Below are 55,812 nucleotides of genomic sequence, written 5' to 3' on the forward strand. Positions count from 1 at the left end.
CTACGACCCCCGCTCCGGCCGCGAATCCGTCCAGGAGCACCACCCCACCGAGGCCGGCCACCTCAACGCGTACGGGCGCACCAAGGCCGCCGGGGAACGGCTCGCGCTGGCGGCGGGCGCCGTGGTGCTGCGCCCGCGCGCCGTCTACGGCCCGGGCGATCCGCATCTGGTGCCCCGGCTGCTGGAGCGGGTCCGGCACGGCCGGCTGCTGCTGCCCGGCGGCGACGTCCGGCTCAGCCTCACCGCCGTGCAGAACCTCGCCGACGCCTGCCTGTCCGCGGTCGGCGCGGGCCGCACCGGCGGACGCCCGTGGACGCCGGTCGCCTACAACATCGCCGACGCCCGCCCGTACCGGCGCGACGAGGTGGTCCGGGCGGTGCTGGCCGCACACGGCGTGCGCGCCCGGATCCACCACGTCCCGGCGCCGCTGGCCCGGCTGGCCGCCCGCACCGGACGGCTCCCCGGCCTGACCCCGTACGCGGTGGACCAGCTCTCCCGCAGCGTGGTGCTCGACCTCTCCCGCGCCCGCACCCAGGGCTGGCGGCCGCACCGGGACCTCGCCGCCTTCCTGCGCGAGACCGGCGCCTGAAAAGCCCGGCGCCCGCGTCCCCTCCGAGGGGCGCGGGGCGCCGGGCATCGACGTCCTGGACGTCCTGGACGTCCTAGTTCCGTGCGGCCTTCTTCACCAGGACCACCACCGCGGCGGCGATGCCGACCACCACCAGCGCCTTGAGGGCGAAGGCCAGCAGCGCGCCGACCACGCCGAAGACGAACATCAGCAGGTTCCAGGCGAGTACCAGCACCAGCACCGGCACCACGATGTTCCGTACCCACGAGGGCAGCGACTTCCAGAGCTCAGCCATGTCCGTTCCTTCTCTCCCCAGGGGGTCGGCTGCCGTCCGGTGCCGCATCCCGTTCGCTTTCGTACTTCGATCGTACGGTGGCGCAAGGGGCGGAACGAGGCCCAACGGCCCCGAGAGAACCCGGAGATCCCCCCGACCCCGGCCCCCGGGGGAACCCCCGTCCCGACCTCGGGGAACACCCCCGGCACGACCCCGGCCGGCGCCGCCGCGGGCGGGCTCAGACCGGCCAGGTCTCCCCGCGCCAGGCGGCGTCCCAGAACATCCACTCGTAGCGCGAGGTGGTCACGAAGTGCTCGACGACCCGCCGCCGTTCGGCGGGGGAGATCTCCTCGCCGAGCCGGTCGGTCAGCGCCACCACCCGCCGCACCACCGACTGGAAGGCCTCGTCGCCGTAGGTGGAGATCCACTTGGCGTACAGCGGGTCGGGGGAGCCCTCGGCGAGCAGCCGCTCGCCGACCCGGGCGTAGATCCAGTAGCAGGGCAGCACCGCGCCGACCGCCTCCGCGAAGGAGCCGCCGTAGACGGTGGCGAGCAGGTAGCTGGTGTACGCGCGGGTGGTCGGCAGCACCGGCTCGGCGGCGGCGCCCTCGGCGGTGTCGCCGAAGGCGTCCAGGAACTCGGCGTGCATCCCCTGCTCGGCGGCCAGCGCGCCGATCGCGTCGTCGGCGAAGGCCCGCACCTCCTCCTCGCCGGGCGCCTTGGCCGCGCAGACGGCCAGCGCCCGGGCGTAGTCGCGCAGGTAGTGCGAGTCCTGGACGACGAAGTGGCGGAACGCCTCCCGGGGCAGGGTCCCGTCGGTCAGTCCGGCGAGGAAGGGGTGGGCGAGGATCTCGGCGTAGACCGGCTCGATCGCCGCCCAGAGTTCTTCGGTCAGGCTCTGGCTGCTCATGCCCCGACCCTAACCGGCCGCCCGCGGACCCCGGCCGGCCACCCGCGGCCGCCCGGCCTCAGTCCTCCGGCGGCGAGAACACCACCAGCACCCGCAGCTCCTCGGTGATGTGGTGGAAGCGGTGCGGCGTCCCGGCCGGGACGTAGACGACGGTGCCCCGGCCCACCGTGGCGGTCTCGTCCCCGACGGTCAGTTCGGCCCGGCCGCTGATCACCTGGTAGATCTCGTCCTGCTCGTGCGCGCTCTGGGTGTCGGTGTCGCCGGGGGAGAGCGCGTACAGGCCGGCGGACATCCGCGGCTCGCGCAGGAAGCGCAGGTAGGCGCCGTCGTTGGCGGCGCGTTCGGCGTCCAGTCGGTCCAGCCGGAACAGCTTCATCGGGGCACCCCTCCTCGTACGGCCTCGGCCACCGGCATTCAACACCACCACGCCGGCCGGAACACCGCCTCCCCTTGACCGACCTGGGACGCTGGCCCCATGAAGGGTTTCGCCATCAAGACACTGATCAACGCGGCAGCCATCTGGGTCGCCGCCTGGATCGTCTCCGGGATCACGCTCACCGGTGACGACTGGCAGCACAAGACGCTCACGGTGCTCGCCGTGGCGCTGGTGTTCGGCGTGGTCAACTGGCTGATCAAGCCGGTGGTCCAGCTGTTCTCGCTCCCCCTGTTCATCCTCACCCTGGGCCTGTTCACCTTCATCGTGAACGCGCTGATGCTCTGGCTGACCTCCTGGGCCTCGGACAAGCTCGACCTGGACTTCCACGTGGACGGCTTCTGGTCGGCGCTGTTCGGCGCGCTGATCGTCAGCCTGGTGTCCTGGGGCCTCAGCCTCGCCCTCGACGAGGACTGAGCCGACCCCGTGCCGGCCCGTGCGGAAGGGGCCCGTACCCGGTGCACCACCCGGGTACGGGCCCCTCTCGGTCCGCGTCCTGCGCCCGCCGGCGGCTCACCCGGCGTTCTCGTGGCCGTGCAGGATCAGTTCGAGCTGGGCGTCGAGGTCGCCGGCGGCGGCCTCCTCGCCGATCGGCACCAGCCGGTCGGTGCGGGCCAGGAAGGCGATCAGCGGCGGCGCCGAGCCGTGCAGCACGGCGTCGCCCTCGGGGGAGCGCAGCACCAGGCAGATCTCGCCCAGCTCCCCGCCGACCGGGTGGATGTGCACGTCGCCCTCACCGGACGGCCGGGCCAGCCCGTCGAGCAGCAGCTCGCGGGCGAAGACCCAGGTGACCGGCTCGTCGCCGGGCAGGTGGAAGGTGAAGCGGACCGCGTAGGGGTCGGCGGGGTCGTAGTCGAGGTCGACCACGATGCGGAAGGTGAGCTCCTGCGAGACCACCAGGTTCATGGTCAGGTGGCCCTGGACTGTGCTGTGCTGCATGGCACCGACACCTCTCGTTCTGCCCGGCCGCGCGTGGGGGAGGGTTTCGCGGGTACCCGGACAAGGCTGTTGGCTGACAGGGGGAGGGATTGCGTGCGGTACGTCCATCATCATCGTCCCCGGCCGGGGACGTGGTGGACAAGATGTGCTTTTTCAAATGGTGATAGAGCGGGAACCGCTGGTCCAGACCTGGACCGGGCCGGTGCGGACGGGTCGTCAGAGTACGAACGTCGGTGTCATCGCCCCGACGTCGCGCCGCAGCCGGCCCGCGACCGCGGTGAGCCGGTCGGCCTGCTCGACCGGCAGCGAGACCGCCATGGTGGCGACCACCGAGCCCACGGTGATCGGCACGGCCGCGCAGACGGTGCCGATCGCGTACTCCTGGCGCTCGACCACCGGCATGGTGTGCCGCACCCCGGCGATCCGGCGCAGCACGGCCGCCTCGTCGACGAGCGTGGCCGGGGTCAGGCCCACCGGGGGGTGGCGCGCGAGGTGGTCGCGCCGGGCCTCCTCGGGGAGCTGGCTCAGCAGGCACTGGCCGATCGCGTGGGCGTGGGCGGTGGCCCGGAAGTCCGCCCACGGTTCGACGGCCGGCTGGTGGGCCCCGTCGACGGTGTCGACCACGGTGACCTCGCCGTCCTGGTAGAGGGCGAAGTAGACGGCCGCGCCGAGCTCTGCGCTTAACTGCTCCATCCGCACCCGCAGCCCGTGCCGTTCGGCCTGCCGGTCCTCGGCCCGGACGATGCCGTCGACGGAGTCGCCGTAGAAGAAGCGCCCGTCGGTCCGCCGCAGATAGCCCTCGTGGGTCAGGGTCCGCAGCAGGTGGTACGCGGTGCCGAGCGGCAGGCCCGCCACCCGGGCGAGCTGCTTGGCGGTGGCCCCGTGCCGGAACCCGCCGACGGCCTCCAGCAGGCGCAGCGCGCGCTGGACGGAGGAGATCAGGGTGGGCTGCCGCTCGTTGCGCGAGGTCCGTGCCGACCGCGCCGGTGGCACCATGCGCTCTGCGATCCGATCCATGGCCACAGCCAGCCCCCAGCCCGAGTCATTGCACAGAAGAGCATGCGGAGTGAATCACTCCGATTTGCCCGATAGTCGCCCATTGCAGCACAGGCGCCGCGCCGCTGCAATCACTCTGGCACGGTCCAATCGGTAAAATCCTTTGAATCAAAGGCCATTTGGGAGTAAAATCTAACTTTCAAAGAGCTGTTCAACGTTCATCTTCACGATCCAAGATCTATCGCCGCTACGAACCCGCCACGGACGGACGCACCCGTGGGCGGGCCGCGTTTCGGGCGCGGCGCGCCGCGGGAGACTCCCGCACAACGCTCCAGCCCCGGAGGTCGCCATGCGCACCCCGCCCCGTCCCGTCGTCAAGCGCACCGCCCGGGCGATCCTGCTGGAGGTCGACCCGAACGACCCGTACGGACCGGCCTCGCTGGTGCTGATCAAGCGCACCCGGCCCGGCTCCCCGCACCCGTACTGGATCACCCCCGGCGGCGGCGTCGAGCGCGGCGACCGCACCGTGGTGGACGCGCTGCACCGCGAGGTGGACGAGGAACTCGGCGGCAAGGTGGTCGACGTGGTCCCCGCCTTCGTGGACACCATCAGCCACACCCACCACGACGACGGCACCCTGCTCCACCCGCACGGGGTGAAGGTGCAGCACTTCTTCGTCTGCCGGCTGGCCTCGATGGACCTCGACCGCCGGCACGGGCCCGAGGTCGACGACCCCAACGGCGGCTACGAGGTGGTCCGGGTGCCGTTCACCCGCGAGGGCGTCACCTCGGTCAACGTGGTCCCGCCGAGCCTGCGGGCGTACCTGGCCGCCAACATCGAGGGCATCCGCGCCCTGCTCGCGCCCGACCTCGGCTGACAGCGCCCCGGCGGCCGGGCCTCGCTCACCGGGCGGCCAGGTCGTGCCGGATCCGCTCGGCCGGCACCCCGGCGCGCAGCAGCACCGCGCTGGTCCGCCGGACCAGCGCGGGCGGCCCGGCGAGGTAGGCCGTCCGCCCGGTCCACGGCCCGGACCGGGCGACCGCCTCCGGGAGCCCGCCCGCCGGCGCCCCGGCGGTCCCGGCGCCGGGACCGGACGGCACCGGGTGGACGGACAGCCCGCGGTGCCGCCGCGCCAACTCCCGCAGCCCGGCCAGCTCGTACAGCTCCCCGGCGGACCGGGCGCCGTAGAACACCTCCACCGCGCGGTCCGCCCCGCCGGACCCGACCGCCTCCTCGGCCAGCGCCCGCAGCGGCGCGATCCCGGTACCGCCGCCCACCAGCAGCAGGCCGCCGCCGTCGGCGTGGTCCAGGGTCATCCGGCCGGCCGCCGGGCCGAGCCGCAGCACGTCCCCGGGCGCGGCCCGGTGCACCAGCGCGTTGCTCACCCAGCCCGCCCGCACCGCCTTGACGTGGAAGGTCAGCAGGCCGTCCGGCCGGGGCGCCGAGGCGAGCGAGTAGTGCCGCCAGACCCGCGGCCACCAGGGCGTCTCCAGGCTCGCGTACTGCCCGGCGCGGTACGGGTACGGCTGGTCGGGGCGGACGGTGAGCACCGCGACGTCCGGGGTCCGGCGCTCGTGCGCGACCACCTCGCCCTGCCACCAGGGCGGCGAGGTGCGGGCGTCCCGCTCGGCGGCCTCGATCATGATCGAGGAGACCAGCCGGTAGACCCGGCGCCAGGCCAGCTCGGTCTCGGCGGTCCACCGGCCGCCCGCGTACTTGGCCAGTGCCGCCACCAGGCACTCGCCGACCGGACCGTAATGGGCGGTCAGCGTGCCGTACCTGCGGTGGAGGCAGCCCAGCGCACCCAGGTAGGCGCGCAGGCCCTCCGGATCGCCGGCGGCGCGGGCGGCCATCAGCAGGGCGCGGAAGAGGCGGTCGCGCTGGACGTCCATGGCGGCCGGGAAGAGCGCCCGGACCTCGGGGTGGCCGAGGAAGACGAGCGCGTAGAAGTGCGCGGTGGCCCGGTCGGCGACCGGCTCGACCACCGCCAGGCTGGCCCGGATCAGTTCGAGGTCCCGGGCGGTGGGCGGCAGCTCGGCCGCCGCCCGGACATCCGGCGCGGGCGGCGCCGGAGTGAGGGCTGGGACGGCCCAGTTGAGACCGGGGGCGCTGGTGAACAGCGGCTCGATCACCGGGGCCGGCACCGGAGCGGCGGCGTCCGGCCGGCTCGGCGCGGGGACGGCGGGCGGCACGGTCGGCCGCGGCGGGACGACCGGCGGCGGGAGGACCGGCGGCGGCATCGGCGGGACGGCCGGCGGCAGGTCCGGGGGATCCGACGGCAGCGGCGGGACGGCCGAGGCCGCCGCCGAGCCGTGCCCGGTCCTGACCAGGAGTGTTCTGCGGGACTTCACCGCAACGTTTCGAGTACCCAAGAGAATCGTTTCGCCTCCGGCCGGCCTTCGCCACCACCTGGCTTGTCTCGGTTGACGCCCAGGAAGCGTGCCACGCCCGAAGTGCTCATCCGACGAATCGCGCGAAGCCCGGACACCCGCCCCCGGAACGCGCTACTCTCCCCCGCCCGCGTCGCTCCGGGTGGCGGGTCGACCACCCGGGGCGACGCGCGGCGGTCCGCTCAGAGCCGCCGCAGCAGCATGCCCGGCTGCTCGACGCAGTCCGCGACGAACCGCAGGAACCCGCCCGCGGTGCCGCCGTCGCAGACCCGGTGGTCGAAGGTGAACGACAGCTGGGTGACCTCGCGCACCGCCAACTCCCCCTGGTGGACCCAGGGTTTGGCGACGATCCGGCCGACCCCGAGCATCGCCGCCTCCGGGTGGTTGAGGATCGGGGTGGAGCCGTCCACCCCGAACACCCCGTAGTTGTTCAGGGTGAACGTGCCGCCGGTCAGCTCGGCCGGGACGATCGACCCGGTCCGTGCCGCCTCGGTCAACCGTCCCAGCTCCGCGGCGAGTTGCTCGGTGGTGAGGCGCTGCGCGTCACGCACCACCGGGACGACCAGGCCGCGCTCGCCCTGGGCCGCGAAGCCCAGGTGCACCGCCGGGTGCCGCAGGATGCCCGAACCGTCCCCGGTCACACTGGAGTTGAGCTCGGGGAAGCGCTCCAGCGCAACGGTGCAGATCCTGGCGAGCAGGGCCAGCACGCTCACCTTCGGCCCCGGCGCGGCGTTCAACTGCCGTCGCAGGACCATAAGTTCGGTGGCGTCGGCGTCCACCCAGCAGGTCGCGGCGGGGATCTCCCGGTGGCTGCGGCCGAGCTTCTCGGCCACCGCCCTGCGCAGTCCGCGCAGCGGGACGACCTCTCCGACGGCGGCGGCGGGCACCGACGCGACGACCGGCGGCGCGACCGGAGCGGAGACCTTCGCCGCGACCGCGCGCTCGACGTCCGCCCGCATGATCAGCCCGTCCGGCCCGCTGCCGGTGACCGATGCCAGGTCGAGCCCCTGCTCCCGGGCCAGCCGTCGCACCAGCGGCGAGATCACCGGCGGGACGGCCCGGGCAACCGGAGCCGCCGCCCGGGCGATCGGAGCCGGGGCCCCGACCCGGCGCCGCCGTCCGCTCCGCCCCGGTTCGGCGACCCCGTACCCGACCAGCGGCCGCTCCACCTCCGCCGCCCGCTCGGCCGACGCCGCCGCCACCGCCGCGGCAGCGAGCGGCTTCCCGCCCTCGCCCGGCGCCACCGCGACCGTCACCAGCGGCGCGCCGACCGCGACCTCCTGACCCACCTCGCCGAACAGCGCGGTCACCACCCCGCCGTACGGACAGGGCACCTCGACCACCGCCTTGGCGGTCTCCACCTCCACCACCGGCTGGTCGACCGCGATCACCTCGCCGACCTCGACCAGCCAGCGCACCACCTCCGCCCCGGTGAGCCCCTCACCGAGGTCGGGCAGGGTGAACTCGCGCACGACGGGCATCATCCTCAGTCCTCCCACTGCAGCCGGGCGACCGCGTCCAGGATCCGGTCCACCCCGGGCAGGTGGTGGTGCTCCAGCATCGGCGGCGGGTACGGGATGTCGAAGCCGGTGACCCGCAGCACGGGCGCGGCCAGGTGGTGGAAGCAGCGCTCGGTGACCCGGGCGGCGATCTCCGCGCCGGTGCCGCCGAAGCCGCCGGCCTCGTGCACCACCACGGCCCGGCCGAGCGAGCGCACCACCCGGCAGACCGTCTCGTCGTCGAACGGCACCAGGGTGCGCAGGTCCAGCACCGCCAGGTCCCACCCCTCGGCCTTCGCCACCTCGGCCGCCTCCAGGCAGACCGGCAGCGAGGGGCCGTAGGTGATCAGCACGGCGGAGGTGCCGGTGCGCCGCAGCACCGCCCGTCCGACCGGCTCGACCGGGGCGGCCGGGTCGAACTCCGCCTTGCCCCAGTACATCCGCTTGGGCTCCAGGAAGACCACCGGGTCGTCCGAGGCGATCGAGGCCCGCAGCAGCCCGTACGCGTCGGCCACCGTGGCGGGGGTGACCACGTGCAGGCCCGGGGTGGCGGCGTAGTACGCCTCGGAGGCGTCGCTGTGGTGCTCGACGCCGCCGATGCCGCCGCCGTACGGGATGCGGACGGTGATCGGCAGCGGCAGCCGGCCGGCCGTGCGGTTGCGCATCTTGGCGACGTGCGAGAACAACTGCTCCAGGGCCGGGTAGGCGAAGGCGTCGAACTGCATCTCCACCACCGGCCGCAGCCCGTACATGGCCATGCCGACGGCAGTGCCGAGGATGCCCGCCTCGGCCAGCGGGGTGTCCAGACAGCGTTCCGGGCCGAACTCGGCGGTCAGCCCGTCGGTGATCCGGAAGACGCCGCCGAGCGCGCCGACGTCCTCGCCGAGCACGTGCACCGTCGGGTCCTCGCGCATGGCGTCGCGCAGCGCGGCGTTGAGCGCCTGCGCCATGCTGGCGGTCCGGGCGCCGGCGGCGGGGGAGGCGGTGGGGGAAGCGGCCGTGGACATCAGTGCTGCACCTCGGCCTCGGCGGCCAGCTCCTCGGCCAACCGCGCCGCCTGCTCGCGCAGTTGCGGGGTGGGCTCGGCGTACACATGGGTGAACAGGGACATCGGGTCGAGCTCCGGATCGGCGTGGAACTCGGCCCGCATCCGGGCCGCGAGCGCCTCGGCCTCGTCGGCCGCCTCCCGCACCAGGGCGTCGTCCAGCACCCCGAGACCGCGCAGCGCGCGCTCCATCAGCAGCACCGGGTCGTGCTCGCGCCAGGCCGCCACCTCGGCCTCGGTCCGGTAGCGGGTGGCGTCGTCGGCGTTGGTGTGCGCCTCGGCCCGGTAGGTCAGCGCCTCCACCAGGGTCGGCCCGCCGCCGCTGCGGGCCCGCTCGACGGCCTCGGTCAGGACGCCGTGCACGGCGGGGGCGTCGTTGCCGTCCACCAGTCGGCCGGGCATCCCGTAGCCGACGGCCTTGTGGGCCAGCGTCGGGGCGGCGGACTGCGCGCTGAGCGGGACGGAGATCGCGTACCCGTTGTTCTGCACCAGGAAGACCACCGGGGCCCCCAGCACGGCGGCGAAGTTCAGCGCCTCGTGGAAGTCGCCCTCGCTGGTGCCGCCGTCGCCGAGCAGCGCCAGCGCGACCACCGGGTCGCCGCTCAGCCGGGCGGCGTGCGCCAGCCCGACGGCGTGCGGGCCCTGGGTGCCCAGCGGGGTGCAGAGCGGGGCGGTCCGGCTGGCGCGCGGGTCGTAGCCGGTGTGGGCGTTGCCGCGCAGCAGGGTGAGCGCTTCCAGCGGGTCCACGCCCCGGGAGACCACGGCCAGGGTGTCGCGGTAGCTGGGGAACAGCCAGTCGCGCTCGCCGAGCACCAGCGCGGCGGCGACCTGGCAGGCCTCCTGCCCGGTCGAGGCCGGGTAGACGGCGAGCCGGCCCTGCTTGGTGAGGGTGGTGGCCTGCTGGTTGTACCGGCGGCCGACGACCAGGCGGCGGTACAGCTCGCGGAGCAGGGCGGGGTCGTACTTCTCCAGCGCGGGGGTCCCGAGGACCCGGACGGGAGCGGGGTCCGGGAGCAGCGGGGACGGGTCGGTGCGGGGGGCGGTGGCCCCGGGCAGCCAACCGGGCACGGCCGTATGTCTGTGGTCGAGAACGGTCATCTCGGGCACCTCCGGGGGTGGTGGGGGCTCCCTACCGATTGTTCGGTCGTCTGTTCATCTTGACCAGAAGCGTGCGAAGGTGGTGGACAATCGGCCCGGGTGGCGGTCGACTGGTGGCAGTGCGTCCAATCCGTGGGGGTGGGGGGTCATGTCGGCTGAACAGATGTCCAGACTCGACCGGGTGGACCGGGCGATCCTGCGGCTGCTGCAGCAGGACGGCCGGGCCTCCATCCGCTCGGTGGCCGAGCGGGTGCACGTGTCCCGGGCGAACGCCTACGCCCGGATATCCAGGATGGTCGAGGACGGTGTCATCCGCGGCTTCACCGCCAGGGTGGACCACGAACGGGCAGGTCAGGGCGCGTCCGCCTACATCACCCTGAAAATCGTCCAGAACTCCTGGCGCACCGTGCGCGAGCAGCTGCTGGCCCTGCCCGGGGTCGCGCACATCGCCCTGGTCGGCGGCGACTTCGACGTCCTGCTGCTGGTGCACACCGCCGACAACCGCGCCCTGCGGGAACTGGTGCTGGGCAGCATCCAGTCCATCCCCCAGGTCCTCGGCACCCGGACCATGCTGGTCTTCGAGGAGACGGACCAGGTACCGCCGGACTAGATCAGCGGGCCCGGAGGCCGTCGAAGGCCAGGTGGACCACCGCGTCGGCGACCCCGTCGGCGGACTTGAGGCCCGGCCGGTACCACTCCACGATCGAGTTGATCATGCCGAAGAGCAGCCGGGTGGCCAGCCGCGGCTCGACGTCCGCCCGCAGCGCGCCGTCCGCCACGGCGGCCCGCAGCAGCTCGGCCACCTCGTGGTCGAACTCCCGGCGGCGCTCCAGCGCCCACTGCTCGGTGGCCGTGTTGCCGCGCACCCGCAGCAGCAGGGTGACGTAGGGCAGCTCCGTCAGCAGCACCTCGGCGGTCCGCCGCACGACGTGCTCCAGCCGCTCCACCGCCGGCCCGCCGACCGCGCCCGGCTCGGCCAGGATCGCGAACAGCCCGTCCAGCGCCCGCCCCACGGCGAGCCGGAGCAGCTCCTCCTTGCCGCGCACATGGTGGTAGATCGACGACTTGGAGATGCCGGCCGCACGCGACAGGTCCTCCATCGAGGTGCCGTCGTAGCCGCGCTCGTTGAACACGTCGACGGTCACCGCGAGCAGGGACTCCACGGTGTAGGCGGTACGCGTGGTGTGATCGGCCATCCTCCGAGTATCCCCGCCCGCCCCGTCACGACCGCGCCCGGGTACCTTGGTCCACACCAAATCCCGGCGGCAGACCCTAGACTCGGCGGACGATCCGTCCGAGGCCGAGCAGGTGGGGTAGTCGATGAGCGCAATACCGGCAGTCGAATCCGATCTGCCCGAGCAGCGCAGCGGCGCGTCCACGGCCGACCCCGCCGCCGACTGGCGCGAACGCGCCCGTGACCTGGTGCTCCGCTTCGGCCCGGCCGTGTGGTGCTACGCCGTCCTGAAGCTGCTCGGCTTCACCGTCTTCATGAAGCTGCTCTCCTTCTCCGGGGACTACCTGGAGAAGCACCCCCGGTTCGGCGGCGGCACCAACCCCTGGGACGTGCTGGCCAGCTGGGACGGCTGGTGGTACCAGCAGGTCGCCCAGTTCGGCTACCACCCGGCGCTGGTGCCGGTGCCCGGCGGCACCCCCGGCTTCACCATCGAGCAGAACTCGGCCGCCTTCTTCCCGCTCTACCCGGGCCTGATGCGGCTGGTCTCGGAGATCAGCCCGTTCGGCCTGTACGGCGCCGGGATGCTGGTCTCGGTGGTCGCCTCGCTGTTCGCCGCGGCCGGCATCTACGCCGTGGTGGACAGGATGGCCGGCCCGCGCGCCGGCGTGATCGCGGCCGGGCTGTGGGCGATCGCCCCCGGCGCGGGCGCCGAGTGGGCGCTCTACTCCGACTCGCTGTTCATCGCGCTGGCCGCCTGGGCCTGCTACTTCACGATGACCAAGCAGTGGGTGACGGCCGGGGTGATCACCCTGATCGCGGGCCTCAACCGGCCCACCTCGGCGGCGCTGATCGGCGCCGTCGGCCTGGCCGCGCTGGTGGAGCTGTACCGGCGGGAGAGCGGGGTGCTGCGCCCGCTGGCCGCGATGCTGCTGGCCCCGCTCGGACTGCTCGGCTACGTCGGCTGGGTGGGCTGGCGGATGGGCGACTGGGGCGGCTACTTCACGCTCCAGCGGGACGCCTGGCTGCACTACTTCGACTGGGGCCAGGGCACCTGGAACGCGATCCGCGGCGTGCTGCTGGGCCGCAACGACTACCCGTTCGCGTACCACACCACGGACATGCTGGCGACGCTGCTGGTGCTGAGCCTGCCGGTGCTGATCGTGCTGCTGATCCGGCTGCGCCCGCCGCTGGTGCTGACCGCCTACACCCTGGCGACCATCGTCTCGGTGCTCGGCAGCCTGGGCATCTTCGGCAACACCTCGCGCTACCTGCTGCCGGCCTTCCCGCTGCTGATCGCGCTCGCGGTGGCGATGCGGAAGCTGAGCTGGCCGGTGCTGGCCGGCGTGCTCGGCACCGGCGCGCTCGCCTCCGGCTGGTACGCCGGCTACGTGATCTTCGAGCTGGGCATCCCGTAGAACGACTGCCACCCACGGGAAGCGCGTCCGGCATCGCCCGGGCGCGCTTCTCCTTTGCCCTCTTGAGCCGACCGATCGTTCGGTTACTCTGTGACGTGTCCCGTCCTCCCCTCTGAGGAGCGCACACCATGTCCGCAGCGGTCACCCACCCCCACGTCGCCGAGCTCGTCGAACGCCACCGGGTCACCCTGGAGGCCGCCGTCGACGCCGCCGCCAAGCGCGACTACTGGTCGCCCTACCCCGAGTTCCCCAAGGCCTACGGCGAGAGCGCCGCCGCGGACGGCAAGGCCGCCTTCGACTCGCTGCTGCACCGGCCGTTCGAGCTGCCCGGCCACCCCTCCGACGGCGACCTGGTCGGCGGCGAGGCCTCCCCGTACGGCCTGGAGCTGGGCATCGGCTACCCGCACGCCGGCCCGGACGCCCTGATCGCCGCGCTGACCGCCGCCCGCCCGGCCTGGGCCGCCGCCGGGCCGCTCGCCCGCGCCGCCGTCTGCCTGGAGATCCTGGCCCGGATCAACGCCCGCTCGCACGAGTTCGCCAACGCCGTCATGCACACCACCGGCCAGGCGTACCCGATGGCCTTCCAGGCCGGCGGCCCGCACGCCCAGGACCGCGGCCTGGAGGCCGTCGCCTACGCGTACACCGAGCAGACCCGGCTGCCGGAGAGCGCCGGCTGGACCAAGCCGCAGGGCAGGCGCGACCCGCTGGTGATGACCAAGGAGTTCACCGTCGTCCCGCGCGGCCTGGCGCTGCTGATCGGCTGCAACACCTTCCCCACCTGGAACGGCTTCCCCGGCCTGTTCGCCTCGCTGGCCACCGGCAACCCGGTGCTGGTCAAGCCGCACCCGCGCGCCGTCCTGCCGCTGGCGCTCACCGTCCGCACCGCCCGCGAGGTGCTCGCCGAGGCCGGGTTCGACCCCAACCTGGTCTGTCTGGCCGCCGAGCACGAGGGCGGCACGGTGGCCGCCACCCTGGCCGTGCGCCCGGAGATCAGGCTGATCGACTACACCGGCTCCACCGCCTTCGGCGACTGGCTGGAGGAGCACGCCCGGCAGGCCGAGGTCTACACCGAGAAGGCCGGCGTCAACACCGTCGTCGTCGACTCCACCGGCGACTACCAGGGCATGCTGAACAACCTGGCCTTCTCGCTCTCGCTGTACAGCGGCCAGATGTGCACCACCCCGCAGAACCTGCTGATCCCGCGCGGCGGCATCGACACCGACCAGGGCGCCAGGTCCTACGACGAGGTGGTCCGCGACCTCGCCGCCGCCGTCGAGGGCCTGCTCTCCGACGACGCCCGCGCCACCGCGATCCTCGGTGCCGTGGTCAACCCGGGCGTGCTGCAGCGCTCGGCCGCCGCGGCCGGCGGCGAGTACGGCGAACTCGCCCTCGCCCCGCGGGCGGTGCAGCACCCGGAGTTCCCCGGCGCGACGGTCCGCACGCCCGCGCTGGTCAAGCTGGACGCCGACAAGCCGGACGACCGCGCGGTCTACCGCGGCGAGTGCTTCGGCCCGGTCTCCTTCGCCGTCGCGGTCGAGAACACCGCCGCCGCCGTCGAGTTGCTGCGCGACACGGTCCGCACCCGGGGCGCGATGACCGCCTCCGGCTACACCACCTCGCCCGAGGTCGAGGCCGCCCTGGTCGAGGCCGCCCTCGACGCCGGCGTCTCGCTCTCGCTCAACCTCACCGGCGGGGTGTACGCCAACCAGACCGCCGCCTTCTCCGACCTGCACGGCACCGGCGCCAACCCGGCCGCCAACTCCGCGTACTGCGACGGCGCGTTCGTCGCCAACCGGTTCCGCACCGTGGAGGTCCGCCGCCACAGTTGATCGCCCGCTCGTCTCCGGTCCCCGGCCACTCGCCGGGGACCGGAGATTCACAACGCCGCTCCCGGGCGGCGATGATGGAGGCGGGGAAACGCCACACCCGGCGTCCAGCCGCTGTTCGAGCACCGGGAGCTGACACATGAGCGAGAAGCAGACCGTCACCGACGTCATCGTGGTCGGCGCCGGCCCGACCGGACTGCTGCTGGCTGGCGACCTCGCCGCCGCCGGGCTGGACGTCACCGTGCTGGAGAAGCGCGCCGCCGAGTCCAACCTCACCCGGGCCTTCGCCGTGCACGCCCGCAGCCTCGAGCTGCTGGACGCCCGCGGCCTCGCCGACGAGCTCATCGCCGCCGGCACCCCGCTCGGCCACCTGCGGCTCTTCAACAAGCTCCGGGTGGACCTCACCGACCTCCCCAGCCGCTTCCCCTTCGTCCTGATCACCCCGCAGTACCGCACCGAGCAGCTGCTGCACGACCGGGCGGTGAAGGCCGGCGCGACGATCCTGCGCGGCGCCGAGGTGACCGGCCTGCGCCAGGACGCCGACGGCGTCACCGTCGAGACCGTCGAGGACGGCGCCGCCACCACCCGCCGGGCCCGCTACGCGGTCGGCGCCGACGGCGTCCACTCCACCGTCCGCGACCTGCTCGGCCTGCCCTTCCCCGGCGAGTCGGTGGTCGAGTCGGTGCTGCTGGCGGACGTCCGGCTGGAGCGCGAGCCCGCCGAGGCGGTCACCGTCGGCGCCAACGAGCACGGCTTCTCCTTCCTGGTGCCGTTCGGCGACGGCTGGTACCGGATCATCGCCTGGGACCGCGCCGAGCGGTTCGCCGACGGCACCCCGCCCCCGCTCGACGTGATCGCCGACATCGCCCGCGACACCCTCGGCGAGGACTACGGCCTGCACGGAGTCCGCTGGAGCTCCACCTTCCACAGCGACGAGCGGCAGGTCCCCAACTACCGCTCCGGGCGGGTCCTGCTGGCCGGCGACGCGGCCCACTGCCACTCCCCGGCCGGCGGCCTGGGCATGAACACCGGCCTCCAGGACGCCGCCAACCTCTCCTGGAAGCTCGCCGCCGCCGTCCGCGGCCGGGCCACCGACGCGCTGCTCGACACCTACCAGACCGAGCGGCACCCGGTCGGCCGGGCGGTGCTGCGCACCTCCGGCGCGCTGATCCGGCTGGCCCTCGCCCAGTCGGCGGCCACCCGGGCGCTGCGCGGCGCGCTCGCCTCCATCGCCGAGCACGTCGACCTGGTCGTGGAGCGCGGCGCCCGCACCATCTCCGGCATCGGCATCGCCTACCCGGCGCCCAAGGACGCCCACCCGCTGGTCGGCAAGCGCGTCCCGGACCTGCGGCTGACCGGCCTTGAGCCGCCCCGCGAGGACGGCCCGGCCGCGCCGCAGCGGCTCTACGAGGCCCTGCGGGCCGGGAAGTTCGTGCTGGTCAGCAATGACGAGGTGACGGCCGCCGACCCGTGGTCGGAGCGCCTGGTCACCGCCGCCCCGGCCGACCCGCACGGCAAGCTGCGCGACACCGTGCTGCTGATCCGCCCGGACGGCTACGCCGCCTGGGCCGCCGTCGACCCGGGCACCGGCGAACTGCGCGCCGCCCTCACCGAGTGGCTCGGCGAGGCCTGACCCACCGGGCCGGCCCCGGGCGGACGGACCGTCCCGGGGTCAGCCCTTCGCCTTCTCGTAGTGCCGGGCCGCCTTCGCCCGGTTGCCGCACACCGCCATCCGGCACCAACGGCGGCGGCCGTTCTGCGAGGTGTCGAAGAAGTGCAGGATGCAGGCCTCGTGCGCGCACTTCTTGATCCGCCGCGGCCCCTGGGCCAGCAGCCCCAGGAAGTCGTCCACCACCAGCCAGGCGGCCAGCCGGTGCGGCTCGTCCACCTCGACCCGGTCCACCGGGCCATCCGCCGAGGCCTCCCGCCGCACCCGCCCGTGCCGCAGCACGGCGTCCAGCCCGGCCAGCTCGCCGGCCCCGGGCAGCCGGCCGGCGTCCAGCTCACGGACCGCCGCCGCGAGCGCCTCCCGGGCCTCCCGCAGGGCGCCGAGCCCGGCCTCGTCCACCGCGCACCGCCCGGCGATACCGGCCGAGGAGAGCCAGATCGCGTAGCCGTCCGGCAGGGCGAGCAGGTCGTTCACCGGCACCCCCGCCCAGCGGGTGTTCAGCAGGTCCAGCGCCAGTGGCTCACCGAGCAGCGGGCGCGGGTCCCGCGGGTCTGCTGTCCGCTCCGTCATCGGCACTCCCAAGCTCTCGAACAGCCCCCGAGTCTACGTCCGGCCCCGCCCGGGCGGTTCCTGGCCGGAACAGGACAGTGCACCGGCCGGATCCCGTCGCCCGCGCGGGGAGCGGGCGGTGTGTTTCCGTACTGTTTCAAGATCGCTCACCCGGCGGCCCACCGCCTGTGACCACTGTCATCCGCACGACTGATGACGTAGCCTCTCGACCGTGCATAGGGTTCCCCACAGCTCGGCGAGGCCGTTGACGGCGCGTTCCGGCGCCGCTCCGGGTCTGCCGAACCCGCTCGGTGGGGAAGGTAACCACATGGCCTCACAGCACCCCCAGGACGCACGACTCAGACTGGTCGGGCCGCGCCAGGACACACCCGCGCCCGCTTCCCGGCCACCCGCTCCGCCGCTGTCGCCCGCCCCGACGCCCGGACGCCCCAGCCCCACCGGCGGCTTCGCCGACACCCTGCACGTGGCGATCGAGGCCAGCGGCCTCAGCCTGGACCGGATCCGCGCCGCGCTCGCCCAACGGGGCGTCAGGGTCAGCGTCACGACGCTGAGTTACTGGCGGCGCGGGCGCAGCCAGCCCGAGCGCGCCAGCTCGCTGCGCGCCGTTCACCTGCTCGAGGAACTGCTCGGCCTGCCGCACTCCACACTGTCCGCGCTGCTCGGCCCGCCCCGCCCGCGCGGCCGCTGGGCGGCCAACGCCACCACCAGCCACCTGCGGCTGGAGGACGTCTGGCCGGGCGAGCGGGAGATCTCCGACATGTTCGCCGAGCTGGACGCGCCGCCGGCCGGCGAGCTGGAGCGGCTCTCGGTCCACGACTCCTACTACGTGGACGCCGACCGCCGCGGCAACCTGCTGCGGCTGCGTCAGGTGGTCCGCGCCACGGTGTCCGGGGTGACCCGCTGCCTGGTGGTGCACAAGGCCGACGAGGAGGCCACCGGCTGTCCGGAGATCACCGGGGTGCGGCACGGCCGGCTCGGCCGGGTGCGCCGCCGCCCGGAGGCCGGGCTGATCGTCGGCGAGGTGATGCTGGACCGCCCGCTGGGCCTCGGCGACAGCACCGTCTTCGAGTACGAGGTGGAGATCCCGTCCGGCGGCGCCCAGACGACCGAGTACAGCCGCCGCTTCGCCACGCCGGTGCGCGAGTACGTGCTCCAGGTGCACTTCGACCCGGCGACCGTGCCGGTGCACTGCGAGCGGTACGACCGCGACCCGGGGGCGGACGTCGACCGCCGCCGCGAGCAGCTCTGGATCGGTGCCTCGGCCAGCGCCCACGTCCTCGCCCCCGACCAGCAGCCGGGTCACATCGGCATCCGCTGGGAGTGGGAGTAGCCGCACCGCGGTCCGGCGCCCGTGCGCCCGCTCCTCCGCACCTCGCCTGCACCTCCTTGTCATGGCAGAGCCATACCCGGGAAATCTAACCGTTGAAACGAACAATACCGGTTGACCCTCGCCCAGCCTAACCACTACTGTCCTCAGTAACGGTTAAGTGCGGCGCCCCGGGGCGCCCCGACCACGGGAGTGACCAGGTATGTCCGGCACCATCAGCAGCACCCTGCAGACCGGCCACGTGGGACTGAACGTCACCGACCTGGCCCGCTCGACGGCGTTCTACCGCGACGTCCTCGGCCTGGAGCTGGTCAAGGAGGGCACCGACCCCGAGCACCGCTTCGCCTTCCTCGGCCGCGACGGCCGCCTGGTGCTGACGCTCTGGCAGCAGAGCGAGGGCACCTTCCCCACCGGCGCGCCCGGCCTGCACCACCTCTCCTTCCAGGTCGACTCGCTCGACGAGGTGCGCGCCGCCGAGGCGGTGCTGCGCGGGCTCGACGCCTCCTTCGCCTACGACGGCGTCGTCCCGCACGGCGAGGGCGCCGCCTCGGGCGGGATCTTCTTCACCGACCCGGACGGCATCCGGCTGGAGATCTACACCCCGGCGGGCGTCGACGCGACCGGCGCCGAGGCCCCTACCAAGTCAGCCCCGACCTGCGGCTTCTTCTAGGCCCGGCGACCGCGAGGGAGGCACCGCGATGACCGCCGCCACCACGCCCTACCACCCCGGCGAACGGGCCGTGCAGGACCGGGCCGGCCGGACGGAGCGCGCCGACCACTCCGGCCGGGCCGTCGGCAGCACCGTCCCGGCCGTGGCCGCCCGCTTCCTCACCGAGCGCCGGGTGCTGGTGGCAGGCGCGGCCGACGCCGACGGCCGGCTCTGGGCCACCCAGCTCAGCGGCCCGGCCGGCTTCCTGCGGGCCCCCGACGAGCGGACCGTGACGGTGGCCGCCCACCCGGCCGGGGACGACCCGCTGGCCGACGCCCTGGCCGGCCCGGCCGAGGTGGGCACCATCGCCCTGGACCCGGCCGGCCGGCGCCGGATGCGGGTCAACGGCCGCTCCGTGCCGGACGGCCGGGGCGGCCTGGTGATCAGCGCCGACCAGGTCTACGCCAACTGCCCGAAGTACATCCAGCGCCGCGCCCCGGCCGACCGCCCGGGGGCCGGCGCCCCGCGCCGGGTGGCGGCCGGCTCCGCGCTGAGCACCGCCCAGCAGCTGCTGGCGGCCACCGCCGACACCTTCTTCATCGCCACCGCCGGGCCGGACGGCCGGATGGACGCCTCGCACCGCGGCGGCAACCCGGGCTTCCTGCGGGTGCTCGGACCGGACCGGCTGCGCTGGCCCGACTACGCGGGCAACAGCATGTTCATGACCCTGGGCAACCTGGAACTCGACCCCAGGGCCGGGCTGCTGATCCCGGAGTGGGAGAACGGCGGCGCGCTGCTGATCACCGGCGAGGCCAGGACCGACTGGACCGGCCCGGCCACCGCCGGCCTGCCGGGCGCCGAGCGGGTGGTCGACCTGACCGTCACCGGCGTCGTCGAACTGGCCGACGCCACCCCGCTGAGCTGGACCGCCCCCGACTACTCGCCCGCCAACCCGCCCATCCGCTGAAGCCGCCGTCGCCTGACGCCGGATCGGCCCGACGAACCGCCACCAACGCCCCGTCCGACCACCCCTACCGCCTTCCGCCGGCACCCGCCACGCCCGGGACGCCGAACGGCCGTCACCCGTTCGGCGTAACCCGCCGTGACGATCATGCGCCCGGTTTGGGACTTTGGTCCCGATAACACGCGGTGTGCCCCTGGGAAGGACCGTGCTGTCACGCCGCCAGCGGCCTGACCGGCACCGTCCCCCACAGGAGAGACAAGAGGCGGAGAATGACCCGAACCGAGCAGCTGACCCCCCTGTTGGAATTCGACGAGGTGGAGCCGGACGAGGACTGCATATGCGGGGGCTGCTGCGCCCGCCGCCGGGCCCGGATGCGTGCCGCTCCGGTGCACGAGGGCGGTCACGCGGCAGCCCGCAGCGTCCGCCGCCGGGCCGCCGTGCTGATGGCCGCCGTCGGCACCGCCCTCGGCGGCGGCGCGGCCGGTGCGGCCACCGCGGCCGCGGCCCCCGCCCCGACCCCCGGCGGCTCGAACAGCCCCCGCAGCGAAACCCCGCAGGGCGAGGTCAGCGGCCTCTTCGGCGACTCCCCGAACGCCCGCTCCTTCGCCGCCCCGCGCGCCGCGGCAGCCCCGGTCACCCGGGCCCAGATCATCGAACGGGCCCAGCGCTGGGTCGACCAGAAGGTCCCGTACAGCATGAGCCGCTACTGGTCGGACGGCTACCGCCAGGACTGCTCCGGCTTCGTCTCGATGGCCTGGGGGCTGGGCAGCAGCCAGACCACCTGGACCCTGCCGAACTTCGCCGACCGGATCACCAAGGCCGAGCTCCAGCCCGGTGACATCCTGGTCTACAACAACCCCGCCAGCCCGCAGTCCGGTTCGCACGTGACGATCTTCGGCGGCTGGGCCGACTCCTCCCGCACCCGCTACGTGGCCTACGAACAGACCTCACCGACCACCGTCAAGCGCTCCACCCCGTACGCGTACTGGAACAACTCGGCCTCCTACGTCCCCTACCGCTACAAGGGGCTCTCCGCCGGCGGGGGCGGCAACCAGGGCGGCTCCTCGTCGACGGCCTTCCCGGGCGCCGACAAGTTCGGTCCCGGCGCCAACAACGGCCACGTCACCACGCTCGGTCAGATGCTGACCCAGCGCGGCGGCGGCCGGTTCTACAGCGAGGGGCCGGGCCCGCGCTGGGGCGAGGCCGACCGGCGGGCCACCGAGGCCTTCCAGCTCGCCCAGGGCTGGCGCGGCGCCGAGGCGGACGGCATCCCGGGCAAGGCGACCTGGGACTACCTGGTCAACGGCAAGGGCCGCAACATCGACGGCGGCACCCCGCTGCCGCCCCCGCCGGTGAACCCGCCCGTGACGCCTCCGGTGAACCCGGGTACCGGCGTGCCGGCCTTCCCGGGCGCCGACAGGTTCGGCCCGGGCGCCAACAACGACTGGGTGCGCCAGCTCGGCGAGCAGCTGGTCCGCAAGGGCTACGGCCGCTACTACACCCAGGGCCCCGGCCCGCGCTGGACCGACTCCGACCGGCGCAATGTGCAGGCCTTCCAGGAGGCCCAGGGCTGGCGCGGCGCCGAGGCGGACGGCTACCCCGGCCCGGACACCTGGAAGCGGCTGTTCTCCTGACGGACCGCCACCACCGCTCCCGGCCCGCCCGGCCGCCGGCTCAGACCGGCGCGCCGGGCGGGCGTCCGGACATCCAGTGGAACAGCCCCATCGCCACGCTGGTCGCCAGGTTGAAGCTGGAGACCCCGGGCCGCATCGGCACCGCGACCAGGGCGTCGGCCCGCGCCTTCAGCTCCGGCGTCACCCCGTGCCGCTCGGTGCCGAAGGCGAGCACCGCGTCGTCCGGGAAGGCCGTCGTCCGGATGTCCGCGCCCTCCGGGTCCAGCACGTAGAGCGGGCCGGCCGGCAGCTCCGCAAGGGTCAGCCGCTCGACGGCGGTCGCGAAGTGCAGGCCCGCGCTGCCGCGCAGCACCGCCGGGTGCCAGGGGTCCAGCTCGCCGGTGGTGACCACACCCGCCGCGCCGAAGCCGGCCGCCAGCCTGATCACCGCGCCGACGTTGCCCAGGTTGCGCGGGTTCTCCAGCAGCACGACGGGGGCCGGCCGGGGCCGCACGGCAAGCGCGGCGCGGTTCGCCGCCGCGGTCGGCCGCACCGCCAGCGCGATCACCCCGGTCGGGTGCAGCCGGGGCGCCAGCGCGCGCAGCGCGGCCTCCGGCAGTTCGACGGCCAGCGCGTCCAGCGCCGGCGCCACGTCCGGGGCCAGTTCGGCGGCGAGCGCCAGCAGCGCGGCCCGGTCGGCGGTCAGCACCTGCCGGACGGCGCCGCCGAACCGCAGCGCGTGCTTCAGCGGGTGGAACCCGTCCAGCAGCACCGTCCCCGGCTCCTCGGCGCCGGCCCGCCAGACCCGCAGCAGTTCCTCGTTCATCCCGCTCACTCTGCCATCCCCGCCGGGGCGGGCCTCAACGCCCCGTGGGCTCCGGCTCGCGCCGCTCGGCGGCGGACGCCGTACCGCCGCCGCGCAGTGCCCGTTCGAGGTCCTTGAGCGCCTGGAGCAGCAGCCGGGTGCCGGAGCGCACGACGTCCCCCTGCACCCCGGCGGGCTCCTCGGCGAGCCGCCGCTCCAACTGCTCCTGGGCCTCCCGGACGGCGCCGAACTCCACCGGTCGCCCGGTCAGCAGCGCGCCCGCCGCCAGCGCCGTGGCCAGCCGCAGCTCCTCGGCGAACTCGGCCGCCCCCGGCACCGGCTCGGCGTCCACGCCCGGCAGGTGGGCCTCCAGCAGCACGGCGACCCGCCCGAGGTGGCCGACCGCGGCGCGGGCCCGGTCCAGCTGGCGCCGGCTCACCCCGGGCAGCCCGGAGGCGTGCCGGCCGGGCTCGGCGTCGGCCCGCTGCATCGCCTGGAGCAGCTCCGAGCGCGCCTCCCTGGAGTCCAGCAGCGCCGAGCGCACCTCCCGTCCGCGCGGCGCGGCGGGCCGCTCGTAGACGGCGATCACCTCGGCCGCGTACCGCCCGGCGGCGGCCAGCCACTCGGCCAGCCGCTCGCCGAGCCGGGCGGTCTGCCAGGTCGGGAAGAGCGCGTAGACGAGCAGCGCGACCGAGCCGCCGAGCAGTGTGAGGCCGACCCGTTCCACCGCCGTGACCAGCGGGTTGCCCTCCTGGAGCCCGAGCAGGAAGACCACATAGGAGGAGATGCAGGCGGTGATCACCGCGTAGCCGGTGCGGAAGGTCAGATAGGCGCCGGCGATCGAGACCACCGCGAGCACCGCCAGCACCCACTCGCCGGGCCGGGCCAGCTGCACCACCAGGGTGGAGACGGCCACCCCGACGACCGTCCCGGCCAGCCGGGCCACCCCCCGGCTGTAGGTCTGCGCGAAGTCCGGCCGCATCACCATCGCGGCCGTCATCGGCGCCCAGTAGCCGTGCTCGAAGCCGGCCAGCCGGGCCAGCAGATAGGCGGCGGTGACCACCTCGGTCATCCGCACGGCGTGCTGGAACACCGCCGAGTGCGGGTGGAACTGCCGCCGCACCGCGCGCAGCGCCGTCGGCAGCATCCGCACCAGCGGCGGTTTGCGCAGCGCCCCGCCGGGCTGGACGACGGGGGTGTCGATGGTGTCCTCGGAGGCGCGGTCGAGCGCGTCGGCGGCCTTGCGGAGCAGCCCGGCCAGTCGGCGCGCGGCCCGGCGGGCGGCCCCGCGCAGCTCCGGGCCCTCGGTCCGGGCGACCAGGGTGAGCGCCGGCGCCGAGCGGGGCAGCTGGAGCGGGTCGCCGGTGCGGATCGCCCGGGCCAGCGCGTCCATCGCCTCGGCGGAGGCGGCCAGCACCTCCCGGGCCCGGTCGCGCTCCGGGCCCTCCGCGGGGGCGCCCACCTTGGGGTCGGCGATCGCCGCCAGGGTGGGCCGGATCCGCTCGGCGAGGCCGCGCAGTCCGCGCAGTTCGGGCGGTCTGCGCCGGTCCTGCCAGGGTGTCAGCGCGGCGGCGTGACGGGCCTCGATGAACGGCTCCGGGTCGACGTGCGCGGTCGGGTCCTGGCGCAGCCGGCGCGCGTAGTCGGCGAGTTCGGCGTAGGTGTCGGCGAGCGCCTCGCGCTGGGCGGTCCAGCTGCCGATCGGCCAGAGGGTGATGACCACCGCCTGGACGACGCCGCCGAGCGCGCAGACCAGCCCGTGGCCGAGCGCGGTGAGCGGACTGACCGGCAGTTGGACGACGATCAGCATCACCGAGAGGGTGTTGGCGGCGACCACCCCGGCGGTCGGCCCTATCGCCCAGGCGAGCCCGGCGCCGAAGGCCCAGACCGCCAGCAGCACCGGGAACGCCCCGGTCACCCCGGCCGCCAGGTAGCCGAGGAAGGTGCTGACGCCGAGTCCGACCCCGGCGGCGACGGCGAGCGTGGCGCGCGGCCGGAAGCTGCGCTGGAAGGTCGCGGTCCCGGCGATGAAGGCGCCCATCGCGGCCGAGGTGGCGAGCCGGGCGTCGGCGAGCGCGAGGGTCGGGAAGAGCACCAGGGCGACGGCGACCGCGCCGCGCAGCGCCCGCTTGGGGTCGGTGAGCGTCCGGTCGATGGTCAGTCCGGTCCGCGCGGTGTCTCGAAGCGCAGCGAACCAGGACATACCGGTCAGCTTAGTGGCGGCTCCCCGGCCGGATCCGCGCGACCCGCTCCCCGGCCCACACCAGCGCCGCGGTCGGCAGGAACACCGCGTCCGCCGCGATCATCGCCATCGAGAACACCGGCAGTCCGAGCAGCACCGCGATCCCCGCGTGCTCGGCCATCATCACCACCAGCAGCACGTTCTTGAGCCGCCGGTTCACCAGCGTGAACGGGAAGGCCACCTGGAGCAGCACCGTCCCGTAGGTGATCAGGAAGACTGGCAGCAGCGCCCCGCCGACCAGCCCGGACAGGGCCGGCCAGGGCGTGAAGTAGTCCAGGTTCAGCGGGTAGTACAGCGCGGTGCCGTCCTGCCAGCGCGAACCCTGCACCTTGTACCAGCCGGCCGTGGCGTAGATCAGCACCACCTCGACGGCGATCACCAGCATCGCGCAGTTGTGCAGCATGGTCGCCAGCGCGTCCAGCACCGCCCGGGTCTCGCCCAGCGGCGCGAGCCGGTCCACCAGCCACCAGAGCCCGGCCACCGCCCACAGCGTCCAGAAGAACGGCCCCCAGCCGACGTACGGGAACGCCGGGACCGCCCAGGCCAGGCTGGTCCCGGAGAAGCCGCCCAGCTGACAGACCAGCAGCACCGCCCCGAGCACCGCCCACAGCAGCGCCCCGGCCGCCCCGCCCCGCCCGGCCCCGGTACGCCGGGCGTCCAGCGACCACACCTCGGCGCACCGGGTGAAGACCAGGTAGACCGCCATCAGGTGGACGATGTTGTCACCGCCGTCGCCGAGGAAGACGTTGCGGTTCTGCAGCGACAGCACGGTGACCAGGAACAGCACCGTGGCCGCCCTGGTCCGCCAGCCGAGCAGCACCGCCAGCGCCGCCAGCACCGCCAGGTGGTAGACCAGTTCGAACCAGGGCCGCCCGCCGAACCACGGCAGCACCGTCAGTGCCCCGTTGTCGGCCAGCAGTTGCTCCGCCAGGTCCATCGACCAGGGCGAGGTGTCGCCGTACAGCAGCCGCCGGTTCGGCCACTCGCGCAGCAGGTACGCCAGCCAGACCAGCCCGAAGCCGATCCGCACCGCCGCCGCCTGGTACCGCCCGAGCACCCGGCCGGCGAACACCTCGAAGGCCCGGGCGGCGAGCCCGGCCGGACCCGGCCGGCGCGGACCGTCCGGGGCACCGTCGGCGGCCGGCGGCGGCCCGGCCGGACGGGGCGCCTCGTCGAGGGCGGTGCCGCTCACCACAGCCCCCGCAGGTCCTCGTCGCCCACCGGCCACCAGGGCAGCTCGCGCACCCTCGGCGCGGGCGGCGCCGTCTCCCCGCTCCACTCCGGCGGGGCGACGGTCGTCGTGGTCACCCGCAGTTCGACCGCCACCACCGGCCGGCCGGCCACGCTGCGGCCGATCCGCTGCACCGCGATCCGCTTCAGGTACTCCTCGGCGAGCAACCCGCGCGGGGTGGTCCGCGACTCGTCCTGGGCGTTGTGCGAGCCGTCGTAGAAGTCCCAGGCCCGGCGCAGCAGGTTCTGGTCGGCGTGGCCGGGCGCCGGGTTGCCCCGGATCGCCGCGACGTCCTGCGCGGTCAGCCCCACCCAGTCGTGGACCACGGCGTCGCCGTCCACCGACGCCGTGCGCACCCGGGCGTCCACCGCGACGTTCTGCTGCAGCGGATTGGGCGCGAACAGCTTCCAGTTCTGCTCGAACTCCGGGTAGATCAGGCCGTCCAGCTGCTCCCGGTACTCCCGGGAGAGCGAATTGGCGGGCGCCACGTGCAGGAAGACCGCGCCGAGGAACAGCCCGGTGGCCGTCACCAGCAGGACCGCGGCCGTGCCCAGGAGCACCCGGCCGGGCGCCGACCGGACCCGGCGGAGGACGGGCGGCGGGTCCTTGCTCTCGGCGAGCTCACCGTCCTCCTCGGGATCGGCGGACTCAGCGTGCTCGGCGTGCTCGGCGGCCTCGGCGCTCTCGGCCATGGACTCCCCCGGGGACGGGCTGGACCGGCACCGCGCCGGCCCGGTCGCGCGCCCATCCTGCCCTACTCCCGGCGTCCTGCGGAGCCCCCGGTCCGCCCGGTCCGCCCCGCCCTCCCGCTACAGGACGAAGGCGTCCTGCCCGGTGCCGCTCACCATCGGACGGCCCGCGCCCTCCCAGGCGTACATCCCGCCGTCGACGTTCACCGCGTCCCGGCCGTTCTGCACCAGGTACTGGACGACCTGCGCGGAGCGCCCGCCGACCCGGCAGAGCACGAACAGCCGCTCGTCCGGCAGCTCGGCGATCCGCGCGACCACCTCGCCGATCGGGATGTGCAGCGCACCCTCCACGTGCCCGGCGTCCCACTCGTCCTGCTCCCGGACGTCCAGCAGGGCGGCGTCCGCGGGCACGGCGGCGGCGTCGATGGCGGGGATCTGCGCGAACATCGTCTGGTTCTCCTGGGCGTCGGGATCGGCCCCGCCATTGTCCCCCACCGGCCCGCCGAGCAGGTTCTCCAGCTCGGCCTGCCGGGCGGCGGCCCTGGCCAGCAGCTGTTCGGCCAGCTCGGTCAGCAGCCCGTCCGGGTCCTGCGGAGCCAGCGCCAGCAGCTCGCCCATCGCGCTGCGCTCCAGCCGGACCTGCTCGGCGGCGAGCTCGCCGATCCGGCCGGTCAGCCACTCCAGCCGGCGGCGCAGCCAGCCGAGCCGGTCGGGGGAGCCGACGGCGGGCGCCGCCTCGGGCGCGGTGGACCACTCGTCGGCCAGCGCCTCCAGCGCGCCGGTGTCGCCGTACGCGTAGGCCTCGTTGACCCGGGCCAGGAACGCCGCCCGGCGGCCCTGCTCCTGCGGGTCGGTGGACAGGTCCGGGTGGGCGCGGCGGACCAGCTCGCGGTAGATCCGCTGGGCGTCCCGGCCGGGCCGCACCCGGGCGGGCGCGGCGGGCGGCGGCGGGGCATCCTCTTGGGCGCCCCGCTCCCGGACGCTGTCGAACAGCGCGTCCAGGTCCGGCAGGTCCTCGACCCGCTGCCGGGCCTCCCGGGCCCGCCGCAGGTCCTCCGGGTCCCCGGTGCGGGCGGCCACCGCCTCGGCGAGCAGCGCGTCCAGCTCGTCCAGCCGGGCGTACAGCGGTCCGAGCAGCTGGTGGTGGATCAGCGCGAAGTTGTCGATCTCGACCCGCAGCGTCCGCACGTCGACGTCCATCGTGAGCCAGGCGAGTTCGGCGGCCTCGACCCGCTCCTCCAGCTCCTGCTGCTCCGGGTCCGTCCAGCGGGCCGGGATCTGCGCGGTCACCTCTCGCCTCCTCCTGCGTGCCGTCCTGCGACCCTACCGTCCACGAGCCCGCCGCCGATCCGGGGCGGGCGGGGAGTGCGGAGCGGCGCACGGCACGTGACACGCAACCGATACCGAGGAATCTCCCCGTTTCGCTACCGACTCCCGGCCCGTCCGTGCTTCGCTGGTATCCGCACAGCATGCCTTCCTCCGGAGAAACGGCCGTCTCCCGACATGGCGGCCAGGCGGGAGCAGACCCAATCCATGGTGGACGATCCCAACTCCACACCGCGTCCGGCGGGCACCGACCCGGCGCCCGGCACCGCACCGGGTGACCAGCCGTCAGGCGTGGTCGCCCTGGTCCGGCTCGCCCTCGTGCTGGTCGACCACGACGGGCGGATCGCCCAGTGGAGCCGGGCCGCCGAGGAACTGTTCGGACACCGCGCGGACGCCGTCCACGACCGCCCCGCGGCCGGCCTGCTGCCCGCCGCGGAGTCACGCGGCGGGACCGGCCCGGCCGCCCCGGCCGCCGGACGCCGCCGGGACGCCTTCACCGCCCTTGCCGGACTCACCGCCGACGCCGCCTGGGCGGGCCGGCTGCCCGTGGTCGACCGCGAGGAGCACCCGCGGGACGTGTTCTGGTGGGCCTACCCGGTGGACGGCCCGGCCGGCGGACTGCTCGCCCTGGCCGCCGACGCCCGCCCGCTGCGCTCGTCCGGCCCCCGGCTGGCCGTCGGCGAGCGGCTGCTGCCGTTCGCCCCCGCTCCCGGCGCGCTGGGCGGCTTCCACCGGCTCTGCGCCGCGCTGACCACCGCCGGCCCGCCGGTCCCCCCGCCGCTGGCCGCCCTGCTGCCCGGCTCCCCCGAACGCCGCGGACCGCTGCTCGGCGCACTGGCCCGGGCCGGGCTGCCCGCCCTGCGGCTGGACCCGGCCACCGTGCTGCCGGTGCGGCCCGCCGACCCGGCGGCCGGCACCGCGCACGCCGCGGCCGGGATCGGCCGCCGCTACCCGACCGCGCAGCAGCGCACCGCCCGGCTCGGCCCGCCGCCGCAGCCCGAACAGTCCGCCCCCGGCCGCCGCCCGGCCGGACCGCTGCCCGCCCAGCGCGAGGCCGCGGCCGCGCAGGCCACCACCCCGGCCGCCGCCGGTCTCGGCGCGCCGGCCACCGGCCCGGCCGTCCCGGCCCCGCCGAGAGGAGGCACCACCATCGAGCAGACCACCGTCGGACCGCCCGCCGTCGCCGCCACCGTGCCGCCGCCCGCCCCCGCGCCGTCGTCCGGCCGGTTCGGCCCGTTCCTCACCAACGGCCACGCCGGCGAGCAGCTCGCCCTGCTGAACGAGGTCGGCGGCAAGGTCGGCACCACCCTGGACCTCGGCTTCACCGCCCACGAGCTGTGCCGGGTGCTGGTCCCCCGGGTCGCCGACTTCGCCTGCGTCGACCTCGTCGACGGCCTGATCTCCGACTCCGAGCTGCCCGAGGCCCGCCCGGACGACGACACGATGCTCCGCCGGGTCGCGCTCGCCTGCAACGAGTCCACCGGCCAGTGGGACCACGTGCTCGCCGAGGGCTCCCTGGTCGCCATGCCCCGCCGCACCCCGCCCGGCATGGCCCTCCAGCTCAACCAGCCGGTGCTGGTCCCGGTGATCACCCGGGACGTCGCCGTCGACTACGCGGCCGCGCTCGGCGGCCCGGAACTCGTCCCGGTGGTCTCCGACCGCTCGATGCTGGTGGTGCCGCTCTCCGCCCGCGGCACCGTGCTCGGCACCCTCAAACTGCTCCGGCTCCCCGACCGCGGCCCCTTCGACGAGGGCGACGCCGCCACCCTCAAGGAACTGGCCGCCCGGGCCGCGCTCTCGCTCGACAACGCCCGGCTGCACCGGGCCGAGTCCAGGGTCGCCACCACCCTCCAGCGGTCGATGATCCCGACCCGCCCGCCGCAGATCCCCGGCGTCCAGATCGCCCACCGCTACCTGCCCGGCGACTCCCGGGCCGAGGTCGGCGGCGACTGGTTCGACGCGATCCAGCTGCCCGGCAGCCGGGTCGCCCTGGTGGTCGGCGACGTCATGGGCCACGGCCTGCACTCGGCCGCCGCGATGGGCCGCTTCCGCACCGCGATGCAGACCCTGGCCGCCCTCGACCTGCCGGCCGGCCAGCTGCTGCGCCACCTGGACAACCTGGCCCACAAGCTCGGCGACGACCACCTCGCCACCTGCCTGTACGCGGTCTACGACCCGATCAACCGGACCTGCGAGCTGGCCAGCGCCGGCCACGTCCCGCCGGTCCTGGTCCACCCCGACGGCACCGGCGAACTGCTGGAGATCCCGGCCGGCGCCCCGATCGGGGTGGGCGGGGTCCCGTTCGTCGCCAAGACCATCGACGTCTCGGACGGCTCGATGCTGGTGCTCTGCACCGACGGCCTGGTCGAGGTGCGGGGCGGCGACATAGGAGCCGGGCTGGCCGCGCTCTGCGGCAATCTGATCGACCCCACGCAGAGCCCCGAACAGGCCTGCGACGTGGTCCTGGAGCGACTGCACTCGGACGACCGCAAGGACGACGTCGCCCTGCTGGTGGCCCGCTTCGACGGAGTCGCGCCGAGCGAGGTCGCCACCTGGGACCTCACCGTCGACCAGCGCGAGGTCGGCCGGGCCCGCGCCCTGGTCCGCGAGCAGCTCGCCGCCTGGCACCTGGAGTCGCTGAGCGACACCGTCGTGCTGCTGGTCAGCGAACTGGTCACCAACGCCGTCCGGGTCGCCCGCGACCGGGTCCAGCTCCAGCTGATCCGGGTCGACAAGCTGCTGGTCGAGGTCAGCGACGACAACCACAACCTGCCGTCGCTGGAGCCCGCCGAACAACTCGGCGAAACCGGCCGCGGCCTCACCCTGGTCACCAAACTCGCCGACCACTGGGGCACCGCGCGCAAGGCCGTCGGCAAGGTCGTCTGGTTCGAACTGCCCCTCTGATCTACGGCACGGCGGCGGCGCCGGCCGGGGTGCGGAGGCGGGCGTCGGCGGCCGCCTCCAGGGAGGCGGTGGCCGCCCCCACCACGGCGGCCGCCCCGACCCCGGCCAGCACCCGCGGCCAGAAGTCCCCGAACACCTCCACCGAGACCGCGATCAGCAGCGCCGCGATCACCGCCACCACGTGCTCCATGCCCGCCAGGTTCGGCAGCACGATCGCCTCACCGACCATCAGCGCCACCACCAGCCCGGCGGTGAACCAGGCCCGGCACCGGAACGCGATGCAGATCGCCAGCGCCACCACCGCGGCCGACGGCCCGGTGTCCCGCACATGGGCGACCCACCCCGGGAACCCGAAGAGGTGGTCCGGCCCGATCGCCACGCCGACCCGGGCGAACAGCGTCCCGGCCAGGGTGCAGGTGTAGGCCACCACCAGGGTCAGCCGCCGGCCCAGCACGATCTCGGCGATCCCGAACACCACGAAGACCTGCGCCAGCGCCCCCCACACCGGCAGGTCCAGGGCCGGCACGTACAGCGACAGCGGCGTCCGCAGCAGCGAGACCTCCAGCGGCAGCGCCGCCTTCACCACCCCGATCTGGGTGACCAGGCGCTCCCCGCCCGGCAGGTGCTGGACGATGCTGAACAGCAGGATCAGACAGGTCGCCGCGGTGGCCAACGGGACGGCCGCGAACTTCCTGCGGACCACCCGCTCCCGGACCGTTCCGAACAGCGTTCCCCACTCGGCGACAGCGGCCTCGCGGGCAATAGCCACCGGCCCCTTTCGCACGCCCCCCTCGTGGGTCCTCCGCATCACAATCCGTTCTCCAAATCCCCGTGGTCGCAAGCGCCTTCCGACTACCCCCACATTAGAAGGCGCTTTACGGAACCACATCGGCATTTGTGCCGATCCCCGTCATCCTCAGGGGGGAGGAGCCACCCCGAAATCCCCCCATCCGGGCGACCGGCCCCCTCCGCCCCCCGGCGGAGGGTCTACCCCTTCCCGTCCCGTGCCGCCACCGGCACGCGGGGCGCCTCGACGGCGGGCGGCCCCTGGTGCCGGCGACGGAACAGCGCGGGCAGGCTCGGCGCGGTGATGAAGCCCTCGGCCCGGGCACTGGCGATACCGATCCGCGGAATCTCGCTGCTCTTCTCGAAGAGCAGATAACGCGGTTCCCAGATCGGCCGGTACTTGGCATTGGCCCGGTAGAGCGATTCGATCTGCCACCACCGCGAGAAGAAGCCGAGAACGGAACGCCAGAGCCGCAGCACCGGCCCGGCGCCGAGCTTCGAACCGCGCTCGAAAACGGACCGGAACATCGCGAAGTTCAACGAGACCCGGGCCAGATTCACCTCGCGGGCGCGCTGCAGGAGTTCGATCACCATGAACTCCATCAGTCCGTTCTCGGTGTCCCGGGCCCGGCGCATGAGGTCCAGCGAAAGCCCGTCCGCCCCCCACGGCACGAAGCTGAGCAACGCCTTCAGCTCCCCGTCCGCGTCGTGGCACTCCAGCATCACGCAGCGCCCGTCGCCGGGGTCGCCGAGCCGGCCGAGCGCCATCGAGAAGCCGCGCTCGGTCGCGCCGTCGCGCCACTGGTCGGCCTTGGCGACCAGGTCGGCCATCTCGCTCTCGGGGATCTCCTCGTGGCGGCGGATCCGCACCGTGTACCCGGCCCGCTTGACCCGGTTGTACGCCTGGCGCACCACCCGCATCGCCCGGCCGTCCAGCGAGAACTCGTCCAGCTCGACGATCGCCTCGTCGCCCAGCTCCAGCGCGTCCAGGCCGTGCCGGGCGTAGATCACGCCGGCCTCCTCGGAGGCGCCCATCACGGCCGGCGCCCAGGCGTGCTCACGGGCCTCGGCCAGCCAGGCGTCGATCGCGCCCGGCCAGGCCTCCGGGTCGCCGATCGGGTCGCCGGAGGCCAGCGAGACGCCGCCGACCACCCGGTAGGTGACCGCCGCCTTGCCGCTCGGCGAGAAGATCACCGCCTTGTCCCGGCGCAGCGCGAAGTAGCCGAGCGAGTCCCGCTCGCCCTGCTTGTCCAGCAGCACCCGCAGCCGCTGCTCGTCCTCGGCGGTGAGCAGCTCCTTGCCGCGCGGGCTGCGGAACGCCACGTAGAGGACGAGCAGGAAGAGCAGCCCGCCCATGGTGTTGATGACCGCGTTCACCCAGGTCGGCGCGTCGATCACGGAGCGCAGGTGCTCGGACGGGGTGACGGTGACCATCCGGCCGACCGAGTAGCGGAACATGTCCCAGAAGTCGGCGTCCGGCAGCCTGTTGGTCAGCATGACCAGCGCGGCGCCGACCACGCCGCCGAAGCCCAGGCCGGCCACGAAGGTGGCGGCGGCGGTCTTCGGGTTGGAGCGGTCGCCCTTGGAGGTGAACTCCTTCCGGCCGACCAGCAGCGCCACCACGAAACCGCAGGTCAGCACGGTGGAGACATAGTTCAGCGGGTGCCGGTCGAAGCCCTCGTCGGGCAGCGACATGGCGACCAGGTAGAGCAGCGCGAACAGCCCGGCCAGGGCGGCGTTGAAGATCCACGCGGCCCGCTTGCGGCGCCGCATGGCGATCGCCAGGAAGACCGAGAGCACCGCGCTGCTCAGGCCGGCGGTCATCAGGTAGGGGGTGAAGTACTCGCCCTCGTTGTGCGTCTCGACCTGGTCCCGGAACGGCACCAGCAGCACGGTGACGAGGTTGAGCAGGGCGATCAGCCGCAGGTACCAGACGGTCGCCACGGCGGCCCGCGGACGCCAGCGCGCCATGACGGCGCCGGGTCCGGAACCGGACCCGGTGGGGGAGGTGGACGGCTCCGGCTTCACAGTGGACGACACAGCTCAATTCCAAACGATCAGGTGGTGGGTCGCATCCGCAGACGACCCGGCTGGACGCCCACCTCGGCCGGCAGGCCGACTGAGCGGCAGCCAATTTCCATGGTTCCCCACCGACGATGAGAATTGCGTGAACCAGGTAGCGGATTCACACCCCCGCCGTTCGGCGGGGGTCGCCCGACCGGTACGGCACCGGCAAAGCCGCCGGTCAGGCCCTACTCTCGATTCCAGTCATGCGGACCGGCCCGGCCCGGCCGCCGAACCGAGGAGGGCCCCATCGCCACCACCCGCGTGCTGATCGTGGACGACGAGATCCTGGTCCGGTCCGGGCTCGGCCTCATCGTCGGCTCCGCCCCCGACCTGGAGGTGGTCGGCGACTGCTCCGGCGCGCAGACCGAGGAGCACGTCAAGCGGCTGCGTCCGCACGTGGTGCTGCTCGACATCCGGATGCCCGACATGGACGGCATCTCGGTGCTCCGCCGGCTCCGGGCGCTGCCCGACCCGCCGGCCGTGGCGATGCTCACCACCTTCGACACCGAGGAGCACATCGGCACCGCGCTGCGCGCCGGGGCCTCCGGCTTCCTGCTCAAGGACACCGCCCCGGAGCAGCTGGTGCACGCCGTCCGGGTGCTCGCGGCGGGCGGCAACATCCTCTCCCCGACGGTGACCCGCACTGTGATCGGCGGCTACGTGGACGGCGGCGGCCCGGACGCCGAGGCCGCCACCCTGGCCCGCACGCTGACCGGCCGGGAGCTGGACGTGCTGGCGCTGCTGGGCGAGGGCCTGTCCAACGCCGAGATCGCCGACCGGCTGTTCCTGGGCACCGGCACCGTGAAGGACCACATCAGCGCGATCCTCGGCAAGCTCGGTGCCGCCAACCGGGTCCAGGCGGCCGTGATCGCCCACCGGGCCGGGCTGGTGCGCCCGAAGCCGAGCGACGGGGTATGAGCGGCGACCCCGCTGCCGCCCGACGACCGCCGGCCGGGCTCACCGCGCCCTGGCTGATGCTCCTGCTGCCCGCCCTCTACTCCCTGGTGGACGCCGCCCTGGTGGCCCGGGGCGCCCCGCTGTGGCAGACCCTGCTTTCGGTACTGGCCGCCGTCGCCCTGCTGTGGCGGCGGCGCTTCCCGGTCACCGTGCTGCTGCTGACCATGCCCGGCAGCTACCTCGACGACATCTGGCTGGCCCCGATCACCGCCGTCTACACGGTGGCCGCCGAACGCCCCCGGCCCCGGGTGGTGGTGCCCTGCGCCACCCTGTTCGCCCTGGTCGAGTTCTTCCACTGGCCGGTCTCCGAGCAGACCTTCACGATCAGCCGGGACACCGCCCTGTACGCCATCCAGTCCGTGATGCTGGCGGCCGGCCCGGCCGCCACCGGTCTGCTCTCCCGGACCCGGCGGGAGCTGGCGTCCCGGCTGGACGAGCTGACCCGCGGCCAGGAGCGGGAGAGCCGGCTGCTCGCCGAGCGCGTGCTCAGCGAGGAGCGCGGCCGGCTCGCCCGGGAGATGCACGACGTGGTCTCGCACCAGGTCAGCCTGATCAGCATCCAGGCCGGCGCGCTCCAGGTGTCCACCCCCGACCCGGCGGCCGCCGGCGTCGCCAGGACCATCCGCGAACTGTCCGTGCGCACCCTGGAGGAGCTGCGCCAGATGGTCGGGGTGCTGCGGGCCGGAGGCCCGCGGACGGGCACCCCGCTGGCCCCGCAGCCCCGGCTGGCCGACCTGCCCCGGCTGATCGAGGAGAGCGGGCTGGCCGCGGACGCCGAGCTCCTCCCGGGCGACCGGCCCTGGCCGGAGGCGGTCGAGCGGGCCGCCTACCGCACCGTGCAGGAGGCGCTCACCAACATCACCAAGTACGCACCCGAGGCCGCGGTGCACGTCCGGGTGCGGGCCCGCGGGCGGCGGCTGCGGGTGGAGGTGCGCAACGAGGCGCCGCCGGTCCGCCCCGCGCAGATCCTGCCGGGCGGCGGCCACGGCCTGGTCGGCCTGCGCGAACGCGCCCAGCTGCTCGGCGGTTCGCTCACCGCCGGCCCGACCCCGGACGGCGGCTTCGAGGTCCGGGCCGACCTGCCGGCCCCTTCCTCCTGACCGCGCGGGCAATCCCCCGGGGTGCCGCCGTCCCGATGGGGAAAGGAGAACAAAAAAGCCCCGCAGATCCGAAGATCTGCGGGGCTTCGCTGTGCGCGAGGGGGGAGTTGAACCCCCACGCCCTTTCGGGCACTGGAACCTGAATCCAGCGCGTCTGCCTATTCCGCCACCCGCGCATGGGTGTTTTCACCGCTTGCCGGTCGATCAGCCGATCCGCTCGGTACCATGTGGTCTTCGCGGCTCTTCGATCGGGCCACCCGGTGGGCGCCCCTTCCGACGTGGAAAACATTAGCACGACCTGGGGGTCACCTCCGAATCCGTTCCCCGCGGCACCCGAGCGCATCCGAACGGATGCCCGACGGACAGGCGAGCGAGGGATGGCGGCCCCGACCGGCGGGTAGCCCTGGCACGGTGCCGCCCGGATGCGTCACCCTGTGTGTCCGAGCCCACCCCCGGGCACCACGTGGTCCGGGAACCGTACGGATGGCCCCGGCGTGGATACGATCAGTACGGAAGTACCGCAAGTAGGCACGACCGGCTCCTCCCGGACACCGGTCGGCAGGCAGGCGAACGAACCCTGGAAGGGGGTGCCCCATGGGAGTGCTGAAGAAGTTCGAGCAGCGACTTGAGGGTCTCGTCAACGGCACCTTCGCCAAGGTGTTCAAGTCCGAGGTCCAGCCCGTGGAGATCGCCGGAGCGCTGCAGCGCGAGTGCGACAACAACGCGAGCATCTGGAACCGCGACCGGACCGTCGTGCCCAATGACTTCATCGTCGAGCTCAGCTCGCACGACTACGAGCGGCTGAGCCCCTACTCCGGACAGCTGGGCAACGAGCTCGCCGGCATGGTCCGCGAGTACGCCGAGGCACAGCGCTACAGCTTCATGGGCCCGCTCCAGGTGAACCTGGAGAAGGCCGAGGACCTCGACACCGGCCTGTACCGGGTGCGCAGCCGCACCCTCGCCGCCGAGGAGCCGCAGCAGCAGGCCCCCGCGCACCCGACCCAGCCCGGCTACGGCCGCCCGCCGGCCGCCCAGGCCCCCGGCGCGCCGTGGCAGCAGCCCGGCGCCGCCCCGTACGGCGCGCCCCCGCCGCCGCCCGCCGCGCCCCCGGCCATGCCCCCCGGCCCGCCCGCTCCGGCCGGCGGCAACGTGCGCCCGTTCCCCGGTGCCGGCCACGGCACCGCGGTCCGCCGCTGGATCGAGGTCAACGGCGCCCGCCACCAGATCACCGGCAACGCCTGCGTGCTCGGCCGCTCCACCGAGGCGGACGTCCGCATCGACGACCCCGGGGTCTCGCGCAAGCACGCCGAGATCCGGCCCGGCACCCCCGCGATGGTGCTGGACCTCGGATCCACCAACGGCATCGTGGTGGACGGGCAGCACACCCAGCGCGCTACGCTCCGCGACGGCTCTCGAATCGTCGTGGGCTCCACCACCATCGTCTACCGACAGGTCGAAGGGTAGAGCGGGCGCGGTTATGTCAGAACTGACCCTCACGGTCATGCGGCTGGGTTTCCTGGCCGTGCTGTGGCTGTTCGTGATCGTCGCGGTCCAGGTGATCCGCAGCGACCTGTTCGGAACGCGGGTGAACCCGCGGGCCTCCCGCCGGGGCGGCGGTGCCGCCACGGCCGCACCCGCACCGGCGGCACCCGGGCGCGCCCCGCAGGGCCAGCCCGCCCCGGGCGGTCCGCCGACCCAGGGCGGCGGGCGGCGCCGCGGCGCCCCGACCCAGCTCGTCGTGGTGCAGGGCTCGCTGGCCGGCACCACCGTCGCGCTGCAGGGCCAGACCATCACGCTCGGCCGCGCCCATGACTCCACCATCGTGCTGGACGACGACTACGCGTCATCCCGGCATGCCAGGATCTATCCCGACCAGACTGGGCAGTGGACGGTGGAGGATCTAGGCTCCACCAACGGCACCTATCTGGACCGTCAGCGCCTGACCGCGCCGACCCCGCTCCAGCCGGGCATGCCGATCCGTATCGGCAGGACCGTCATCGAACTGCGGAAGTAGTAGCGCATGAGGGACAGCATCCCGTCCATGACCCAGAGGGGGGCACAGGTCGCATGACCCTGGTGCTGCGCTTCGCCGCCGGCTCCCACAAGGGACTGATCCGGGAGGGGAACGAGGACTCCGGCTATGCCGGTCCGCGGCTGCTGGCCGTGGCCGACGGCATGGGCGGCGCGGCGGCCGGTGAGGTCGCGTCCTCCGAGGTGCTCGGCTCGATCGTCCGGCTGGACGAGGACGTGCCGGGCGCCGACCTGCTGACCCTGCTCGGCGACGCGGTCCAGGGCGCCAACGACCGGCTCCGCCAGATGGTCGAGGAGGACCCCCAGCTCGAAGGCATGGGCTGCACCCTCACCGCGATGCTCTGGACCGGCCAGCGGATGGGCCTGGTGCACGTCGGCGACTCCCGTGCCTACCTGCTGCGGGACGGCGCGCTGGTGCAGATCACCCAGGACCACACCTGGGTGCAGCGGCTGGTCGACGAGGGCCGGATCACGCCCGAGGAGGCCGAGACCCACCCGCAGCGCTCGCTGCTGATGCGCGCCCTGGACGGCCGCGGCCAGGTCGAGCCCGACCTGTCGATCCGCGAGGTCCGGGCCGGCGACCGCTACCTGATCTGCTCCGACGGCCTCTCCGGCCCGGTCAGCCACCAGACCCTCCAGGAGACCCTGGGCAGCTTCTACTCGCCCGAGCAGACCGTGCAGGAGCTGATCCAGCTCGCCCTGCGCGGCGGCGGCCCGGACAACATCACCTGCATCGTGGCGGACGTCCTGGACGTCGGCGCCACGGACACCCTGAGCGGCCAGTTCAACGACGTGCCGGTGGTGGTCGGCGCGGTCGCCGAGACCCCGCCGTCCTCGGCCGCCGCCGACCGCTCGATCGCGGACACCCCGGCCGGCCGCGCCGCCGGACTGGGCCGCAACCCGCAGGGCGCCTTCGGCCCCGCCGAGGGCTACGGCGCCGGCCACCCCGACGGCCAGGGCGGCTTCGGACCGGCCGAGGGCTACCCGGAGGGCCACGGCACCGAGCCCGGGGCCTACGGGACCGAGGACTACGACGACGTGGCGCCCCGGAAGAAGCGCAGGAACCGGGCGCTGACCTTCTCGCTGGTCGGCCTGGTCACCGTGGGCCTGCTCGGCGCGGGCGGCTTCTTCGGATACCAGTGGACCCAGAGCCAGTACTACGTCGGCGCCGAGGGCGACCACGTCGCCGTCTACCAGGGCGTCAACCAGAGCCTGGCCGGGCTGAGCCTGTCCTCGGTGCACACGCCGTACAAGGACATCGAACTCAAGTACCTCCCGCAGGACCAGCGCAGCCACGTCACCAACACCATCTCGGCGAGCAGCCTCGGCGACGCCGACGACAAGGTGAAGAAGCTGGGCGAGCAGGCCGCGTTCTGCCGCAAGGTCGCCGACGTCCGGGCCGCGGCCGCCAACCCGCCCGCGCCGGGCGCCACCCCGGCGCCCGGCCAGCAGCCGGTCCAGCAGGCCGCCGGAACGGTGGCGACGCACGCCGGGTTCGTGGCGGCGAGCACGCCCAGCCCGTCGGCCACCGGGCGCGCCCCGGCCGCCGGCGTCCCCGCGAACACACCGGCCCCGGGCGTCACCACCCCGGCGGCCACACCCAGCCAGAGCGCCGCAGCCCCGGCGGCCCCGCAGGGCGACCTGCCCGGCCTGACCGACGAGGAGCGGCAGCGCGCCGACTCCTGCCCCAAGCCGTGATGGACGCGACCCGACATAGGCCCGCCCGGCGCGGGTCCGCCGGCCGTCAGGGAGCGGCTACGACGTGAGCACCTTCGATGTGAGCAGCGACGCCAACCGCCGGGACACCGGTGTGCCGGCCGACCGCGCGTCCTCGCGGCGCCGGCGCAACACCACCATCTCCCCGCAGTCGTCGCCGAACCGGCGCAACACCGAGCTGGCGATGCTCGCCTTCGCGGTGGTGCTGCCGGTCCTGGCGTACGCCAACGTGGGCCTGGCGATGGACGGCGAAATGCCGGCCGGCATGCTCGGCTACGGCCTCGGCATGGGCGCCCTCGCGCTGATCGCCCACCTGGTGATGCGCAGGTTCGCACCGTACGCGGACCCGCTGATGCTGCCCATCGCCACCCTGCTGAACGGGCTCGGCGTGGTGATGATCTGGCGGCTCGACAAGGCCGGTCCGCTGCTGAAGAGCAACTTCCCGGCCGCCGCCAACCAGCTGATGTGGTCGGGCCTCGGCATCGCGTTCTTCATCGTGGTGATGGTCTTCCTGAAGGACCACCGGGTCCTCCAGCGCTACACCTACATCTCGATGGCGGTGGCCCTGGTGCTGCTCGCCGCGCCGGCGTTCTTCCCGGCCCGCAAGGAGGACTTCGGCGCCAAGATCTGGATCCGGATGGGCTCCTTCTCGATCCAGCCCGGCGAGTTCGCCAAGATCATCCTGACCGTCTTCTTCGCCGGCTACCTGATGGTCAAGCGGGACGCCCTGGCGCTGGCCAGCCGCCGTTTCATGGGCCTGTACCTGCCGCGCGGGCGCGACCTCGGCCCGATCATCGTGATCTGGCTGCTCAGCCTGCTCATCCTGATCTTCGAGAACGACCTCGGCTCGTCCTTCCTGTTCTTCGGGCTCTTCGTGGTGATGCTCTACGTCGCCACCGAGCGGACCAGCTGGATCGTCTTCGGCCTGCTGATGTCGATCGGCGGCGCGGTCATGGTGGCCTCCACCACCAGTCACGTGAAGACCCGCATCGACGCCTGGCTCAACCCGATGGCCGCCTTCGAACCGAACCGCCCGGACGGCTCGACCGAGCAGATCGGCCAGGCGCTGATGTCCTTCGGCTCGGGCGGGGTGACCGGCACCGGTCTCGGCCAGGGCCGCTCCTGGCTGATCGGCTTCGCCGCCAAGAGCGACTTCATCCTCGGCTCCTTCGGCGAGGAACTCGGCCTCACCGGCATGATGGCGATCTTCATGCTGTACGCCCTGCTGATCCAGCGCGGCCTGCGCACCGCGGTCGCCGCCCGCGACCCCTTCGGCAAGCTCTTCGCCGTCGGCCTCTCCTCCGCGATGGCGCTGCAGGTCTTCGTGGTCGCCGGCGGTGTCACCGGACTCATCCCGCTGACGGGTATGACCATGCCGTTCCTCGCCCAGGGCGGTTCCTCGGTGGTCGCCAACTGGGCGCTGGTCGCGATCCTGCTGAAGATCAGCGACAACGCCCGCAGACCCGGGGTGGAACCCACCCCGACACCCGAGATCCCAGGAGGTACCGCCTCGTGAACAAGCCGATCCGCCGGGTCTCGATCTTCTGCCTCGTGCTGGTCCTGGCCCTCATGGTGCGCACCAACTGGATCCAGGGCGTGCAGGCCGAGGCCTGGGCGAGCAACAAGTACAACAAGCGCCAGGTCTACGACCGCTACGCCTACCCGCGCGGCAACATCGTCGTCGACGGCCAGCCGATCACCCAGTCCACCTTCGTGAACGGCCTGCGCTACAAGTACAAGCGGTCCTGGACCGACCCCCAGATGTACGCCCCGGTGACCGGCTACTCCTCGCAGGCCTTCGGGTCCAGCCAGCTGGAGCAACTGGAGGACGGCATCCTCTCCGGCAGCGACGACCGGCTGTTCTTCCGCAACACCCTGGACATGCTGACCGGGGAGCAGAAGCGCGGCGGCGACGTGGTCACCACGATCAACTCCAAGGCCCAGAAGGCCGCCTTCGACGGGCTCGGCAACAAGAAGGGCGCGGTCGTCGCGCTCGACCCGAAGACCGGCGCGATCCTCTCCCTGGTCTCCACGCCCTCCTACGACCCGGCCAGCTTCGCCGGCAACGAGGACTCGGACACCAAGGCCTGGACCGACCTCAACGCCGACCCGAACAAGCCGATGCTCAACCGGGCGCTGCGCGAGACGTACCCGCCCGGCTCGACCTTCAAGCTGGTCACCGCGGCGGCCGCGTTCGAGAACGGGCTCTACCAGAACATCGACGACCAGACCCAGACGCCGGACCCGTACACCCTGCCGGGCACCAACTTCGTGCTGAAGAACGAGTCCGAGAACGAGAAGTGCGGCAACGCCACCATCAAGTCGGGCATGGACCAGTCCTGCAACACGGTCTTCGCCAAAATGGGCGCCGACCTGGGCAAAGACAAGATGCGGGTGCAGGCCGAGAAGTTCGGCTTCAACAGCACCGTCGACACCCCGATCCGCTCGGAGAAGAGCGTCTTCCCGTCCAACTCCACCCCGGACGGCACCGCCCAGGACTCGATCGGCCAGCACGACACCCAGGCCACCCCGCTGCAGATGGCGATGGTCTCCGCGGCGATCGCCAACAACGGCACGCTGATGCAGCCCTACCTGGTCGCCGAGGAGCGCTCCGCCTCGCTGACCACCATCTCCAAGCACACCGACAAGCAGTTCTCCCAGCCGGTCAGCCCGGCCACCGCGGCCAAGCTCCAGGAGCTCATGGTCTCGGTGGTCGAGAACGGCACCGGCAAGAACGCCCGGATCCCCGGCCTCACCGTCGGCGGCAAGACCGGCACCGCCCAGCACGGCGAGGGCAACGCGGGCCTGCCGTTCGCCTGGTTCACGTCCTACGCCAAGGCCTCCGACGGCCGCTCGGTGGCGGTCGCGGTGGTCGTCGAGGACGGCTCCAACAACCGCGACGGCATCAGCGGCGGCCGGCTCGCCGCACCGATCGCCAAGTCGGTGATGCAGGCCGTCCTGGGCAAGTGACGGCAGGCGCCGGCGGGTGAGGGAAATGTCACGATCGGCACCCCTGTCCGGATACCGGTCTGATATCGGCCTGCGGCCGACTCGGGTCCCGCGCGGTCCGACCGGTAGCGTATCCGCAGCAACGGGTGTACCCGTTGCCGTCCGCGCGGTGCCGGGCGGTCCTGAAAACAGAACCATCCGGGTCCCGGACGGCGTCACACGGAGCGTGCGGGGACACCTACGTCACAACCTCACCGGCGGGTGAGGGAGAGGGTCGGAACTATGGAAGAGCCTCGTCGCCTCGGCGGCAGGTACGAGCTCGGCGGCGTCCTCGGACGCGGCGGCATGGCCGAGGTGTACCTCGCCCATGACACCCGGCTCGGCCGCTCCGTCGCCGTGAAGACGCTCCGGGCCGACATGGCCCGTGATCCGTCGTTCCAGGCCCGCTTCCGCCGCGAGGCACAGTCCGCGGCGTCACTGAACCACCCCGCGATCGTCGCCGTGTACGACACCGGCGAGGACTACATCGACGGCATCTCCATCCCGTACATCGTGATGGAGTACGTCGAGGGCTCCACGCTGCGCGAGCTGCTGCACTCCGGCCGCCGGCTGCTGCCGGAGCGGGCGCTGGAGATGACCATCGGCATCCTCCAGGCCCTGGAGTACTCGCACCGGGCCGGCATCGTGCACCGCGACATCAAGCCCGCCAACGTCATGCTCACCCGGCAGGGCAACGTCAAGGTGATGGACTTCGGCATCGCCCGCGCGATGGGCGACGCCGGCATGACGATGACGCAGACCTCCGCCGTCATCGGCACCGCCCAGTACCTCTCCCCGGAGCAGGCCAAGGGCGAGCAGGTGGACGCCCGCTCCGACCTCTACTCCACCGGCTGCCTGCTCTACGAGCTGCTCACCGTCCGCCCGCCGTTCGTCGGCGACTCCCCCGTGGCGGTCGCCTACCAGCACGTGCGGGAGGAGGCCCAGCCGCCGTCCGTCTTCGACCCCGAGGTCCGCCCCGAGGTCGACGCGATCGTGCTGAAGGCGCTCGCCAAGGACCGCGACTACCGCTACCAGAGCGCCGACGAGATGCGCGACGACATCGAGCGCTTCCTCGACGGCCTGCCGGTGGCCGCCGCCCAGCAGGCCGCGTACGGCATGGGCGCCGCCGGGTACGGCTACGACCAGAACGGCTACCCGCAGCAGCACGACCCGTACGGCCAGACGAACGTGCTGCCGCAGCAGGCGCCCGGCGGACCGACCACCGTGCTGCCGCAGGCCGCCCCGGCCGGCTACCCCGCCCAGTCCCAGGCCGGCGGCTACGACGACGGCTACGGCCAGACCTACGCCGGCGCCCCGGGCGGCGGCAACGACGGCTACGACGACGGCTACGGCCGCGGCGGCCGGCGGGCCGAGGAGCCGCCGAAGAAGAGCAACACCTCCTGGATCCTGCTGGCGGTCGCCGCCGTGCTGGTCCTGGTCGGCACCTTCTTCGTCGCCCAGGCGATGTTCGGCAACAAGAAGGACGACGGCAAGAAGGACGCCCCGCAGGTCTCGGCGCCCAACCTGGTCGGCAGGACCCTGGCCGAGGCCAAGACGATCCTCGCCCAGGCCGGTCCCAAGCTGGTGGTCGCCGAGGGCGAGAAGATCGCCTGCCCGGACACCAACGTCAAGAAGGACCAGGTCTGCACGCAGAACCCCGCGGTCGGCACCCAGGTGGCCGAGGCCGCCACGATCACCGTGCAGCTGTCCTCCGGCCCGGCCAAGACCCCCGTGCCGAGCGTGGTCGGCAAGACCAAGGACCAGGCCATCAAGGCCCTCGCGGACGCCGGCTTCGCCAACGTCACGACCGACTACAAGGACGACGACAACGTCCCGCTGGACCAGGTCGTCTCGCAGGACCCGGCCTCCGGCGGCGCGGACCCGTCCGCCCCGGTCAAGCTGACCGTCTCGCAGGGCAAGGCCAAGATCAACGTGCCGAGCGTGGTCGGCCAGCAGAAGGAGGCCGCGCAGGCCGCGCTGGAGGGCGCGGGCTTCCAGGTGGACGCCTCGAAGACGGCGCAGACCACCGACCCGGCCAAGGTCAACACGGTCGCCTCGCAGAACCCGGCGGGCGGCAAGCAGCCGGCCAACACCAAGATCACCCTGACCATCTACAAGGCGCCGGACAAGATCACCGTCCCGCCGCTGGTCAACCAGTCGCTCGAGAAGGCCACCAAGACCCTGCTGGGCATGGGCCTGCAGTACAGCGTCGTCTCCGGCCCGCAGGACCCGAACGCGATCGTCACCGTGTCGAACCCGCCGGCCGGGACCCAGGTGGACCCGAACACCTCCGTCGGGCTGATGACCAAGCCGGTGGAGCCGCCCAAAGGGAACGACACCCCCACACTTCCCGGAATCCCCGGGATTCCCAACCCCAACCCCACGAACACCAAAGGGGGACCCAACGGCAACAACTAAGCCCTGGTTCCCCTGGCTCTGAGCAGTTCGGTCCAGGACCGGCAGGTTGAGTCGTTCCCCGGCAACGCGAGGGCCCGTCGACACGATGTCGACGGGCCCTCGCGCGTTCCGGCGTGGCTTCCCCCGTGGGACGGACTTCCCCGGCGGGCCGGGAGCGGCGGGTCTCAGCCGCGCTTCAGCTCGGCGGGCGGGGTGCGCCTGGCGTCCATGTCGTCCACCCGCACCAGGCTCCCCCAGACCGCCATCCGGTAGCGCGAGGTGTAGACCGGGGTGCAGGTGGTCAGGGTGATGTACCGGCCGGGCTCGGTGTAGCCGGAGCCCCTCGGCACCGGGGCGACGATGCCGGTGTCGTACTTGGAGGTCTCCGCCAGGGTGTTGTCGACCCGGTAGACGTACCACTTGTCCCGGGTCTCGACGACGATCGGGTCGCCCTTGCGCAGGGCGTCCAGGTTGTGGAACTTCGCCCCGTGCCCGTCCCGGTGGGCGGCCAGCGCGAAGTTGCCGGAGGCGTCCCAGGGCATCGCCGCGCGGTACGGCTGCTCGTAGACCCCGGCGACGCCGTCGGCCAGGGTGTCCGTGTCGGTGCCCATCCGGATCAGCACCTGGTAGCCCCGGCCCATCGCCGGGACGTGCAGGAAGCCGATCCCCGTGCCCGTCGCGGCGGACGCCCCGGAACCGCCCGCGCCGACCGCCGGGCCGTCGCCGGAGGCCGCACCGTCGGCGGCGTCGGGAGCGTTCGGGTCGGCCAGGACGGCCGGGCCGTCGGTGGCGGCCGCGGCGCCCGGGGTGGCGGCGGAGCCCGGCGGGAGGCCGGCCGGGCCGCCGGCCGCCCAGGAATCGCGCAGTCGGTCGGAGGCCGCGGCGGCGGAGCGGTCCGCCAGCACGTCGGTCCACCAGAGCGAGTAGGTGACGAACAGGCCGAGCACCAGTCCGATGGTGATCAGCAGCTCGCCGAAGACCCCCAGCACGGCCAGCGCCCGTCCGCGCCCGCGCCGCCGCGCGTGACCGCCGACGGGCCGCGGCCCGGAGCGCGGCCCGGACGGGAAGGCCTCCTCGGCCACCGCTTCGGTCTCCTGCGTCACGTCTCTCCCCTTGCTACTCGCCCGCTCGCGGTCAGCCTCCCGTGAGGGCGGCCGGCTTGCCCTGGCTGCGCGGCCGTTCCTCGATCATCTTGCCAAAGACGATCAGCCGGTACTTCGAACTGAACTCCGGCGTGCACGTGGTCAGCGTGATGTACCGGCCCGCGCCGCTGTACCCGGCGCCGTTCGGCACCGGCTTGATCACGCTCACATTGGACGGCGGGGTCTCCGGGATGCCGCCGGTGACCTCGTAGGTGTAGAACGCGCTCGCGGTCTCCACCACGATCTTGTCGCCCTTGCCGAGCTGGTTGATCCGCCGGAACGGCTCGCCGTGGGTGTTGCGGTGCGCGGCCAGCGCGAAGTTGCCCGCCTTGTCGGCCGGCATCCCGGTCCCGGTGTAGTGCCCCACCAGGCCCTTGTCGAGCACCGACCCCTTGGCGGTGCCCTCGGCGATCGGGAACTTCTGGCCGAGCTTCGGCATGTGGATGATCGCGAAGCCCTTGCCGGGCTCGAAGGTCTCCGGTTTGGCCGGGTCCGGCGCCGGCTGTCCCGCCGCCGGGGCCGGGACGGCCGCGTCGAACTGCTCCTCCAGCTGGCTGCGGGCCCCGTCGGCGGCCGCGTCGGCCTGCACATTGGTCCACCAGAGCTGGTACGAGACGAAGAGCAGCATCACCAGGCCGAGGGTGATGCACAGCTCGCCGAGGAAGCGGGCGAAGACCACCGCCACCGACTCCTTCGGCCGGGGCCGCTCCGCGGCGGCGCTCCGGCCGCCCGCGCGGCGCCGTCCGCGCCCCTGCGCGGCCTTGCGGCGCTCGGCCCGCCCGCCGGGCGCCGGCGGGTCGGACTCGCCGGCCCCCGCATCCACGGCGTCCACCACGTCCATGGTGACCGTCTCGGCGGCGGCCAGCACCGCCTGCGCCGTCCCGGACGCCTCCGGGCTCTCCAGGTGCAGGCGGAGCGTCTCCTCCGCCCGCTGGGGCGCCACCGGGGGCGCGGCCTGCTCGTAGACGGACCAGCCGTCCTCGGCGCCGTTCTGGGCCGCCCAGCCGCCCTGGTCCGGGCCCGGCTGGGCGGGGATGTGGCCGCCCCGCCGCAGCTGCTGCTCCTGGTACGGGTCGTAGCCCTGGTACTGGCCCTGCTGGTACGGCCCCGGCGGGTACTGCTGCCCGCCGTACCCGCCCTGCCCATGGGCGTCCTGCTGGTACGGCCCGGCCGGGTACTGGCCCTGGCCGTACTGCCCCTGCTGGTGGCCCTGCTGGTACTGGCCCTGCTGGTACGGGTCCGGCGCCTGCGCGTACGCGCCCTGGGGGTACTGCTGCCGGTACGGCCCGCCGCCCTGGTACGCGCCGCCGTCCTGCGGGTCCGCCTCCGGCTGGTGGCGCCCCTCCGGACGCACCGCGGTCACGCCCCTCAGCCCCGGCCGATCACCGGGGCGAGCCCGGCCGACCGGTCGACGGCCGCGGCATCGCCGCACTCGGCCAGCCAGTTGGCGAGCATCCGGTGGCCGCCCTCGGTGAGCACCGACTCCGGGTGGAACTGCACGCCCTCCACCGCGAGGTCGCGGTGGCGCAACCCCATGATCACGCCGCTCGCGGTGCGCGCGGTGACCACCAGCTCGTCCGGCACGGTCGCGGGGTCGACCGCCAGCGAGTGGTAGCGGGTCGCGGTGAGCGGCGAGGGCAGGCCGGCGAACACGCCGCCGTCCTCGTGCTCGACCGGCGAGGTCTTGCCGTGCAGCAGCTCGGGCGCCCGGCCGACCACGGCGCCGTAGGCCACCGCGATCGACTGAAGTCCCAGGCAGACGCCGAACACCGGCAGTCCGGCCCGGGCGCAGTGGTGCACCATCTCGATGCAGACCCCGGCCTCCTCGGGCGCGCCGGGGCCGGGGGAGAGCAGCACCCCGTCGAAGCCGCGGCCGCCGTCACGGCGCACCGCGTGCTCGACGGTCACCTCGTCGTTGCGGACCACCTCGCAGGTGGCGCCGAGCTGGTAGAGGTACTGGACCAGGTTGAAGACGAAGCTGTCGTAGTTGTCGACGACCAGGATGCGGGGCGGGGTCGGCCGGGAGGTCATGGGGGCGCGTTCTCCGGGGGGTGCGGGGACTGGGGCGGGGAGCGGTGCCGCCGGATCAGCCGACGGCGCCGTCGCCTTCTCCGTCCACTGTGACGTCGCCGAAGGGGAGCAGCGGTTCCGCCCAGGGGAAGACGTAGGTGAAGAGGAGGTAGACGATCCCCAGCACGAGGAGCACCGAGATCACGGCCTTGACCAGGGTGTTCCCCGGCAGGTGTCGCCAGATCCAGCCGTACATGGTGCTCCCTCGTCGTAGCGGACTGGGGTCAAGACTAGACCCCGTCCCGTGACGGCCAGGCCCGTGCCGCCCCTCTACTGCTGGCCGGTCGCCGCGCGCAGGTCCGCCGTTCCCGAGTAGCCGGGCAGTGCGAGGTCGCCGCTCTCCTGCACCTTCCAGCCCAGTCCGTACGCCTGTACGTACTGCAGGTAGTTGCGGATCGTCGGGTCGGACTCCACCGAGGCGCGCAGCGCGTCGGTGCGGCCGACCGCCTTGACCACGTACGGCGGCGAGTAGACCCGGCCCTGGAGCAGCAGGGTGTTGCCGACGCAGCGGACGGCGCTGGTGGAGATCAGCCGCTGGTCCATCACCTGCACGCCCTCGGCGCCGCCGCGCCAGAGCGCGTTGACCACGGCCTGGATGTCCTGCTGGTGGATGACCAGGTCGTTGACGTCCGGCTCGCGCACCCCGGGGATGCGCGCGGTCGCGTTCGGCGGGGCGTCGTTGAGGGTGACGGTCAGGCCGGGCCCCTGGAGCGGATCCAGGGCGGCGGCCTGCTCCAGGGCGGTGAGCTGCGCGGCGTCGGCCGGGCTCCCCTGCTGGTCGGTGAGCCGCTGGGCCCGCTCCTGGAGGTCGGCGAGCTGGGCCTGGGACTGCTGGTTCTGCGCGCTGCGCTGCCGTATCACGTCGGAGAGGCTGAGCAGCGAGTTGTCGGTGCGCAGGTCGGTGCCGCGCGCGGTCTGCGCGCTGATGTAGAAAAGCAGTCCGGCGAGCGCGAAGACGGCGCAGGTCAGGGCACGTCCGACAATTCGGGTGCCGGAGGCGCGGATGGGAGCAGGCCGAGGGGGAATCGACAAATTAGGCACCGTACCCTTATCTCCTTCGGACCCGCCGAACCACTACGCTAACGGACGCCGCCACACCCCCGTGAACCCCTGCGCGGTCACAGCGCATCGACAGGAGAGCTCCTCGTGCCGAAGTCTCGACTCCGCAAGAAGTCCGACTACACCCCGCCGACCACGGCCACGGTGAAGATCAGTTCGGGCCGCGGCTGGGTTGCCCCCTTGATGCTGGCGCTGTTCCTGATCGGCCTGGTCTGGATCGTCACCTACTACGTGACCAGCGGCAGCTGGCCGGTGGAGAGCTGGCGGAACTGGAACATCCTGGTGGGCTTCGGCTTCATCGCGGCGGGTTTCGGCGTCTCCACCCAGTGGAAGTGACGCCGGGGCTGCTGCCCTGAGCTCCTTCACCGCCGCCCCGGACGGTTCGTCCAGGGGCGGCGTCGTGGTGCGCCCGGACGGCGGGCGGCCGCCGCGGGACCGTCTCCGGTTATCCGCTTATCGCGCTTATCCACATGGTTATCCACACTGGGGAAAAGTCACACAGGCCTGTGGATAACTTGCGCCGGGGGCGCTTTCCACACCGCCGCGCGCCCTTCTCCCACCCGGTGGATCCGTACAGCGGGACACGCGTAGAACAGCCGTCCGCGTCCGGTGGTTCGCACGGCCTGCGCACAGGTCCGCACACGCTGTGGACAACCGTGCGGTCCTCGGACGGCCGTGCGTGCGGCCCGGCGCCGGCGGATCACCCGCCGTAGGCGGCCGTCCCGGCGAGCACCATCACCAGCACCAGCCCGGCCACCCCCGCCAGCGTCAGCCCCTGGACGGCCGTCCGGTGGGCCCGCGGGGCGTACATCAGACCGGCCGCGGTCAGCATCCCGGCGATCAGGCCGCCGAGGTGCGCGCGCCAGTCGATGCCCTGCACCGAGAACGTGACGATCAGGTTGAACACCAGCAGCGCGATGATCGGCCCGAGCGGCGCCCGGACCCGGCGGTAGAGCACCACGGTCGCGCCCAGCAGGCCGAAGACCGCCCCCGAGGCGCCCAGCGAGCGCATCCCGTCGCCGGCCAGCAGGAAGGCGAAGGCGCTGCCGGCCAGGCCGGAGAGCAGGTAGAGCGCGAGGAAGCGGACCCGGCCCAGGGCGGTCTCCAACTGCGGGCCCAGCACCCAGAGCACCAGCATGTTGGTGGCGATGTGCCAGGGCGCGGTGTGCAGGAACACCGCGGTCAGCAGCCGGTACCACTGGTCCGGGCCCTCGGCGACACCGTTGGCGAACGGGTAGGACGGGTCGGGGGCGAAGCTGCGCAGTTCGAGGTCGATCGCCAGCCAGGGCGTGACCACGTAGGCGGCCAGCACGAAGACGACCAGGTTGATGCCGATCAGCGCCTTGGTGACCAGCGCACCGTCCTCGGCCGGGCGCCCGCCGAAGCGGGTGGTCGCCCGGCGGACCTGGCGGCCGCCCGCGCTGACGCACTCCGGGCAGTGGAAGCCCACCGAGGCGTTCACCATGCACTGCGGGCAGATCGGCCGGCCGCAGCGCGAGCAGCCGATGCCGGTCTCCTGCTCGGGGTGCCGGTAGCAACGGGACAGCCCGCTCCCGCCGCCCGCCCCGGGGGTCGGGTCGATCGGCGGCCTCGGCTCGTCCGGGAGCATCGGCTATCCCCTTCTGCCACGACTTGCTGCGACGACACGTGCGCGCTCCCGGCGGGGACCCGCCGGAACCGCCAGCCTACTGCGGCCATACCCGCGACCGGACGGCCCATTCACCTCTCCCCGCCCGCCCCGGGCCCGCCCGGGCCCCTCCGCCCCGGCCCCCTCCACCGGCCCAGCACACCCCGCGTACGGCCCATTCCGGCATGCCATCGGACAAATCCGGATGCATGATCGTCATTCAGGTGGATATGTGCATAAAGGACGCCACCAGGAGGAGAGACTCGTGACCCGTTTGGACTCGGCCCGAGCGACGGCCGGCAACCTCGCGGACAACGCCCGGCAGCAGGCGACACACGCCGCCCAGGCCGTCCGCGTCCAGTACGACCGGCACATCGCCCCCCAGGTCGGTCACGCCTTCGCCAGCCTGCCGCCGGAGGCCCAGCAGAACGCCCTGAAGGCCCTGCACCGCACCCAGGAGGCCGCCCTCGCCGCCCGCCACACCGCCTCCCGCGCCGCCGACCAGGCGCGGTGCACGGTCACCCCCAAGGTCGTGCACGCCGTCGAGGAGGCCCGCGCGGCCGTCGTTCCGGTCGCCCACGAGGCCCAGACCCGCGGCGCCGCCGCGCTGACCGCCATGCGCGGCAACGTCACCTCGGCCGAGATCAGCGACCTGGCGGCCCGCAACGCCCGCAGGTCGCGCCGGGCCGGCTGGGCGACCGGACTGGCCGTGGCCGGGGTGATCGCGATCGGCAGCGGCATCGCCACCTGGCAGTGGTGGCGGCACCGCAGCAACCCGGAGTGGCTGGTGGAGCCCCCGTCACTGGCCCGCCCGGCCGCCACACCCGCCCCGGGCGGCGACAGCGACAGCGCCGCCGACAGCGGCCCGGACACCCCGGTGAACGGCTCGCCGGACGCCACCGGCTCCGCCCCGGCCACCCAGCCCGCCGAGGACCGCTCCGAGCCGCAGGACCCGCGCAAACCGCACTGAGAACGCGAATCGGCCGCTGACCTGAATTCAGGTCAGCGGCCGATCGCCGTCCACACGCGGTGGAGAGAACTGTGGAGCTTAGGAGACTCGAACTCCTGACATCTGCCTTGCAAAGGCAGCGCTCTACCAACTGAGCTAAAGCCCCGGGGCGGCACCAGGCGCACCGCCGGACACTAGCGTACCCGGTTCCGGCGCGGATCCGGTGCCCCGTCCCGGCACTCCTGCCGTGCGGGGCCGGAACCTCCGGCCGACCCGGTCACCCGACCGGGCCGGCCGGCCCTGGAGGCGCCGTGCGGCGCCTCCGAAGACTGTCGATCGTCAGATCGCCGAGGGCTTCAGCGACCGGCCGGAACCGGGTCGGTGGCCTCGGTCCACAGGTCCTGCTCGGCGCGGTCCGCCTGGACCTGACGGTAGACAAAGAAGCCGCCGAGGGCGACCAGGGCGACCAGGAGAAGCTTCTTCACCGCGGGACCTCGTCCTTCTTGCGTTGACGGACTCAGCAGCCGGGCGCCGATCGTTCCGATCGGGCCGACGAGTCCGTGGTTGTGTTACGAGCACGAACGGGCGGTCGGGATGCCGGACTGCCCTTGCGGCCGATGATACACACCGGTGTCCCAATCGTGACCAGCCACCGCTGCCTCCAACCGACCGGTCCGGCCGGAGGATTGACGTTACACCTCCTGTCGTACGGTCGGCCCGGTGCAGAGCCTCCGCAGAGCCGTCACCGTTTCCGCCCGGCGGACGGGGAACCGGACGGCGAACCGGACGGCGCCACCACCACCGCCACCCCGGACGCCAGGTCCACCCGGGTGCGCGGCGGGGCCCCGTCGCCCTCCTCGTCGCGCAGCATCAGCGTGCTCCGCCGCTCGTCGAGCTGGTGCTGCTTGCCGGCCGCGAACTGCGCGTGCAGCTGCTCGAAACCGGTCGCCGAGACCTGCCCCTCCCGTCCGGTCCCCCGCCAGGGCACCAGGCGCGAGCGGCTGGCCCGGAGCGCCAGCTGGTCGACGAAGGCCAGCACCACCAGTACGCAGACCAGGCCGGGGATGGTCATCGCGAAGACCAGACCCATTGCGCCACCGCCTCACCGTCGGACGCCGCCGGGACACCGGCCCCGGCCTCCACCGGTAGAACAACCGGCGCAGGCCCGTGGTTCCGGGAACGGACACCGGAAACGCCGAAGGGCCCGGAGCATCGCTCCGGGCCCTTCGCGGTGGTGGGGCTAACAGGACTTGAACCTGTGGCCTCTTCCTTATCAGGGAAGCGCTCTAACCGTCTGAGCTATAGCCCCTTGCCGCACTGAAAGATTAGCGGACCGATCCCCGATCCCCCAAATCCGTTGCGGCCGGGCCCGCGCCCGGACCCCCCGGGACGGGCAGGTCGGAGGCGGTGCCGGGGGCCGCCAGCCACTCCGCGCGGGTCGCCGGGAGGTGTGCGGCGCCCTCCGCCGTGGTGCGCACCGCGAGGACCTGGTTGACCCCGATCCGGTTCTCCTCGAAGGCCAGCGCCGAGGCCGCCATGTAGAGCCGCCACACCCGCGCCCGGCCGCGCCCGGCCAGCCCGACCGCCTCCGTCCAGTGCGCCTCCAGGTTGGCCACCCACTCACGCAGGGTCAGCCCGTAGTGCTCGCGGAGCGACTCGACGTCGCGCACCTCGAAGCCCGCCTCCTCCAGCCGGGAGACGGTGGAACCGACCGGGGACAGTTCGCCGTCCGGGAAGACGTAGCGGTTGATGAACGGGCTGGGCCGGTAGGGCTCGCCGGGGTGGTCGGGACGGCGGGCGATCTGGTGGTTGAGCAGCCGGCCGCCGGGCACCAGCAGCCGGTACAGGCCCTCCGCGTACACCCGGTACTGGGCCTCGCCGACGTGCTCCGCCATGCCCACGCTGGAGATCGCGTCGAACGGGCCGTCGGGGATCTCCCGGTAGTCCTGGAGCCGGATCTCCACCCGGTCCGCCAGGCCCGCCTCCTCGACCCGCCGCCGGGCCAGCGCCACCTGCTCCTCGGAGATCGAGACGCCGACCGCCGTCACCCCGTAGTGCCGGGCCGCGTGCAGCACCAGCGAGCCCCAGCCGCAGCCGACGTCCAGCAGCCGCATCCCGGGCCGCAGGCCGAGCTTGCGGCAGATGAGGTCCAGCTTGGCCTCCTGCGCCGCCTCCAGGCTCTTCGCGGCGGGCTCCCAGTAGGCGCACGAATAGACCATCGACGGGCCGAGCACCAGGCCGTAGAACTCGTTGCCGACGTCGTAGTGGTGGTGGATGGCCGCACGGTCCCGGCCGCGGCTGTGCAGCCGCCCGCGGCCCACCGGGGCCTCCTCCGGCGGCGGCACCGGCTCGGGGCCCAGCGCACCGGCCCGCAGCAGCGCGCCCGCCACCCGGCGGCCCTTGACGCCCAGCACGTCGCCGGGGCCGAGCCGCAGCCGGCGGATCTCCGGGAGCTCGGAGAACTGCGCGACGGCCCGCAGCACGTCGTACAGCCCCGTGCCCGGGGCGACCTCCAGGTCCCCCGAGACATAGGCGCGGACCAGGCCCAGCTCGCCCGGCCGCCAGAGCAGCCGGCGCAGCGCCCGGCGGTTGCGCAGCACCACGGTGGGCGCCCCCGGCGGTCCCGCGACACTGCCGTCCCAGGCCTGCACCCGCAGCGGTACCGGGACCCCCAGCAGCCCGTCCAGGGCCTCGACCAGCCGCCTTGCGAGCTCCGCCATCGCGCGCCTCCGTCCTGCCGTGCCTGAACAGCCGTCCCGGACCCCTCCGGTGGAGACCGGGGAGGCCTGCGCCGGCCGGGTGACGCGGAACGGGCGGACCAAGCTAAGCCCACCGCGTCCCCGGCCCCTCCGGGCGGCACGCCGCACCCGGCGGCTGTCACCCGAAATGCCGACGGGCCCCACCGGCTGCAACAGCCGGTGGGGCCCGTTGATTCCCTCCGCGGACGGAAGGACCGTGCCGGGGAGGGGAACTGATCCGGGGTCACGCCCCGGGGATCAGTCCTCCTCGGCCAGGGTGAGCTCGATGCCGCCGGTGAAACCGGCCGCCGCGTTGTAGATGAACGCCGAGAGGGTGGAGAGCGCGGTCAGCAGCACCACGTCGACCACGGCGATCAGCGAGGTGAAGGTCATCACCTTGCCGAAGCCCACGTAGTCCATGATGTTCAGGCCGCCGCCGTTGTTCTCCGAACCGGTGACGTCCTTCAGGGTCTTGCCGAGCGAGTCGAAGACGCCGAGCGAGTCCAGCGTCATCCACAGCACCGCGGCCGCCACGATGATGATGATCCCGACGGCCAGCGACAGCAGGAAGCTGACCTTCATGACCGACCACGGGTCGGCCTTGGTCACCCGCAGCCTGGCCTTCCTGGTCCGGCCCAGGCCGCCGCCGGAGACCGGCGGGGCGGCCGGACGGCGCGCGCCCGCGGCGGGCGTCCCGCCGGGCGGGGTGTTGCCGCCGCCGACCCGGGTGCCCCGGGGCGGGGTCGGCTGCCCCTTGGCGTAGGTGGTCGGCTGTGAGAAGCCGCCCGAGCCCGGCGCCGGGGCGCCCGGCGCAGGAGGCGTCGACTGTCCGCCGTACGTCCCGCCCTGGCCCGCCCCGCCGACCGGGGGCATCAGCGAGGTGGACGCGGCCGGGTGCTCGGCCGGCGGCTGCGGCACGCCGTACGCGCCGCCCTGTGCTGCGCCCGGACGGCCGCCGGTGGCGCCTCCCCCAGCACCCGTGGCTCCACTCACTGGTCCTCCCGCACTTCCCACCAGGACGGCGTCACCGCCCTGCTTCGTCACTCGTCATCCAGCGCCCGGCGGGATTGCCCGGAACTGGTCGGCGGCCGGTACCGCCACGTCGTGTACGGACGTGACGGTACCGGCCGACGCGGTACGAGGTCAGGCCTGGGCGGTCCCGCCGCCCGGCGCCGTCTCCGTACCCTCGGCCACCTCGGTGGACTCGGTGGACCCGGTGCCCGACTCCTCGTCCTCCGCCGACTCCTCGTCCTCGGCCTCCGCGTTGCGGGCCATGCCCACGACCGCATCGCGCTTGCCCAGGTTGATCAGTTGGACGCCCATGGTGTCACGTCCGGTTTCACGAACCTCGGAAACCCTCGTGCGGATCACTCCTCCGGACAGGGTGATCGCCATGATCTCGTCGCTCTCGTCGACGACGAGCGCGCCGACCAGCGAGCCCCGGCCCTCGACGATCTTCGCCGCCTTGGTGCCGTAGCCGCCGCGTCCCTGGACACGGTACTCGTCCACACCGGTGCGCTTGGCGTAGCCGCCGTCGGTCGCGGTGAAGACGAAGGTGCCCGGACGGACCACGTTCATCGAGAGCAGTTCGTCGTCCTCGCGGAAGGCCATGCCCTTGACGCCGGAGGT

General features: G+C 73.6%; 51 protein-coding genes and 3 tRNA genes (2 of these 54 only partly in view). 22 read left to right on the forward strand and 32 right to left on the reverse strand.

What is annotated here, in order from left to right:
* Window positions 1-589 carry the 3' portion of an NAD-dependent epimerase/dehydratase family protein gene (locus tag ACFZBX_RS05405; RefSeq protein ID WP_391531639.1) on the forward strand. It extends 317 nt beyond the left edge of the window, so only the last 589 of its 906 coding nucleotides appear in the window; its start codon lies off the left edge, out of view; it ends in the stop codon at window positions 587-589.
* Window positions 590-662: 73 nt separating this feature from the next.
* Here ACFZBX_RS05405 and ACFZBX_RS05410 read toward each other — a convergent pair whose 3' ends face one another.
* From ACFZBX_RS05410 to ACFZBX_RS05420, 3 genes are all read right to left on the reverse strand, one after another.
* The gene (locus ACFZBX_RS05410; RefSeq protein ID WP_380764239.1) at window positions 663-863 is read right to left on the reverse strand and encodes a DUF5326 family protein; all 201 of its coding nucleotides are present in this window, start codon (window positions 861-863) and stop codon (window positions 663-665) included.
* A 217-nt stretch (window positions 864-1,080) separates the two neighbouring features.
* On the reverse strand, window positions 1,081-1,752 hold the full coding sequence (tenA, locus tag ACFZBX_RS05415) for a thiaminase II (RefSeq protein ID WP_391531640.1): 672 nt from the start codon (window positions 1,750-1,752) through the stop codon (window positions 1,081-1,083).
* A 58-nt stretch (window positions 1,753-1,810) separates the two neighbouring features.
* Window positions 1,811-2,128: a cupin domain-containing protein gene (locus ACFZBX_RS05420; RefSeq protein WP_391531641.1), complete on the reverse strand. Its 318-nt coding sequence runs from the start codon at window positions 2,126-2,128 to the stop codon at window positions 1,811-1,813.
* 99 nt (window positions 2,129-2,227) lie between these two features.
* On the opposite strand from ACFZBX_RS05420, the gene ACFZBX_RS05425 reads away from it, so the two are divergent.
* Window positions 2,228-2,602 carry a phage holin family protein gene (locus ACFZBX_RS05425; protein ID WP_344338920.1) on the forward strand — a complete coding sequence of 125 codons (375 nt, stop codon included), beginning with the start codon at window positions 2,228-2,230 and terminating at the stop codon, window positions 2,600-2,602.
* Window positions 2,603-2,698: 96 nt separating this feature from the next.
* Here the strand turns inward: ACFZBX_RS05425 and ACFZBX_RS05430 are convergent, their stop codons facing one another.
* Both ACFZBX_RS05430 and ACFZBX_RS05435 read right to left on the reverse strand, forming a co-directional pair.
* The gene (locus ACFZBX_RS05430; RefSeq protein ID WP_380764236.1) at window positions 2,699-3,124 is read right to left on the reverse strand and encodes an SsgA family sporulation/cell division regulator; all 426 of its coding nucleotides are present in this window, start codon (window positions 3,122-3,124) and stop codon (window positions 2,699-2,701) included.
* 216 nt (window positions 3,125-3,340) lie between these two features.
* Window positions 3,341-4,141: an IclR family transcriptional regulator gene (locus ACFZBX_RS05435; RefSeq protein WP_391531642.1), complete on the reverse strand. Its 801-nt coding sequence runs from the start codon at window positions 4,139-4,141 to the stop codon at window positions 3,341-3,343.
* 328 nt (window positions 4,142-4,469) lie between these two features.
* Here ACFZBX_RS05435 and ACFZBX_RS05440 point away from each other — a divergent pair, with 328 nt between their 5' ends.
* On the forward strand, window positions 4,470-4,997 hold the full coding sequence (locus ACFZBX_RS05440; protein WP_380764234.1) for an NUDIX domain-containing protein: 528 nt from the start codon (window positions 4,470-4,472) through the stop codon (window positions 4,995-4,997).
* Between the two features lie 25 nt (window positions 4,998-5,022).
* Here the strand turns inward: ACFZBX_RS05440 and ACFZBX_RS05445 are convergent, their stop codons facing one another.
* The 4 genes from ACFZBX_RS05445 to ACFZBX_RS05460 all read right to left on the reverse strand — a co-directional run bounded on the left by ACFZBX_RS05445 (window position 5,023) and on the right by ACFZBX_RS05460 (window position 10,152).
* Window positions 5,023-6,471 carry a globin domain-containing protein gene (locus tag ACFZBX_RS05445; protein ID WP_391531643.1) on the reverse strand — a complete coding sequence of 483 codons (1,449 nt, stop codon included), beginning with the start codon at window positions 6,469-6,471 and terminating at the stop codon, window positions 5,023-5,025.
* Between the two features lie 221 nt (window positions 6,472-6,692).
* The gene (locus ACFZBX_RS05450) at window positions 6,693-7,991 is read right to left on the reverse strand and encodes a dihydrolipoamide acetyltransferase family protein (protein ID WP_391531644.1); all 1,299 of its coding nucleotides are present in this window, start codon (window positions 7,989-7,991) and stop codon (window positions 6,693-6,695) included.
* A gap of 5 nt (window positions 7,992-7,996) precedes the next feature.
* Window positions 7,997-9,016, reverse strand: a complete 1,020-nt coding sequence (locus ACFZBX_RS05455; RefSeq protein ID WP_391531645.1) for an alpha-ketoacid dehydrogenase subunit beta — start codon at window positions 9,014-9,016, stop codon at window positions 7,997-7,999.
* The gene (locus tag ACFZBX_RS05460) at window positions 9,016-10,152 is read right to left on the reverse strand and encodes a thiamine pyrophosphate-dependent dehydrogenase E1 component subunit alpha (RefSeq protein ID WP_391531646.1); all 1,137 of its coding nucleotides are present in this window, start codon (window positions 10,150-10,152) and stop codon (window positions 9,016-9,018) included. The genes ACFZBX_RS05455 and ACFZBX_RS05460 overlap by 1 nt, the downstream gene beginning before the upstream one ends.
* Before the next feature lie 163 nt (window positions 10,153-10,315).
* Here ACFZBX_RS05460 and ACFZBX_RS05465 point away from each other — a divergent pair, with 163 nt between their 5' ends.
* Window positions 10,316-10,762 (forward strand): Lrp/AsnC family transcriptional regulator, encoded by a 447-nt coding sequence (locus ACFZBX_RS05465; RefSeq protein ID WP_380756701.1) that lies wholly within the window; start codon window positions 10,316-10,318, stop codon window positions 10,760-10,762.
* A gap of 1 nt (window position 10,763) precedes the next feature.
* On the opposite strand, the gene ACFZBX_RS05470 is transcribed toward ACFZBX_RS05465, so the two are convergent.
* A complete protein-coding gene (locus ACFZBX_RS05470) occupies window positions 10,764-11,348 on the reverse strand; it encodes a TetR/AcrR family transcriptional regulator (RefSeq protein ID WP_391531647.1) in 585 nt (194 codons plus the stop codon).
* Between the two features lie 124 nt (window positions 11,349-11,472).
* Here ACFZBX_RS05470 and ACFZBX_RS05475 point away from each other — a divergent pair, with 124 nt between their 5' ends.
* The 3 genes from ACFZBX_RS05475 to ACFZBX_RS05485 all read left to right on the forward strand — a co-directional run bounded on the left by ACFZBX_RS05475 (window position 11,473) and on the right by ACFZBX_RS05485 (window position 16,200).
* Complete coding sequence (locus tag ACFZBX_RS05475; RefSeq protein WP_391531648.1) at window positions 11,473-12,741, forward strand: hypothetical protein; 1,269 nt, start codon at window positions 11,473-11,475, stop codon at window positions 12,739-12,741.
* Window positions 12,742-12,869: 128 nt separating this feature from the next.
* Complete coding sequence (paaN, locus tag ACFZBX_RS05480; RefSeq protein WP_391531649.1) at window positions 12,870-14,570, forward strand: phenylacetic acid degradation protein PaaN; 1,701 nt, start codon at window positions 12,870-12,872, stop codon at window positions 14,568-14,570.
* A 136-nt stretch (window positions 14,571-14,706) separates the two neighbouring features.
* Window positions 14,707-16,200, forward strand: coding sequence for an FAD-dependent monooxygenase (locus ACFZBX_RS05485; protein WP_391531650.1), 1,494 nt, complete (start codon window positions 14,707-14,709; stop codon window positions 16,198-16,200).
* A gap of 39 nt (window positions 16,201-16,239) precedes the next feature.
* Here ACFZBX_RS05485 and ACFZBX_RS05490 read toward each other — a convergent pair whose 3' ends face one another.
* Window positions 16,240-16,806 carry a CGNR zinc finger domain-containing protein gene (locus ACFZBX_RS05490; protein ID WP_391531651.1) on the reverse strand — a complete coding sequence of 189 codons (567 nt, stop codon included), beginning with the start codon at window positions 16,804-16,806 and terminating at the stop codon, window positions 16,240-16,242.
* A gap of 307 nt (window positions 16,807-17,113) precedes the next feature.
* Between ACFZBX_RS05490 and ACFZBX_RS05495 the strand changes: the two genes are divergently transcribed.
* The 4 genes from ACFZBX_RS05495 to ACFZBX_RS05510 all read left to right on the forward strand — a co-directional run bounded on the left by ACFZBX_RS05495 (window position 17,114) and on the right by ACFZBX_RS05510 (window position 21,380).
* A complete protein-coding gene (locus ACFZBX_RS05495) occupies window positions 17,114-18,136 on the forward strand; it encodes a hypothetical protein (RefSeq protein ID WP_391531652.1) in 1,023 nt (340 codons plus the stop codon).
* A 199-nt stretch (window positions 18,137-18,335) separates the two neighbouring features.
* Complete coding sequence (locus ACFZBX_RS05500; RefSeq protein ID WP_391531653.1) at window positions 18,336-18,803, forward strand: VOC family protein; 468 nt, start codon at window positions 18,336-18,338, stop codon at window positions 18,801-18,803.
* 28 nt (window positions 18,804-18,831) lie between these two features.
* Window positions 18,832-19,749 carry a pyridoxamine 5'-phosphate oxidase family protein gene (locus ACFZBX_RS05505; protein ID WP_391531654.1) on the forward strand — a complete coding sequence of 306 codons (918 nt, stop codon included), beginning with the start codon at window positions 18,832-18,834 and terminating at the stop codon, window positions 19,747-19,749.
* 266 nt (window positions 19,750-20,015) lie between these two features.
* A complete protein-coding gene (locus ACFZBX_RS05510) occupies window positions 20,016-21,380 on the forward strand; it encodes a peptidoglycan-binding protein (protein ID WP_391531655.1) in 1,365 nt (454 codons plus the stop codon).
* A 40-nt stretch (window positions 21,381-21,420) separates the two neighbouring features.
* Here the strand turns inward: ACFZBX_RS05510 and ACFZBX_RS05515 are convergent, their stop codons facing one another.
* The 5 genes from ACFZBX_RS05515 to ACFZBX_RS05535 form a co-directional block, all read right to left on the reverse strand.
* Complete coding sequence (locus ACFZBX_RS05515; RefSeq protein WP_391531656.1) at window positions 21,421-22,185, reverse strand: TrmH family RNA methyltransferase; 765 nt, start codon at window positions 22,183-22,185, stop codon at window positions 21,421-21,423.
* Between the two features lie 34 nt (window positions 22,186-22,219).
* A complete protein-coding gene (locus tag ACFZBX_RS05520) occupies window positions 22,220-24,367 on the reverse strand; it encodes an FUSC family protein (RefSeq protein ID WP_391531657.1) in 2,148 nt (715 codons plus the stop codon).
* A gap of 10 nt (window positions 24,368-24,377) precedes the next feature.
* The gene (locus ACFZBX_RS05525) at window positions 24,378-25,598 is read right to left on the reverse strand and encodes an HTTM domain-containing protein (RefSeq protein WP_391531658.1); all 1,221 of its coding nucleotides are present in this window, start codon (window positions 25,596-25,598) and stop codon (window positions 24,378-24,380) included.
* A complete protein-coding gene (locus ACFZBX_RS05530) occupies window positions 25,595-26,329 on the reverse strand; it encodes a DUF5819 family protein (RefSeq protein ID WP_391531659.1) in 735 nt (244 codons plus the stop codon). The genes ACFZBX_RS05525 and ACFZBX_RS05530 overlap by 4 nt, the downstream gene beginning before the upstream one ends.
* 117 nt (window positions 26,330-26,446) lie before the next feature.
* Complete coding sequence (locus ACFZBX_RS05535) at window positions 26,447-27,616, reverse strand: rhodanese-like domain-containing protein (protein WP_391531660.1); 1,170 nt, start codon at window positions 27,614-27,616, stop codon at window positions 26,447-26,449.
* Window positions 27,617-27,859: 243 nt separating this feature from the next.
* Here ACFZBX_RS05535 and ACFZBX_RS05540 point away from each other — a divergent pair, with 243 nt between their 5' ends.
* On the forward strand, window positions 27,860-30,556 hold the full coding sequence (locus ACFZBX_RS05540) for a SpoIIE family protein phosphatase (RefSeq protein WP_391531661.1): 2,697 nt from the start codon (window positions 27,860-27,862) through the stop codon (window positions 30,554-30,556).
* A 1-nt stretch (window position 30,557) separates the two neighbouring features.
* Here the strand turns inward: ACFZBX_RS05540 and ACFZBX_RS05545 are convergent, their stop codons facing one another.
* Window positions 30,558-31,325 carry a hypothetical protein gene (locus tag ACFZBX_RS05545; RefSeq protein ID WP_391531662.1) on the reverse strand — a complete coding sequence of 256 codons (768 nt, stop codon included), beginning with the start codon at window positions 31,323-31,325 and terminating at the stop codon, window positions 30,558-30,560.
* Window positions 31,326-31,543: 218 nt separating this feature from the next.
* Window positions 31,544-33,313: a phosphatidylglycerol lysyltransferase domain-containing protein gene (locus ACFZBX_RS05550; protein WP_391531779.1), complete on the reverse strand. Its 1,770-nt coding sequence runs from the start codon at window positions 33,311-33,313 to the stop codon at window positions 31,544-31,546.
* 363 nt (window positions 33,314-33,676) lie between these two features.
* On the opposite strand from ACFZBX_RS05550, the gene ACFZBX_RS05555 reads away from it, so the two are divergent.
* The gene (locus ACFZBX_RS05555; RefSeq protein WP_391531780.1) at window positions 33,677-34,327 is read left to right on the forward strand and encodes a response regulator; all 651 of its coding nucleotides are present in this window, start codon (window positions 33,677-33,679) and stop codon (window positions 34,325-34,327) included.
* Window positions 34,324-35,466, forward strand: a complete 1,143-nt coding sequence (locus ACFZBX_RS05560; protein WP_391531663.1) for a sensor histidine kinase — start codon at window positions 34,324-34,326, stop codon at window positions 35,464-35,466. The genes ACFZBX_RS05555 and ACFZBX_RS05560 overlap by 4 nt, the downstream gene beginning before the upstream one ends.
* A gap of 92 nt (window positions 35,467-35,558) precedes the next feature.
* Here the strand turns inward: ACFZBX_RS05560 and ACFZBX_RS05565 are convergent.
* Window positions 35,559-35,642: transfer RNA gene (locus tag ACFZBX_RS05565), tRNA-Leu, on the reverse strand.
* 418 nt (window positions 35,643-36,060) lie between these two features.
* Here ACFZBX_RS05565 and ACFZBX_RS05570 point away from each other — a divergent pair.
* The 6 genes from ACFZBX_RS05570 to pknB all read left to right on the forward strand — a co-directional run bounded on the left by ACFZBX_RS05570 (window position 36,061) and on the right by pknB (window position 44,619).
* Entirely contained in the window at window positions 36,061-36,930 is an 870-nt protein-coding gene (locus ACFZBX_RS05570) for an FhaA domain-containing protein (protein ID WP_391531664.1), read from the forward strand.
* Window positions 36,931-36,943: 13 nt separating this feature from the next.
* Window positions 36,944-37,480: an FHA domain-containing protein gene (locus tag ACFZBX_RS05575; protein ID WP_391531665.1), complete on the forward strand. Its 537-nt coding sequence runs from the start codon at window positions 36,944-36,946 to the stop codon at window positions 37,478-37,480.
* A 53-nt stretch (window positions 37,481-37,533) separates the two neighbouring features.
* Window positions 37,534-39,195, forward strand: a complete 1,662-nt coding sequence (locus ACFZBX_RS05580) for a PP2C family protein-serine/threonine phosphatase (RefSeq protein WP_391531666.1) — start codon at window positions 37,534-37,536, stop codon at window positions 39,193-39,195.
* 112 nt (window positions 39,196-39,307) lie between these two features.
* A complete protein-coding gene (locus ACFZBX_RS05585; protein ID WP_391531781.1) occupies window positions 39,308-40,729 on the forward strand; it encodes an FtsW/RodA/SpoVE family cell cycle protein in 1,422 nt (473 codons plus the stop codon).
* Window positions 40,726-42,183, forward strand: coding sequence for a peptidoglycan D,D-transpeptidase FtsI family protein (locus ACFZBX_RS05590; protein WP_391531667.1), 1,458 nt, complete (start codon window positions 40,726-40,728; stop codon window positions 42,181-42,183). The genes ACFZBX_RS05585 and ACFZBX_RS05590 overlap by 4 nt, the downstream gene beginning before the upstream one ends.
* Window positions 42,184-42,444: 261 nt before the next feature.
* Complete coding sequence (gene pknB / locus ACFZBX_RS05595) at window positions 42,445-44,619, forward strand: Stk1 family PASTA domain-containing Ser/Thr kinase (protein ID WP_391531668.1); 2,175 nt, start codon at window positions 42,445-42,447, stop codon at window positions 44,617-44,619.
* Between the two features lie 164 nt (window positions 44,620-44,783).
* On the opposite strand, the gene ACFZBX_RS05600 is transcribed toward pknB, so the two are convergent.
* The 5 genes from ACFZBX_RS05600 to ACFZBX_RS05620 form a co-directional block, all read right to left on the reverse strand.
* Window positions 44,784-45,701 (reverse strand): class E sortase, encoded by a 918-nt coding sequence (locus tag ACFZBX_RS05600; RefSeq protein WP_391531669.1) that lies wholly within the window; start codon window positions 45,699-45,701, stop codon window positions 44,784-44,786.
* A gap of 31 nt (window positions 45,702-45,732) precedes the next feature.
* Window positions 45,733-47,103, reverse strand: a complete 1,371-nt coding sequence (locus ACFZBX_RS05605; RefSeq protein WP_391531670.1) for a class E sortase — start codon at window positions 47,101-47,103, stop codon at window positions 45,733-45,735.
* 5 nt (window positions 47,104-47,108) lie between these two features.
* Window positions 47,109-47,771, reverse strand: coding sequence for an aminodeoxychorismate/anthranilate synthase component II (locus ACFZBX_RS05610; RefSeq protein WP_391531671.1), 663 nt, complete (start codon window positions 47,769-47,771; stop codon window positions 47,109-47,111).
* A 55-nt stretch (window positions 47,772-47,826) separates the two neighbouring features.
* The gene (locus ACFZBX_RS05615) at window positions 47,827-48,006 is read right to left on the reverse strand and encodes a hypothetical protein (protein ID WP_391531672.1); all 180 of its coding nucleotides are present in this window, start codon (window positions 48,004-48,006) and stop codon (window positions 47,827-47,829) included.
* A gap of 74 nt (window positions 48,007-48,080) precedes the next feature.
* Window positions 48,081-48,842 (reverse strand): DUF881 domain-containing protein, encoded by a 762-nt coding sequence (locus tag ACFZBX_RS05620; protein ID WP_391531673.1) that lies wholly within the window; start codon window positions 48,840-48,842, stop codon window positions 48,081-48,083.
* 114 nt (window positions 48,843-48,956) lie between these two features.
* Here ACFZBX_RS05620 and crgA point away from each other — a divergent pair, with 114 nt between their 5' ends.
* The gene (gene crgA, locus ACFZBX_RS05625; RefSeq protein ID WP_030392407.1) at window positions 48,957-49,205 is read left to right on the forward strand and encodes a cell division protein CrgA; all 249 of its coding nucleotides are present in this window, start codon (window positions 48,957-48,959) and stop codon (window positions 49,203-49,205) included.
* A 364-nt stretch (window positions 49,206-49,569) separates the two neighbouring features.
* Here crgA and ACFZBX_RS05630 read toward each other — a convergent pair whose 3' ends face one another.
* A complete protein-coding gene (locus ACFZBX_RS05630) occupies window positions 49,570-50,478 on the reverse strand; it encodes a rhomboid family intramembrane serine protease (protein ID WP_391531674.1) in 909 nt (302 codons plus the stop codon).
* 283 nt (window positions 50,479-50,761) lie between these two features.
* Here ACFZBX_RS05630 and ACFZBX_RS05635 point away from each other — a divergent pair, with 283 nt between their 5' ends.
* Window positions 50,762-51,466 carry a DUF5324 family protein gene (locus ACFZBX_RS05635; RefSeq protein ID WP_391531675.1) on the forward strand — a complete coding sequence of 235 codons (705 nt, stop codon included), beginning with the start codon at window positions 50,762-50,764 and terminating at the stop codon, window positions 51,464-51,466.
* A gap of 72 nt (window positions 51,467-51,538) precedes the next feature.
* Here the strand turns inward: ACFZBX_RS05635 and ACFZBX_RS05640 are convergent.
* From ACFZBX_RS05640 to gyrA, 7 genes are all read right to left on the reverse strand, one after another.
* Window positions 51,539-51,611: transfer RNA gene (locus tag ACFZBX_RS05640), tRNA-Ala, on the reverse strand.
* Window positions 51,612-51,801: 190 nt separating this feature from the next.
* Complete coding sequence (locus ACFZBX_RS05645; protein WP_014137031.1) at window positions 51,802-51,930, reverse strand: DLW-39 family protein; 129 nt, start codon at window positions 51,928-51,930, stop codon at window positions 51,802-51,804.
* 257 nt (window positions 51,931-52,187) lie between these two features.
* The gene (locus ACFZBX_RS05650; RefSeq protein WP_391531676.1) at window positions 52,188-52,535 is read right to left on the reverse strand and encodes a DUF6191 domain-containing protein; all 348 of its coding nucleotides are present in this window, start codon (window positions 52,533-52,535) and stop codon (window positions 52,188-52,190) included.
* Window positions 52,536-52,677: 142 nt separating this feature from the next.
* Window positions 52,678-52,754: transfer RNA gene (locus ACFZBX_RS05655), tRNA-Ile, on the reverse strand.
* Window positions 52,755-52,770: 16 nt separating this feature from the next.
* Entirely contained in the window at window positions 52,771-54,165 is a 1,395-nt protein-coding gene (locus ACFZBX_RS05660; protein WP_391531677.1) for a class I SAM-dependent methyltransferase, read from the reverse strand.
* Between the two features lie 276 nt (window positions 54,166-54,441).
* Window positions 54,442-55,176: a DUF3566 domain-containing protein gene (locus ACFZBX_RS05665; protein ID WP_391531678.1), complete on the reverse strand. Its 735-nt coding sequence runs from the start codon at window positions 55,174-55,176 to the stop codon at window positions 54,442-54,444.
* Between the two features lie 150 nt (window positions 55,177-55,326).
* Window positions 55,327-55,812: the 3' portion of a DNA gyrase subunit A gene (gene gyrA, locus ACFZBX_RS05670; protein WP_391531679.1), read on the reverse strand. It continues 2,130 nt past the right edge of the window; the window shows 486 of its 2,616 coding nt (coding positions 2,131-2,616); its start codon lies beyond the right edge, outside the window; it ends in the stop codon at window positions 55,327-55,329.

Source organism: Kitasatospora sp. NPDC008115 (genome assembly GCF_042957205.1).
Lineage (GTDB): Bacteria > Actinomycetota > Actinomycetes > Streptomycetales > Streptomycetaceae > Kitasatospora.

Excerpts from the sequence above, each read along its gene's own strand:
- ACFZBX_RS05465 (WP_380756701.1), top strand. The coding sequence starts at position 10,316 with ATGTCCAGACTCGACCGGGTGGACCGGGCGATCCTGCGGCTGCTGCAG.
- ACFZBX_RS05575 (WP_391531665.1), top strand. The coding sequence starts at position 36,944 with ATGTCAGAACTGACCCTCACGGTCATGCGGCTGGGTTTCCTGGCCGTG.
- ACFZBX_RS05490 (WP_391531651.1), bottom strand. The coding sequence starts at position 16,806 with ATGACGGAGCGGACAGCAGACCCGCGGGACCCGCGCCCGCTGCTCGGT.
- ACFZBX_RS05540 (WP_391531661.1), top strand. The coding sequence starts at position 27,860 with ATGGTGGACGATCCCAACTCCACACCGCGTCCGGCGGGCACCGACCCG.
- ACFZBX_RS05435 (WP_391531642.1), bottom strand. The coding sequence starts at position 4,141 with ATGGATCGGATCGCAGAGCGCATGGTGCCACCGGCGCGGTCGGCACGG.
- ACFZBX_RS05475 (WP_391531648.1), top strand. The coding sequence starts at position 11,473 with ATGAGCGCAATACCGGCAGTCGAATCCGATCTGCCCGAGCAGCGCAGC.
- ACFZBX_RS05615 (WP_391531672.1), bottom strand. The coding sequence starts at position 48,006 with ATGTACGGCTGGATCTGGCGACACCTGCCGGGGAACACCCTGGTCAAG.
- ACFZBX_RS05430 (WP_380764236.1), bottom strand. The coding sequence starts at position 3,124 with ATGCAGCACAGCACAGTCCAGGGCCACCTGACCATGAACCTGGTGGTC.
- ACFZBX_RS05515 (WP_391531656.1), bottom strand. The coding sequence starts at position 22,185 with ATGAACGAGGAACTGCTGCGGGTCTGGCGGGCCGGCGCCGAGGAGCCG.
- ACFZBX_RS05455 (WP_391531645.1), bottom strand. The coding sequence starts at position 9,016 with ATGTCCACGGCCGCTTCCCCCACCGCCTCCCCCGCCGCCGGCGCCCGG.
- ACFZBX_RS05530 (WP_391531659.1), bottom strand. The coding sequence starts at position 26,329 with ATGGCCGAGAGCGCCGAGGCCGCCGAGCACGCCGAGCACGCTGAGTCC.
- ACFZBX_RS05460 (WP_391531646.1), bottom strand. The coding sequence starts at position 10,152 with ATGACCGTTCTCGACCACAGACATACGGCCGTGCCCGGTTGGCTGCCC.
- ACFZBX_RS05520 (WP_391531657.1), bottom strand. The coding sequence starts at position 24,367 with ATGTCCTGGTTCGCTGCGCTTCGAGACACCGCGCGGACCGGACTGACC.
- ACFZBX_RS05450 (WP_391531644.1), bottom strand. The coding sequence starts at position 7,991 with ATGCCCGTCGTGCGCGAGTTCACCCTGCCCGACCTCGGTGAGGGGCTC.
- ACFZBX_RS05420 (WP_391531641.1), bottom strand. The coding sequence starts at position 2,128 with ATGAAGCTGTTCCGGCTGGACCGACTGGACGCCGAACGCGCCGCCAAC.
- ACFZBX_RS05505 (WP_391531654.1), top strand. The coding sequence starts at position 18,832 with ATGACCGCCGCCACCACGCCCTACCACCCCGGCGAACGGGCCGTGCAG.
- ACFZBX_RS05410 (WP_380764239.1), bottom strand. The coding sequence starts at position 863 with ATGGCTGAGCTCTGGAAGTCGCTGCCCTCGTGGGTACGGAACATCGTG.
- ACFZBX_RS05570 (WP_391531664.1), top strand. The coding sequence starts at position 36,061 with ATGGGAGTGCTGAAGAAGTTCGAGCAGCGACTTGAGGGTCTCGTCAAC.
- ACFZBX_RS05495 (WP_391531652.1), top strand. The coding sequence starts at position 17,114 with ATGGCCTCACAGCACCCCCAGGACGCACGACTCAGACTGGTCGGGCCG.
- pknB (WP_391531668.1), top strand. The coding sequence starts at position 42,445 with ATGGAAGAGCCTCGTCGCCTCGGCGGCAGGTACGAGCTCGGCGGCGTC.
- ACFZBX_RS05610 (WP_391531671.1), bottom strand. The coding sequence starts at position 47,771 with ATGACCTCCCGGCCGACCCCGCCCCGCATCCTGGTCGTCGACAACTAC.
- ACFZBX_RS05425 (WP_344338920.1), top strand. The coding sequence starts at position 2,228 with ATGAAGGGTTTCGCCATCAAGACACTGATCAACGCGGCAGCCATCTGG.
- ACFZBX_RS05470 (WP_391531647.1), bottom strand. The coding sequence starts at position 11,348 with ATGGCCGATCACACCACGCGTACCGCCTACACCGTGGAGTCCCTGCTC.
- ACFZBX_RS05550 (WP_391531779.1), bottom strand. The coding sequence starts at position 33,313 with ATGGCGCGCTGGCGTCCGCGGGCCGCCGTGGCGACCGTCTGGTACCTG.
- tenA (WP_391531640.1), bottom strand. The coding sequence starts at position 1,752 with ATGAGCAGCCAGAGCCTGACCGAAGAACTCTGGGCGGCGATCGAGCCG.
- ACFZBX_RS05440 (WP_380764234.1), top strand. The coding sequence starts at position 4,470 with ATGCGCACCCCGCCCCGTCCCGTCGTCAAGCGCACCGCCCGGGCGATC.
- ACFZBX_RS05630 (WP_391531674.1), bottom strand. The coding sequence starts at position 50,478 with ATGCTCCCGGACGAGCCGAGGCCGCCGATCGACCCGACCCCCGGGGCG.
- ACFZBX_RS05650 (WP_391531676.1), bottom strand. The coding sequence starts at position 52,535 with ATGGGTCTGGTCTTCGCGATGACCATCCCCGGCCTGGTCTGCGTACTG.
- ACFZBX_RS05660 (WP_391531677.1), bottom strand. The coding sequence starts at position 54,165 with ATGGCGGAGCTCGCAAGGCGGCTGGTCGAGGCCCTGGACGGGCTGCTG.
- ACFZBX_RS05510 (WP_391531655.1), top strand. The coding sequence starts at position 20,016 with ATGACCCGAACCGAGCAGCTGACCCCCCTGTTGGAATTCGACGAGGTG.
- ACFZBX_RS05500 (WP_391531653.1), top strand. The coding sequence starts at position 18,336 with ATGTCCGGCACCATCAGCAGCACCCTGCAGACCGGCCACGTGGGACTG.
- ACFZBX_RS05580 (WP_391531666.1), top strand. The coding sequence starts at position 37,534 with ATGACCCTGGTGCTGCGCTTCGCCGCCGGCTCCCACAAGGGACTGATC.
- paaN (WP_391531649.1), top strand. The coding sequence starts at position 12,870 with ATGTCCGCAGCGGTCACCCACCCCCACGTCGCCGAGCTCGTCGAACGC.
- ACFZBX_RS05485 (WP_391531650.1), top strand. The coding sequence starts at position 14,707 with ATGAGCGAGAAGCAGACCGTCACCGACGTCATCGTGGTCGGCGCCGGC.
- ACFZBX_RS05560 (WP_391531663.1), top strand. The coding sequence starts at position 34,324 with ATGAGCGGCGACCCCGCTGCCGCCCGACGACCGCCGGCCGGGCTCACC.